The sequence below is a fragment of the Candidatus Bathyarchaeota archaeon genome (assembly GCA_018396705.1).
In the GTDB taxonomy this organism is placed as follows: Archaea; Thermoproteota; Bathyarchaeia; order Bathyarchaeales; family Bathycorpusculaceae; genus DRVP01.
In genome coordinates, this window is the sequence record JAGTQZ010000005.1 from 1 (window position 1) to 42,901 (window position 42,901).

41 protein-coding genes are annotated in these 42,901 nt (G+C 42.6%); 16 read left to right on the top strand and 25 right to left on the bottom strand.

Features of this window, described 5'->3' with window-relative positions:
• Window positions 1-1,364: hypothetical protein (locus KEJ24_06275; protein ID MBS7647422.1), on the top strand; the 1,364-nt coding region annotated here is incomplete at its 5' end.
• A gap of 89 nt (window positions 1,365-1,453) precedes the next feature.
• Here the strand turns inward: KEJ24_06275 and KEJ24_06280 are convergent.
• From KEJ24_06280 to KEJ24_06295, 4 genes are all read right to left on the bottom strand, one after another.
• The gene (locus tag KEJ24_06280) at window positions 1,454-2,071 is read right to left on the bottom strand and encodes a hypothetical protein (protein ID MBS7647423.1); all 618 of its coding nucleotides are present in this window, start codon (window positions 2,069-2,071) and stop codon (window positions 1,454-1,456) included.
• Window positions 2,072-2,721: 650 nt separating this feature from the next.
• The gene (locus tag KEJ24_06285; protein ID MBS7647424.1) at window positions 2,722-2,970 is read right to left on the bottom strand and encodes a hypothetical protein; all 249 of its coding nucleotides are present in this window, start codon (window positions 2,968-2,970) and stop codon (window positions 2,722-2,724) included.
• 24 nt (window positions 2,971-2,994) lie between these two features.
• On the bottom strand, window positions 2,995-3,234 hold the full coding sequence (locus KEJ24_06290) for a hypothetical protein (protein MBS7647425.1): 240 nt from the start codon (window positions 3,232-3,234) through the stop codon (window positions 2,995-2,997).
• A 383-nt stretch (window positions 3,235-3,617) separates the two neighbouring features.
• Window positions 3,618-4,580, bottom strand: coding sequence for an asparagine synthetase (locus KEJ24_06295; GenBank protein ID MBS7647426.1), 963 nt, complete (start codon window positions 4,578-4,580; stop codon window positions 3,618-3,620).
• A 705-nt stretch (window positions 4,581-5,285) separates the two neighbouring features.
• Between KEJ24_06295 and KEJ24_06300 the strand changes: the two genes are divergently transcribed.
• The 8 genes from KEJ24_06300 to KEJ24_06335 all read left to right on the top strand — a co-directional run bounded on the left by KEJ24_06300 (window position 5,286) and on the right by KEJ24_06335 (window position 12,035).
• Window positions 5,286-5,726, top strand: a complete 441-nt coding sequence (locus KEJ24_06300) for an SHOCT domain-containing protein (GenBank protein MBS7647427.1) — start codon at window positions 5,286-5,288, stop codon at window positions 5,724-5,726.
• Between the two features lie 104 nt (window positions 5,727-5,830).
• Window positions 5,831-6,382 (top strand): DNA protection protein DPS, encoded by a 552-nt coding sequence (locus KEJ24_06305; GenBank protein ID MBS7647428.1) that lies wholly within the window; start codon window positions 5,831-5,833, stop codon window positions 6,380-6,382.
• A gap of 78 nt (window positions 6,383-6,460) precedes the next feature.
• A complete protein-coding gene (locus tag KEJ24_06310; GenBank protein MBS7647429.1) occupies window positions 6,461-7,210 on the top strand; it encodes a ZIP family metal transporter in 750 nt (249 codons plus the stop codon).
• Between the two features lie 13 nt (window positions 7,211-7,223).
• Entirely contained in the window at window positions 7,224-7,466 is a 243-nt protein-coding gene (locus KEJ24_06315) for a cytochrome B5 (GenBank protein ID MBS7647430.1), read from the top strand.
• 104 nt (window positions 7,467-7,570) lie between these two features.
• The gene (locus KEJ24_06320; protein MBS7647431.1) at window positions 7,571-10,447 is read left to right on the top strand and encodes a DEAD/DEAH box helicase; all 2,877 of its coding nucleotides are present in this window, start codon (window positions 7,571-7,573) and stop codon (window positions 10,445-10,447) included.
• 90 nt (window positions 10,448-10,537) lie between these two features.
• The gene (locus tag KEJ24_06325) at window positions 10,538-10,864 is read left to right on the top strand and encodes a hypothetical protein (GenBank protein ID MBS7647432.1); all 327 of its coding nucleotides are present in this window, start codon (window positions 10,538-10,540) and stop codon (window positions 10,862-10,864) included.
• Window positions 10,865-10,929: 65 nt separating this feature from the next.
• Entirely contained in the window at window positions 10,930-11,406 is a 477-nt protein-coding gene (locus KEJ24_06330) for a class I SAM-dependent methyltransferase (protein MBS7647433.1), read from the top strand.
• Between the two features lie 104 nt (window positions 11,407-11,510).
• Window positions 11,511-12,035 carry a YkgJ family cysteine cluster protein gene (locus KEJ24_06335; GenBank protein MBS7647434.1) on the top strand — a complete coding sequence of 175 codons (525 nt, stop codon included), beginning with the start codon at window positions 11,511-11,513 and terminating at the stop codon, window positions 12,033-12,035.
• Between the two features lie 49 nt (window positions 12,036-12,084).
• Here KEJ24_06335 and KEJ24_06340 read toward each other — a convergent pair whose 3' ends face one another.
• The 4 genes from KEJ24_06340 to KEJ24_06355 all read right to left on the bottom strand — a co-directional run bounded on the left by KEJ24_06340 (window position 12,085) and on the right by KEJ24_06355 (window position 16,226).
• Window positions 12,085-13,881 (bottom strand): ATP-dependent DNA ligase, encoded by a 1,797-nt coding sequence (locus tag KEJ24_06340; GenBank protein ID MBS7647435.1) that lies wholly within the window; start codon window positions 13,879-13,881, stop codon window positions 12,085-12,087.
• Between the two features lie 20 nt (window positions 13,882-13,901).
• Window positions 13,902-15,155, bottom strand: a complete 1,254-nt coding sequence (locus KEJ24_06345; GenBank protein MBS7647436.1) for a helix-turn-helix domain-containing protein — start codon at window positions 15,153-15,155, stop codon at window positions 13,902-13,904.
• A 46-nt stretch (window positions 15,156-15,201) separates the two neighbouring features.
• The gene (locus KEJ24_06350) at window positions 15,202-15,396 is read right to left on the bottom strand and encodes a hypothetical protein (protein MBS7647437.1); all 195 of its coding nucleotides are present in this window, start codon (window positions 15,394-15,396) and stop codon (window positions 15,202-15,204) included.
• A 65-nt stretch (window positions 15,397-15,461) separates the two neighbouring features.
• Window positions 15,462-16,226 (bottom strand): 4-vinyl reductase, encoded by a 765-nt coding sequence (locus KEJ24_06355; GenBank protein MBS7647438.1) that lies wholly within the window; start codon window positions 16,224-16,226, stop codon window positions 15,462-15,464.
• Window positions 16,227-16,486: 260 nt separating this feature from the next.
• On the opposite strand from KEJ24_06355, the gene KEJ24_06360 reads away from it, so the two are divergent.
• On the top strand, window positions 16,487-17,260 hold the full coding sequence (locus KEJ24_06360; protein MBS7647439.1) for a sugar phosphate isomerase/epimerase: 774 nt from the start codon (window positions 16,487-16,489) through the stop codon (window positions 17,258-17,260).
• Between the two features lie 75 nt (window positions 17,261-17,335).
• Here KEJ24_06360 and KEJ24_06365 read toward each other — a convergent pair whose 3' ends face one another.
• The 15 genes from KEJ24_06365 to KEJ24_06435 all read right to left on the bottom strand — a co-directional run bounded on the left by KEJ24_06365 (window position 17,336) and on the right by KEJ24_06435 (window position 33,236).
• Complete coding sequence (locus tag KEJ24_06365; protein ID MBS7647440.1) at window positions 17,336-19,177, bottom strand: aldehyde ferredoxin oxidoreductase family protein; 1,842 nt, start codon at window positions 19,175-19,177, stop codon at window positions 17,336-17,338.
• Between the two features lie 141 nt (window positions 19,178-19,318).
• Window positions 19,319-20,155 (bottom strand): amidohydrolase, encoded by an 837-nt coding sequence (locus KEJ24_06370; protein MBS7647441.1) that lies wholly within the window; start codon window positions 20,153-20,155, stop codon window positions 19,319-19,321.
• A gap of 78 nt (window positions 20,156-20,233) precedes the next feature.
• Window positions 20,234-21,121: an LLM class flavin-dependent oxidoreductase gene (locus KEJ24_06375; GenBank protein ID MBS7647442.1), complete on the bottom strand. Its 888-nt coding sequence runs from the start codon at window positions 21,119-21,121 to the stop codon at window positions 20,234-20,236.
• A 29-nt stretch (window positions 21,122-21,150) separates the two neighbouring features.
• Window positions 21,151-22,338, bottom strand: coding sequence for an iron-containing alcohol dehydrogenase (locus tag KEJ24_06380; protein MBS7647443.1), 1,188 nt, complete (start codon window positions 22,336-22,338; stop codon window positions 21,151-21,153).
• Between the two features lie 119 nt (window positions 22,339-22,457).
• Entirely contained in the window at window positions 22,458-23,231 is a 774-nt protein-coding gene (locus tag KEJ24_06385; GenBank protein ID MBS7647444.1) for a 3-oxoacid CoA-transferase, read from the bottom strand.
• Between the two features lie 16 nt (window positions 23,232-23,247).
• Entirely contained in the window at window positions 23,248-24,261 is a 1,014-nt protein-coding gene (locus KEJ24_06390; GenBank protein MBS7647445.1) for a CoA transferase subunit A, read from the bottom strand.
• Between the two features lie 160 nt (window positions 24,262-24,421).
• Window positions 24,422-26,401: an acetoacetate--CoA ligase gene (locus KEJ24_06395; protein MBS7647446.1), complete on the bottom strand. Its 1,980-nt coding sequence runs from the start codon at window positions 26,399-26,401 to the stop codon at window positions 24,422-24,424.
• Window positions 26,402-26,478: 77 nt separating this feature from the next.
• Window positions 26,479-27,252 (bottom strand): glucose 1-dehydrogenase, encoded by a 774-nt coding sequence (locus tag KEJ24_06400; protein MBS7647447.1) that lies wholly within the window; start codon window positions 27,250-27,252, stop codon window positions 26,479-26,481.
• A 65-nt stretch (window positions 27,253-27,317) separates the two neighbouring features.
• Window positions 27,318-27,674 (bottom strand): cupin domain-containing protein, encoded by a 357-nt coding sequence (locus KEJ24_06405; protein ID MBS7647448.1) that lies wholly within the window; start codon window positions 27,672-27,674, stop codon window positions 27,318-27,320.
• A 50-nt stretch (window positions 27,675-27,724) separates the two neighbouring features.
• Window positions 27,725-28,690: a 3-keto-5-aminohexanoate cleavage protein gene (locus KEJ24_06410; GenBank protein MBS7647449.1), complete on the bottom strand. Its 966-nt coding sequence runs from the start codon at window positions 28,688-28,690 to the stop codon at window positions 27,725-27,727.
• A 147-nt stretch (window positions 28,691-28,837) separates the two neighbouring features.
• Entirely contained in the window at window positions 28,838-29,821 is a 984-nt protein-coding gene (locus KEJ24_06415; GenBank protein ID MBS7647450.1) for a 3-hydroxyacyl-CoA dehydrogenase family protein, read from the bottom strand.
• 163 nt (window positions 29,822-29,984) lie between these two features.
• Window positions 29,985-30,917, bottom strand: a complete 933-nt coding sequence (locus tag KEJ24_06420; GenBank protein ID MBS7647451.1) for a branched-chain amino acid ABC transporter permease — start codon at window positions 30,915-30,917, stop codon at window positions 29,985-29,987.
• A 1-nt stretch (window position 30,918) separates the two neighbouring features.
• Window positions 30,919-31,794, bottom strand: coding sequence for a branched-chain amino acid ABC transporter permease (locus KEJ24_06425; protein ID MBS7647452.1), 876 nt, complete (start codon window positions 31,792-31,794; stop codon window positions 30,919-30,921).
• Window position 31,795: 1 nt separating this feature from the next.
• Window positions 31,796-32,503: an ABC transporter ATP-binding protein gene (locus KEJ24_06430; GenBank protein ID MBS7647453.1), complete on the bottom strand. Its 708-nt coding sequence runs from the start codon at window positions 32,501-32,503 to the stop codon at window positions 31,796-31,798.
• Between the two features lie 10 nt (window positions 32,504-32,513).
• On the bottom strand, window positions 32,514-33,236 hold the full coding sequence (locus KEJ24_06435) for an ABC transporter ATP-binding protein (protein MBS7647454.1): 723 nt from the start codon (window positions 33,234-33,236) through the stop codon (window positions 32,514-32,516).
• Window positions 33,237-33,389: 153 nt separating this feature from the next.
• Here KEJ24_06435 and KEJ24_06440 point away from each other — a divergent pair, with 153 nt between their 5' ends.
• Entirely contained in the window at window positions 33,390-33,677 is a 288-nt protein-coding gene (locus KEJ24_06440) for a MoaD/ThiS family protein (GenBank protein ID MBS7647455.1), read from the top strand.
• Window positions 33,678-33,746: 69 nt separating this feature from the next.
• Entirely contained in the window at window positions 33,747-35,084 is a 1,338-nt protein-coding gene (locus tag KEJ24_06445; GenBank protein MBS7647456.1) for an ABC transporter substrate-binding protein, read from the top strand.
• A 23-nt stretch (window positions 35,085-35,107) separates the two neighbouring features.
• On the opposite strand, the gene KEJ24_06450 is transcribed toward KEJ24_06445, so the two are convergent.
• Window positions 35,108-35,710, bottom strand: a complete 603-nt coding sequence (locus KEJ24_06450; GenBank protein MBS7647457.1) for an isochorismatase family protein — start codon at window positions 35,708-35,710, stop codon at window positions 35,108-35,110.
• Window positions 35,711-35,926: 216 nt separating this feature from the next.
• On the opposite strand from KEJ24_06450, the gene KEJ24_06455 reads away from it, so the two are divergent.
• Window positions 35,927-36,949 (top strand): amidohydrolase, encoded by a 1,023-nt coding sequence (locus KEJ24_06455; GenBank protein ID MBS7647458.1) that lies wholly within the window; start codon window positions 35,927-35,929, stop codon window positions 36,947-36,949.
• Between the two features lie 79 nt (window positions 36,950-37,028).
• Window positions 37,029-38,876: an aldehyde ferredoxin oxidoreductase family protein gene (locus KEJ24_06460; protein MBS7647459.1), complete on the top strand. Its 1,848-nt coding sequence runs from the start codon at window positions 37,029-37,031 to the stop codon at window positions 38,874-38,876.
• Window positions 38,877-38,943: 67 nt separating this feature from the next.
• Here the strand turns inward: KEJ24_06460 and KEJ24_06465 are convergent, their stop codons facing one another.
• Window positions 38,944-39,573 (bottom strand): hypothetical protein, encoded by a 630-nt coding sequence (locus tag KEJ24_06465; protein ID MBS7647460.1) that lies wholly within the window; start codon window positions 39,571-39,573, stop codon window positions 38,944-38,946.
• A 240-nt stretch (window positions 39,574-39,813) separates the two neighbouring features.
• Here KEJ24_06465 and KEJ24_06470 point away from each other — a divergent pair, with 240 nt between their 5' ends.
• Both KEJ24_06470 and KEJ24_06475 read left to right on the top strand, forming a co-directional pair.
• The gene (locus KEJ24_06470) at window positions 39,814-42,438 is read left to right on the top strand and encodes a molybdopterin-dependent oxidoreductase (GenBank protein ID MBS7647461.1); all 2,625 of its coding nucleotides are present in this window, start codon (window positions 39,814-39,816) and stop codon (window positions 42,436-42,438) included.
• Window positions 42,439-42,901, top strand: a 463-nt coding sequence (locus tag KEJ24_06475) for an oxidoreductase (GenBank protein MBS7647462.1), incomplete at its 3' end; no start/stop codon positions are given.

Sequence of the window (42,901 nt, forward strand, 5' to 3'; positions counted from 1 at the left end):
CTCCAGGAGGAAGCGAAGAAAAGATAGCTGAAGTTTGCAGGAATTTGGGCATAGCAGCCATAGAGCATCGAACAGACGAGGATAAGGACGTTAAGCCCTACATACAGCCCATAGAGGTTGAATGGCGCCGTGTAAAGCCTCCGGAACAGTATTTGGCTGTTAGGGACAAGCTTAGGCAGATTCTTGTTGAACGCGTTAAGGGGCTACAAGCCTTAGGCGTTTTAACAGACAAGCAGCCAGCCTTCATTACTAGGCGGGATCTCGTTGAGCTTAACGAAGAATTGCAGCGTAGGCTTGGAGGCGGAGAAGGCGGATACCTATACCAGCTTAAAGTGGAAGCAACAGCAGCCCTAAGCATAGCCCACATGATAGAGCTAATAGAATCCCAAGGCCCAGAAACTCTAGAAGCGTTCATTGAAAAGTCTCTAAGGCGTATGGCTATGGAGGGAAGCAAAGGCCACAAATCAATCCTAAACGATCCGCTTTTTATAGAGGCTAGAAAAGCGCTTAGAAGTTGCATGGCAACACAAAACCCGAAAGTAAATGAGCTTGTCAAAGTTTTGGAGGCGCAGCTTCAAGCCAAGCCTGACTCGAGGCTTATCGTTTTTACACAGTACCGCGACACGGTAAACACTCTTCTAAAAAATCTAAACAACAATTCTAGGCTTAGGGTTGAACGTTTCGTTGGTCAAGGGGAGAGGGAAGGCGACCCTGGAATGAGCCAGGAACAGCAGCGTGAAGTGCTTGAAAAGCTTAGAAGCGGAGAAACAAACGTTTTGGTGGCTACAAGCATAGCTGAAGAAGGCCTAGATATTCCGGAAGTGGACCACGTAGTTTTCTATGAGCCTGTTCCAAGCGAGATACGCTACATACAGCGCAGGGGCAGAACAGGAAGACGAGTAGCAGGAAAAGTAACAATCCTAATAGCTGAAGACACTGTTGACGAGGCCTTCTACTGGTCAAGCATTTCAAGAGCAAGAAAAATGAAACGAATAATAAGCCAACTAAACAGGAAACTGCCAGAACTGCTAAAGGAGAAAGCCACGCCAACCATAACCCTAATGGACTACCAGCCCCAAACAAAGCAAGCCCCAATAAACACCCAAACACTTCAGTCAGAAGTAGCTACCCTTCCAAGAAAAGAGCTTTGGAAACCACAAACAATACAGACGAAAGGCATAAGCCAAGCCATGAAATGGCTTATGGAAAACCTCCCAAACCAAACAATCCCAATAGAAGAAATAGTCAAACAAGCCTACGAAGAAGAAGGCCTGGAAAAGGCGGCTGTAGAAACAGCCATATGGCGACTAACACAACAAGGCCAAATATACCAGCCAGAACCAGGAAAAATAAGAAAACTCTAAAAAGGACTCACTTAATTATTTAATTGCATACGGTCCGGCCCACTATGTTGTGTAAACGCAATAAATGCAGACGGTTTATTGTTGCTGTTCTATGGGACTGAAACGTAAAGGTAGGAGTTATATTCATTGTTTAGTGTGCAGTCGAATAGATAGATGGGTTCTAAATATTCTTGTTCAACTCCAGGGGCATATGCATGATATGCAAGTTCAATACTGTTAATTGTTATACAGTCAACTACTTCCAATATTTTCTCTGAAGTGAGCCTCTTTAAAGCATCTTCAAGAGTTATAACCCTAGTTTTTCCCTCAACCTCAACATCCTTCCAGAACAATTCGGCACTAAATATTCTTCCACCCTTTCCGATCGCCACACCAAAATCAGCACCCGGTCCCCATAACTTATAGCCATCAAACTTAAGCCAAAAGCCCACACTTGGACCGAAATTCTGCTCTTCCTTAACAGTTCCGTTCGGAAAGAACACCTTACGAGAGCCAGCCCATCCGACTTCTCTAAATTCTATCGACATAAGCGGATTCTTCGGCCAAAGTCCATAAGTTCTCATCTTTTCTAAAAAGTTCTCAGCAATCTTTCTGGCTTCAGACCATGTTCCTTCAAATGTAAAGCCTTTCAGATTTTCCTCTGTTTCTTCAGTGGAATAACTGATCCCTCCTGACTTATATATTGTTAATACCTTTCCATCACCCACAACACTAAAGGTCTTAGGTCCCTCTACAACCTCACCGAAAACACCAAAAAGATCTCTTGCTATATTTTTACCACAAAATCCTTAGTGATCGTTGAATGCATAACAACCTTTAAACGAGGCACCTCGCTTGGAAAGCTTGTAAGTGAACAGTTTAAGTTGACTTTTAAACTTCCACCCAATGAGCCCGAAGAATTAAAATTAAAAGGCAAATACTTTAGCGTAAACAATATAGCTACACAAGTTAACGCCAACACTACCATAAGCGCAGCCGACAACACAACTTTCATTAACCTCTTCATATCTCCTTACCTCTTGTCATATACCAAATCTATAAGAATGCCATCGGGAAGCACTGTGCCAAATCCGGGCAGATACTCCTCGTAACTGTATGTATGTACTACGCCGTTGATCGTAACCTTTGCAGACAGCCATGCCCCATATATATACCCGATGGCTGAGTATCTTTAGTGGCTCTCTTCCATGCATCTGCTATTTTCTGTGGTGGTAAAGGCACGTATGGATTCTGGCCAGTCAGATACGGTGCAAAAATAAACCCCGTATTTTCTTCAGGATAAGCCCCTCGATCATATGCTATTGTATGGAAGCCCGTTACTATGTGAATTCCTTTAAAAACTGGTTCAAACCACCACTTAATTTGGTATTCGTCGAGGCACTCGCATGCATGAAGGACTATCCACTCTAGGTCCTGATCTCCCCATTCGGGCTTCGTAATGCCAGTCTACTCTCCACTCAAAAACTCCATCCGCATCGTGATTTGTCCCGAATAGAAAGAATGTTTTAGCTCCATGACCGTAGAAGCATGCAAAGTCTACTCTGTCGATCCACACGTAATCAAATCCACCTACGGCGGGTTTCTCAAAATCAGACTCCCAAGCCATGTCATTGCCAAAATGAAAGCCACTTCATCCTATATTTATCAACAGTTGGTAAAATTGTTCAGCATTATCATCAGCATAATTAAGATCCGATACTGGCCAGCCAGCTTCTCTTGCCTTTGAATAATCGCATATCCACTCAACGCCAACCTCTTTAATGTTAGAGTCGTCCCGTCCGGCACGTACGTTAGGTATATTGCATATTATAAAATCAAAATCAACTAAGACTATTATTTCTGTGGCAATCAAATAATTAACGGACCTCACACCCTGATCTTCAGATTGTCCCTTTAGTTAAAGGGGTAATGGCATCTAATAAATTTTTGTTATAAACCAAATTCTATGATCGTAATGTCGATCAAACTATACATTTGAAAGTTGTTTAAACTAGAGATGAAACTCGCTCAATTTTTAATTGCACATGGTTCGGCCCACTAAATTAATGTCTAAGTGTTATTTCCTTGACAACCGCAAGTGTTAAATATTGTTTGAAAATGCAGCTACATGGTGTAGGCATTTATTTTATCTGAGGTTACGCTGCAATTAAATGTTTTAGCAGGATTTCAGAGCTCGGCTTTTTCACCGTAAATTAATTGATGAGCCTTGGGTTGATGTTTCGCATAGTTTTTCCACAGTATGCCATGCTAAGTTTACAGATCGTATACTATCCCCGGAATCTTGGGAAATGGTTGCACTTCGCCTATATGCCTGGCTCCAACTATCCAAGCTACAAGTCTCTCTATGCCTATTCCGGCACCGGCAGATGGACATATTTTGTTCTCTTTTGCTAACTGTAGAAACAATTTGAAGTTTTCTTTTCTCACTCCATCCCTGTCCAGTTTCTTAACGATTTTATGATATTCCCATTCCCTTCTTGACCCAGATAACACTTCGCCGAACTTTGGAAGGAAGAGGTCATAGTTGTCCCATTTGCCCGTTTCAAAGTCCTCAAAGTCATAGAATTCCCTGGGAATATTTACAACCCAAAATGGTTCATTAGCTTCTTGTACCACTGCTCTTTCCCAATTGCCGCCGTATTTTTCCTCGAGTTCTTTCATTTCGTAAACTTTGAATGGCGCGCTTGGCACTTTCAGGCAATTATACCTTCCTAGACAGTCTAGTTCCTCCCGCAAAACTTTTCGTAAGCTTCCTAGCAGTCCACATAAAATTTCCTCCACAAATTTTCTTATGTCGTCCGAAGTGGCGCCTTTTATCTCAAAGTCAAGTTGCGTGAATTCATAGGCGTGGATCCCAGTGTGGACTCTATCCTTCCTTTCAATTCTAACATTTGGTGAAAGTGTAAAAAGCTTAGGATACGCCAATGAACAGGCAACCATTTTGTGGACAATCATGCTTAGGGTGGGTCTAACTATTTCCCCGTAAATTTCCACCTCTATTCTCTTTTCTATCGAGGATCCTGGATCAGGCCATAGGGGATCTGTTGATTTTGAAAAAACCACAGGCAACAACCACTGAAAACCATTTTTAACGAATTCTCTAGTTAAGTAACTTAAAGTATTAGTCATAACCTTGCCTATGACAATTTTCCTGCGGAGCTCATCCGCTGAAAGTTCTTCCAGAGGTTTTGGAACATAATGTATTTCTGTTTGCAAGGTTTCGCGCCTTCGTGCATAGAGTGTTTGTTGAAAATTTTTGGAAAGTTCTATATAAATTTTTTATGAATGAAAATAAACTTTATTCTAAAAAGTTAATTTTAAAAGGCATATTCATGTAATATTTGCAATATTGCATTTGAATCATCCCGCTATAAGATGCTTTTGATTCAGATTGATTGCCATGGGAACTTTTAGGTTATAGGACTATCTCCACCCTCTGACCATTGAAGCCCCCCGTAAAGTCACATGGTTCCCGTTGAAACAGTAGGTCTGTTGAAAAATAATCTGAAAAGGGTTAGGATTCTTTTCCAGACGATAAGGCTGAGAGAACACTTAAGGACATTTATGGAATATTGAAGGGGTACTCTTAAATTTTTGATTGCTGATATTAAGCTGAGGAAGGCTGGTGATTGTATGTCTGTTCTCTGGAGCAGCAAGCCTTTTATGAAGAAAACCCTTGTCAAATTTGTCATAGTTTTCGTGGTTGTTACCATCATCTTCTTGAGCCGTGCGTTTCTTTATGTTCCGCTACTCATTCCGATCTGGCTTGTTTTCTGCTTTGTATTCTTCCCGCTTTACTATTTCAACAAGAAAGCCTACACGTATTCTATAACTGAAAAATCTGTCCGCATAGAGAAGTCATGGTTTTTCGGAAGCTATTCTAGAGAAATAACTTTCGACCAGATTAGGGACGTGCACATAATGCAAGGACTTTTAGCAAGAATATTCAATTGCGGCTCATTGGTGTTCATAACAACCACAGGGCTTGAAGTTGGATATGTAGGTGGAGGAGCAGCTGTTGGAAAAGGCATAATGGTTGGAGGGGGAACAGCCACACCCACCATAGTTAAGAGCAAAAGTAACATGTTCTGGGATATCCTTGAACCATCCAAAGCCAGAGAAATCCTAGTGAGCAAAATAACTGAATGGCGTGAAGTCTTCCAACAACAGAAAATTGCAGCATCGGTGGAAAAGATAGCTGAAAAAACCATTTTGCGAACACTGCATCCGCAACAATCTCCAGCCGCGACTGTGCCAGCGGAAACCATAGTAGACCAGCTTGAAAGGCTTAAAAGACTGCTCGACATTGGGGCGATAACGAGAGAGGAGTATGAAAAGGCTAAGAAAAAGCTGTTAGAATAGCACATTTTGCTTTACTAGTTATTTTCGCCATAGTTTATAATCCGAACAAAGAGATATTAGGTTGTGGCAACATTACTATTTCTGATTTAATTGGAGGTGATAAAATGGCGAGGGTGGCGCGGGAGATGGTGGAGAAGGCTGGGATAAATGTTGATCAGTTGGTTGAGTTGCTTGTGAAGAATGCGGCGGCGGAGCTTACAACTTACTATTATTACACGATTCTGAGGTGTAATCTCATCGGGCTTGAAGGTGAAACTATAAAGGAGATTGCGGAGGTTGCCCGTATTGAAGATCGCAACCATTTTGAGGCGCTTGTGCCCCGCATATACGAGTTGGGAGGTAAACTGCCAGAAGACATGAAAGTTTTTCATGATATGTCGGCGTGTCCGCCGGCTAAACTGCCAAAGGATCCAGCCAATGTTAAGGAAATGCTAAAGGTTTTGGTGGAAGCAGAAAGATGCGCTGTAAGGGGATACACTCATATTTGTAATATGACCGCAGGGAAAGATCACCGAACATACGACCTGTCCTTGGCGATTCTAAACGAGGAAATCGAGCATGAGTCTTGGTTCTCTGAATTTTTAGGCGAAGGCCCGTCTGGACACTTCATGCGTAGAGGCGAAACCTCACCATTCGTTTCAAAATTCCTGAAATAGATGAGCCGCATACCAGCCACTATAACCACCTTTTTATATACACAGCAATATACTTTTCATAATGATCCGTGTTGAAATATGAGCTCAGAGGCTATCTGGTTTGGTTCAGCAGCTAGTATGTTAGCAGGTGTGGCTACTGGTGCGGGAGCTCTTCCAGTGTTGTTTGTTAGAAATTTTTCAGATAGGTTGTTGGATGTGATGCTTGGATTCTCTGCTGGGGTAATGCTTGCTGCAACATTCTTCAGCCTTCTAATTCCAGCCATAAGTGTTGGCGGCATATGGGTTGCTGTTCTCGGAATCGTTTTGGGCGCTATGGTCTTGCACTTAGCAGATCGTCTTGTTCCCCATTTTCATCCAGCATTAGGTGAAGAAGGGCATCCCTCCAAACTTTCGAGAGTCTGGCTTTTCACGTTAGCTGTTACAATTCACAATTTTCCCGAAGGCTTGGCGGTTGGAGTAAGCTTCGGAACAGGAGACATAGCCGCCGGGCTTGTAGTTGCTGTGGCCATTGGACTTCAGAACATGCCTGAAGGCTTGGCGGTTGCACTGCCCATGTTAAGAGAGGGATACAGCAAGCGAAAGTCTCTTGGATACAGCACATTAACTGGCTTGGTTGAGCCTATTGGAGGATTGTTAGGTGTTGCGCTTGTATCTGTTTTTCATCAGTTTTTGCCTTGGGCGCTTGCCTTCGCCGCTGGGGCTATGCTCTTTGTGGTAAGCGATGAGATAATACCGGAAAGCCACAGAAAAGGTTTTGAGAGACAAGCAACTTTCGGCCTTGTAGTAGGCTTTATCGTTATGATGCTGCTCGACTCGCTGTTCGCATGAAGGTAGGATTAAAATGAAAAAGTTTACACCAAAGGAACTCGCCAAATATGACGGCAAAAACGGAAAACCAGCTTATATAGCATACAAGGGAAAAGTTTACGACGTGTCAACCAGTTTTCTATGGAAGAACGGGAAACATCAAGCTCTCCACATAGCCGGTGTGGATTTGACAGAAGCATTGAAGCAAGCACCTCATGGCGAAGATGTTCTTAAAAGGTTCCCTGTTGTTGGAATTTTACGTAAAAAGCAAAAATGACGCCCAACCAATAGCTAATTGTCATTTTATATGCTGGTTGTTGTGCAAAATGCTTTTACATTTGGTTTCACGCTATTCTAACAGAGTTTGAGGTTAACCACGTCTTGAAAGAACAGCCTAGAAACGCTTTTGACCTTTTAGTCAAGCCTGTTCGCCGCTTGATTGAGCAGAGGGGATTCTCAAAACCAACAGAGCCGCAGGAAAAGATCATTCCGCTTATTCTTGAGGGGAAGACTGTCCTGCTTATTTCACCGACAGCTACTGGCAAGACTGAAGCCGCTTTTCTACCAGTTTTAAGCATGCTTTTACAGGAGCCTCAGCCTCCAGGTATAAAAGTGCTTTACATCACGCCTTTGAGGGCTTTAAACCGTGATATGCTGGAGCGCCTAGAATGGTGGTGCAACAACCTAGACATCAAGTTGGCAGTTAGGCATGGTGACACGGAGACACGTGAGCGTGCAAGACAGGCGCGAAGCCCACCGGATATTTTAATTACGACTCCAGAGACATTGCAAGCTATTTTAGTCGGTTGGGTTATGAGGAAGCACTTGCAGCACGTGCGTTGGGTGATAATTGACGAAGTACATGAAATGGCAGACAGTAAACGGGGAAGCCAGCTTGCCCTAAGCCTTGAAAGGCTACGCGCCATAGTCGGAAAAGACTTCCAAGTTATAGGGTTATCCGCTACCATTGGCAGCCCAGAGAAAGTTGCCCAGTTTCTTGTTGGAAACGGCCGTTCAGTGGAGATTGTGCGGGTTCCGGTTGCCAGAAAAATGCGTTTGAAAATCCTTTATCCAAAGCCTAAGCCTGAAGATTTTGAGCTAGCTGAAAGACTTTATACGCATCCCGAGGTCGCGGCTAGGCTCAGGGTTATCCGCGACTATATTAGCCGCCACCAGTCTGTGCTACTTTTCACGAATACTAGGGCTATTTCGGAGGTTTTGGCAAGCCGCTTTAAGGTTTGGGATATAGACTTCCCAGTCTCTATACATCATGGCTCTTTAGCTAAGCCCTCACGTATAGCCGCTGAAAAAGGCCTAAAAAATGGTGAACTCAAAGGACTAGTTTGCACAAGTAGCCTTGAACTTGGTATAGACGTGGGCCGCATAGACTTGGTCATTCAGTACATGAGCCCCCGCCAAGTTACAAGGCTAATACAGCGGGTTGGCAGAAGTGGCCACAGAATAGGCCACATAGCCCAAGGAGTAATCATCACCATGGATTCCGATGATACTTTGGAGGCGTTAGCTATAGCAAGACGCGCTTTGAAAGAGGATTTAGAGCCTGTTGATATTCCACCGAAGCCCTACGACGCTTTAGCGCACCAAATTGCAGGGCTTCTCCTAAAACAAAAGAGGCTGGAGTTTGGCGAGATCCTTGAAATGTTTAGGAAAGCCTATCCGTATATGGATTTAACCATGGAGGATATTGAAAAAATTTTACGGTATATGCATGACCGTTTTCCAAGACTGGCTTGGGTTTCCTTCGAGGATAAGGTCGCTTTAAAACCGCGGAGGACAAGGGCACTTTTTGAATACTATTTTGATAACTTGTCCATGATTCCAGAAGAGAAACAATATTTGGTGATTGATGAGACAGCAAACTCGGCTGTGGGCATTTTAGATGAGGCTTTCATGGCGGAATATGGTAAACCCGGAATAAAATTCATAATCCGCGGAAGCCCGTGGCGAATCATCCACATTTCAGGCGACAAGGTTTACGTCAAACCAGTAGACGACCCAACCGGGGCGATTCCAAGCTGGATAGGCGAAGAAATTCCTGTGCCTTTTGAGGTAGCTCAAGAAGTCGGCGCAATAAGAGGCTTTGTTGAAGAACAAATATGCAAGAGGGTTTCACCCGAAGAAGTTGCTGCTAAGCTTAGCGAACAGTATCCAGCCGACAAGGAAACCATTTTGGATGCTTTGGCTGAAACCGTTGAACAAGTTTCCGCTGGACTGCTTGTTCCAACAGATAAGCGAATAATAGTTGAGAGTTGGGAAGATTTCGTAATTGTTCATTCTCATTTTGGCTCTCTTGTTAATAGGGCTTTAGCCCAACTTATTGGGCAACTGCTCTCCGAAAGGATTGGTTATAGCGTTGTTGTTCAGCATGATCCATACCGCATATTCATACAAACCATGTGCGCAGCGAGCGCCGACCAAATAGTCGAGCTGATCAATGAAATGGCTTTTATGGAAGAACAAAATGTTAGAGATAGCCTAACAAGAGCCACGGTTAAGACCGGGCTTTTTAAGAGACGCTTGATTCATGTGGCGAGACGCTTTGGCGCGCTTGAAAAGTGGGCGGACTTTAGTAATGTAAGCCTCCAAAGACTTCTCAAAAGTTTCGAGGGAACCCCAATATTCGAAGAGGCCCTAAAAGAGGTTTTCCTCAAAGACTTGGATGTTAAAAGGCTTGTCCAAGTTTTGGAGAAAATACGCAAGGGCGAAATAACAGTAGAAAAAGTTGAAACCAGTGGCACAGCCACACCAGTCGCGCGGGTTGGCATTGAACGCGTAAGCATGAAAACAGATTTGATTCCACCCGAACGGATGCATGCCGTGCTTGTCGAGTCTGCTAAGGCAAGGTTATTGAACGAGACATGTGTATTCATCTGCACAAACTGTTGGAGCTACGCTGACATGATACGCATCAAAGACTTACCAGCGAAACCCAAATGTCCCAAGTGTGGATCTGAAGCTTTGGGGCTTCTGAAAGAGGAAGAGGAAAAAGTTTTGCCACTCATCGAGAAGAAAGGCGAAAAACTGACTAAAAGCGAAGAAAAATTACAAAGACAGGCTGTTCAAACCGCCCGCTTAATAGAAAAGTATGGAAAAGCAGCTGCGGTGGCCCTCTGTGCCAGAAAAGTTCAACCCCAAGACGTGAAAGAAGTTCTTGAAAAGAATACACGGCTTGATGATAAATTTTACGAGCTTGTCTTAGAAGCAGAACGCAAAGCCATAAGCAAAAGATTCTGGTGAAAATTCAAGAGACTTACAACAACTTTTAAATGGGAGACTACGTTAATCTGGGTGAGCAAAGTAGCTCTCTAGAAGTGTGGAGATAAGAATTTGGAGATAAGTCGAAGAAGACTCCGTGAAGAAGTCTTGAATAGGATCAAGTATGTGAAAAACTGTGTTTTGGCAAGGGAGCTTTGCCTACTAATTCGCACAAACAGAGCTGTCTTAGAACCTAAAGATGTGCAGGAAATCTGCCTCTACATTTCAGGCTTATGCAGGGAAGAGGGATGCGAAGAACCTAGCGAGCTTTGCCGCAAGGCAGCCGAAGCTGTTGGCTCCGGAGACGAGGAAAAATATTTAGAGCTGTGCGCCCAAAGCGCCATGAAATGCGGTGAGTCTAGAAGACCAACGCCAAAAAGGGAAACCTACGTGGCCTAGAATCAGAAAATTTTAAAAATTAGAAAAGAGACACTGCTAAATCCGGAAAAGGGAGGCTTCCCAAACTGTTCATAGCTCCTTACGTCCCAACACCCTTACCAGTCGTCCGTCACATGCTTATTCTGGCACAGCTAAAACCCGGAGAAGTATTCTTTGACCTAGGTGCTGGAGACGGTAGAACCGTTATAATGGCCGCAAAAGATTTTGGAGCAAGAGCTGTCGGTGTTGAACTCCGCGAAGATCTTGCTAAAAAAGCCTTAAGCAGCGTTTATGAAGAGGGCCTTCAAGACAGAGTAACCATAGTTAACGGCGACATGTTTAACGTTGACCTATCCTCAGCAGATGTTGTATTTCTGTATTTGACGACAAGCGCCAACGAGAAGATAAGGCCAAAACTCGAAGCTGAACTTAAATCCGGTGCTCGAGTAGTTTCTCACGACTATGAGATTGTAGGTTGGAAACCCCTCAAAGTTGAGAATTTCTGCGAAAACCCGAAACTGGGATATCCATCCCACACCATCTACCTATACAGAAAAGGTTGACAAAATCTTAGAAGCTTAAATTATCTGCGTGACTGGCAAAATAACTTTTAAATTCAGGCGTGTTTCCTTCAAAGATTGATACAAAAAGAGCATCGTGGGAGCCAATGCAGGAAATGTTGTTTGTTCCATGGCAGCATGTTGCAGACTGGAGATGTAACACGTGTGGTTTATGCTGCAAAGCCTACAGTGTAGTTCTAAACTTCCAAGAATGGCTAAACATAGTTAAAAACTTTGGAGTGGAAACGACAGCCACAGGCTTAAACAAGCTTTATTTGAGGCGGAAAAGCGACGGCTCATGCATATTTCTCTATAGACTTTCAAACATGCACTTGTGTGGGTTACAACATATGAAACCTATAGCATGTAAACTCTGGCCCTTTAAGATTCTAACATCTCCAAGATATGGATATGCAAGAGAAGCTGCCTATCCATATCTTGGCAAACTTCTTTACGTTTACGTGGACTCAACGTGTACTGGACTGCGGTACGGAAGGCCAACATGGGAGTTTGCAAACTATACAATCAAAGAGTTTATAGAAATTGCCATCGGAACCCGCAAAGAACAAAGCAAAAGCACAGCAAACATAAGCTTGGTCCAGCAACCACTCTCCTTGCGAAGAATCTTCTAAAAAAGCTTGCATGGCTTGCACATAATTTTGTTTTACACCCAACAGCTATTTAAATAGATTGTATTGGGAAGCGTTCATACTGCAACTCATACAGTTTTCTAAGCTTCTCAATAGTGTCTATTTCCTCAACCGTTTTGTCTATTCTAAACCGCACTATTTTCGGCACGCGCAATGCATAACCGCTCGTGTACTCATCTGTCTCTTGAATCTCTTGATACGTCACCTCCACAACCACCATTGGTTTCACGAATACACCCTCATCGTCTCCAACCGTTTTTGTCCTCTCGATGATTGTTGTGAGGCCCTCCATGGTTTGCTCCGGCAAGTTAGAGACTTTACCGATGGTGTAGAGTTTACGCTCTTTGGAGTCGCGCACCGCCAGCAGGAAAGACGAGTACAGGCCTGCACGTTTGCCCTTTCCATACAAGGCTTTCACGATTGTGCAGTCTATGGTGTCACGTTCAGGTTTTAGCTTTAGCCAAGTGTAGGTGCGTTGCCCAATCTCGTAGGGCGAATTCAAGTTTTTAACTACGATGCCCTCATAGCCCCTCTTTAGAGCCTCATCGTAAAAGCGCATCAACTCAACCTCGTTTTGGCATTCAAAACCTTCAGCCAAAAACTCCGGTGGAACAACTTCCAAAAGGTATTTGCGCCTCTCGGAAAGTGGCAACTCGATGAGCTCTTTCCCGTTTAAGAATAGAATATCAAAGGCTCCGTAAGTTACGCGAACCTTAGCCATTCTTTCGGCAAGCTCTTTAGATGTGAGTTCCCTTGGCACTGTTCTTTCAAGCATAGCCTGGAAGGGTAAAGGGTTGCCGTTCTGGTTCACGGCGAAAACTTCACCGTCTACAATACAGCTTTGAGCCTTGAATGTTTTGGCTATCTCTATAATTTCGGGAAGCGTCTGCGATTTCTCTACGCCGCGCCTTGAGAAAAGCCATATCTGAGTGCCCCACTTGTGCACTTGAAGACGACTTCCATCAATCTTGTACTCAGCCCTAACCGGGTAGACAACCCTATCCGGCTCGTAAAGGTGGGCCAGTTGAGGTTTAATGAACTGGCCTGGGCGAATCTTCACCTCTGCAAGTTTAAGCAGTCCTTCAGAAGCCAAACTTATACCTTCAGCTAAACCAACGATAGCGCAGGCGCTTTGAATAAGCTCCACTGGAACATTGTATGCCTTGGCTGCAGCTCGCATAACCGTGCTCGCGTGATAGCCAAGCTTCAAGTCGCCCAAAAGTAGCCTAACAATGTACTTTGCCTCTAAGGGCGTACTAATCCGCAAGAGACTAGAGACATAAAGCTCGCGTTCTTTAACGCCCTTTAATTTTGGCAGGAACCTAATAGCCTCATAGATCTCGTTGACGGAAAGGGAAGCTTCCATAGGCTTTTTAAGGAGATATGCAACCTCACCGTGTTCGCCATAATCTATCATGAGCTTTTTAACCTCGCTTAAGGGAGCACCTGTAGCAAGACTTATACTTCTCTCAACTAGTCCAGGACCAACTTTCAAGCTTTCTTCTGTTAGTATTCCAAGGGCAAAACGAGCCTTAACCTCGAGAGGTAAAGCAGGATCGTGGAAAAATTTGGATAGCTCTGTTTCTTTGCCTTTTTTTCCGCGGAGAACAGCCAAACGCTCGTAAACCTCAACAATTTTCGCGAAAGGCACATCCTTTTTGGGCTGCACACCATCCATGTAGAGGCGTATCAAATAGTAGGGTATGCCAGTCCGCCACTCGATCTGTTCAGGAGAAAAACCAGCTTCAATAAGCCTTAAAACAGCCTCTTTTGGAGAGCCATACGCCTCAATCAACTCTTTTATGGTCGGCGGCTTAACTATTGACATGGCTCTTGCCAGCTACCCAACTATTTTTCCTCTTCAGATGTTTTACTAAGCGGTTCAACAATCCTTAAGAAACCGTCTTTTGTTATGTCAACCCTTATTCTTCGACGTTCAAAATTGCACATTCTACAGTCCAAAACACGGACTATGCGGACAAAATCGCCTCTTTCAACGCCTAAATCTACTTGCTGGTCATACCAATAGACACGTCCGTAATCCACTATTATTGTTCCATCCAAATTGTGGGCTAAACCTATGCCCCCAGCCATGTCATAGCTATCCCAAACCTCGGAGCTTCGCTGGTTCACATACAAAGCGGTTATGCCATGCACTTGGTTATAGCGGGCCAACTCCATGACACGGTATTTGAGGGCGCCGCGATAAGATTCAAGCACCGTGACAGAGTCGATTATGGCTAATTCAATTTTCTCTTTTTCAGCTACATAGCGGTATGCTTCGGCGAAGGTGTTCCAGTCACGGAGCTCCGGATAAGCCACCGTATCCAAAACAAAAAGGTTTTGCCGTATTTTCTCCCAGTCCAGGCCTAAAATGTCGGCTTTTTGTTTAAGTCTAGACTGCAAATCAAAGCGGGGTGTAGCGCTTTTCCAAGTATCTTCAGCTGTCGCGTAAAGCACCCTTCTGCCAGAAGCTGCTACTCTTACGGCTATCTCCTCAACAAGAATTGATTTGCCGGCGCCGGGCAAACCTGTTATGGCAAATTGTCCACAAATAGGGATGCCGCCTAAACCTTTCCCCTCCGGCGTCAAAAACAGGTTATCTAGAAAAGTGCCTGTTGAAAAACCCAGCAAAGGCTTTTTTGCTTCAACAGCCTCATCTGGCCGGAGCACGAAAGCCTCAAGTTTCTCTTTTCCTTCGCGGATTTCTGCTGTCATGGGTTTTGTGGCAAGCTCCCACTCGTCTGCTGGCATTCTAGCGGTTTTCATAGCCTCGGCCAGTGTCTGCGCCATGGCCCTAACTAGACTTTCAATTTCAGGAGCCACAACAGCAGTTTCAGCTTTTGGAATAGGCCCTTCAACGGGTTTTATTGTCGGAGTTTCCATAGGTGTTTTCTCAATAAATTTAGGTTTCACCTCCTCCGTGAGCGCCCACAATTCACCCTTCCGTTCCACAATTCCCTTATTTTTCAAAGTTTGAAGAATCGCATAAGCTGAGTTCGGTCCATATTTTGGGATACCTAACCCTTCAGCAATTTCGCTTAGAGAAGCCCCAGCCTCCCGTGTTTTGAGAAATTCAACTACATCTTTTTCCTCCACCATAACTGTCCCAATTAAGTATCTGCGACCAAAAGTATAAAGATTCAGTTTATGCTATTTGGCCCTTGGCTTGTTGTTGACGTTTTTCTATCACAAGCCTCTCGCCGTCAATTCTCACAGTCACGTCCTCTCCAACTTTGAAAGGAAAGCTCGTATCCGATGAAACCTCTTTTGGTATGTAAATGAAAATTTTATGATACCTCTTACCTCTGTCTACAACCTTGCCTTTCCCTTCACCAGTCATAGGCGCCTACGCGCCCCATCATTCAATATAAAGTTTAATTGTGAATATAAAATTTTTAAGGGACTTCACGATGCCGCTTTAATTTCGAATTCGCAGTACGGATCACCCATGGCGATGCATTTCGTTTCCTTAACTTCCACGTCCTTTCCGAAAAATCGAGCAAATATTCCGGCAATTGCGCCTCTATAAAATTGGCTTTGCGGCTTTTCTTTTTTACTCAATTCACATTCATAACTCTGGTAAATCCGCAGTTTTGCGCGTCCCTTTTCCGTATCTATTTCCACCTTGTCGATCACGCCCCAACCGAGGGTCATGTTCATGGCTTTAGCAACTTCAATCACGTCTTCGAGCTTGTTTGATTTTACAATGTCCATATAATCATCAAAGATTTCGGCACCCATACTGAAGCCCTGATAATAAAGCATGGCTTCGCCAGCTGTTCCAAACTTTTCCCTTACGCCGTTGAAAAGGGCTTCATAAACACTTCTTCTAAAAACAACAGCCCTTTCACCAGCGGTGATTAATGGGAAGAAATAGTTGTCAAAGATTACACATTTTCCTTGAGGCTTTATTATTTTCACATTTTTGACAAAATCGTAGCTCTTCTTGAGAATCTCCAAAGTTTCCTCAGGGGTTACTTTTGCTCTTGAAAAATCTAGAAAGGATATAACGTTTACTGCTGGTTTGCCAGCATCCTCCATGGAAAACTGTATGTAACGGATTATTATGCCAAAACTCTCTGCCAACTCAGCCAATTTTCTAAGGTTCCCCTTCTCTACCCTTGATTCGATGGCGAAACCATAAATTTTCTGTTTTTCATCGAAAACCATAACCCTTCCGATGTTTAACGGTTTAAAAGTCTGCCTAGACGTTTCGTTACACCCTCCTCGTACAACGTCGTTTAGGTGGGTGCACGAAATTACCACCTTGGGTGACTACTCAAAATAGTCACCCAAAACAAATAAAAACCTTGCTCATCCAAGATTCTTAACCATTAATTGAATTTAAAGAACACCTTTACCCTCAAATTATAAAAACCAGAAAAACAGCCACTAAATATTAAACAACAGCAGCAAATAGGGTGAGATAAATGAAAGTTGGAATTTCAATGCTACACTGCCTAAGCGAACCCTTCAACAAAATGCTCAAATACATAACAAACACGGAGGTCACCCACGTAGAAATAGTTGACGATGGCCTTCATGCTCTAAACAAAAGAAAAACCTTAAAGCTGAAAGAGGTTGGAAAACGCTACAACCTACAGTTTTCCGTTCATGCACCCTTTGCAGACATAAACATTGCGTCACCGTCCAAATTCTTGTTAAACGCTATGATTAAGCGATTAGAAAAATCCATACACTTTGCAAGCCTATTGGAAGCGCATGTTTGGGTTTTCCATCCGGGCTTGAAAACAGGCATAAGCATGTTTTATCCCGAGCTTGACTGGATTCAAAACTGTGAAACTGCAAGGATACTTTACAAAATTGCGCAAAAAAATGGTGTAGAAATAGCCATAGAAAATGTTCCAGAGCCTTACCCCTTCCTAATGAAGAGCGTAGAACACTTCAAAAAATTCTACGAAGAAGTCGACGTAGGAATTGGTTTAGCTCTCGACGTTGGACATGCAAACCTAAACGGGCAGATAGAGCTTTTCCTTAAAACTTTTTCAAACAAAGTTGTGCATATTCATGTCCATGATAACCGCGGGAAGGAGGATGAGCATTTAGGCATAGGCTACGGAACTGTGAATTGGAGGAGGTTTGTAGAAATTCTAAAAGAAACGTCTTACAACAATGTTTTGGTGATTGAATCTATCGAAAAAATTACTGAAAGCATCAACAACTTGAAATCAATACTGGAGTAGAAAATATTGAACATTGAATTTTGACATAAATTCTATGAATAGGATTAGACCTTTGTCCCGCAAATTAAAAAGATATTATAAAGAGAGTAAGTTGAGTTCACGCTTTTTCTCTTCAGTGGGTATCCCGTCCTTGTTCCATCCTCTGAGCTTGTAGTAGTCATCCAGCATCTTGTTTAGCATTTCACGAGTTACAATTTTGCCCTTCGAGGGGCCATCTGGATGCGGTTGCTCCATTAAACGTTTGGGAAGAGCATCATCCCTCCTTGTTATTCCCTCCCTAACGTTGAACATCCTCGTCAGGTTGAGTATTCTTTCTCCGACCATTATGAATCGTTTTCCATCCATATTCATTCCAGTGACGGCGTTTAGTATTTCAGCGGAATACTCGGGAAGCCATGGAACAAAATGCGTCCAGAATATACAGTGAATCAATGTGTCGTTTGCAGCGTTTAACTCCTCGGTTTCTTTGACGCTTTTAGCTTTGTTTTCTATGCTAAACCTGTCCAGCACACCACCTATTTCCAGACCAAGGGTTGCCGAGTGGGTGTGGCAAGCCCCCCTATCACCTATCGACAACGATAAAGCGTGTCCCCAGAAAGCTCTAGGATCCCACGCTGGACATTCTAAACCTTTCACGTGAGATGCATAGTACTCTGCCTCTTTGCCTAGTTTTTCAGCCATTCTTTTTGAGCCCTCAGCCAGTATATCTCCGAGACCAGTTCGTTCTCCAACGCTTTTAACTAAATTGATTAAGGCTTCTCCGCTTCCAAAACCAATTTTAAGTTTTCCAAGGTTTTCGGCTTTCAATATTCCTTTTTCACAAAGCATCATAGCAAGGGATATAACAGAGCCGGTTGATATAGTATCCATCCCGTATTGATCACACAAGCACGCAGCATAGGCGACCGTTTCGAGGCTGGATACACTGCAATTTGCGCCTAACAAGCATATTGATTCGAACTCGGGGCCGTCAAGTTTAGTTCCGGCATATGGGCCGCTCTTGATTTCACATATTTTACGGCAGCCTATAGTGCAACCGAAACAAGACGCTCTTTTAACGACAAAGTTCTCTTTCATGTATTCTCCGCTTAGGCTGTCAGCTCCCTCAAAGACGCCAGTAGTGTAGCATTTAACAGCCCAGCCTCCAAGGGCATTTGCAACGCCTACGAAGCCTGGTGTTCCAAAGTTTGGCAAAACCTCCGCTGTTGCAGGATTTTTCTTAATCATATCCTTAATGTTCTTGTAGGCTTCCTCCAGTTTTTCAGGGTTAACCACGGATGGTTTAGACGTTCCACTTACGGCTATTGCCTTCAACCTTTTTGAGCCAAGAACTGCTCCGGCACCACCTCTTCCAGCATCTCTTCCCTCATCATGTATAACTGAGGCGAACCTTACAAGTTTCTCACCGGCGGGCCCTATACGCGCTACACTTGCCTCTTTCTCGCCTATCTCCTCCTTAACCATAACCTCTGTTTCGTCTGTCATCTTTCCCCAAAGATGTTCAGCCTTTCTGATTTCAATTTCGCCGTCATGTACCCATAGAAAGACTGGTTTCTCTGACCTACCCTCTATTATAATTGCGTCGTATCCTGAAAATTTCAGTCTGGCACCGAAAAACCCACCAGCGTAAGTGTCTAAGAACAGTGATGTCAAGGGCGACTTTGTTATCACAACATGCCTCCCTGCAAATCCAGACGCTGTAGTCCCTGTCAGAGGACCCGTTGCGAAAATCACTTTATTGGATGGATCAAAAGGGTCAATCTTAGGCTCCACGGAATTGTAGAGAAAGTATGCGTATCCCTTGCCTCCAATAAACATGTCCACGAAGCTTTTCTTCAGCTCTTCCACAACAACCTTTTGCCGAGACAAATCCACCCTTAAGATCTTACCCATATATCCGCCATACTGGATAGTCATAATCAACCCTTCCCGCTTTCAGAGATAGAACAAGTTTAGAGTATATACAGCTTATATGTTTTGCCTTAAGTCACCATGGAAATAAAAGCAAATTCTACTCTCTGCTACGTCACAAGAAAAAAGAATGAGAAAGTAACGTATCTAGATTTTGATACCAAAAATTTTGGCCGCATTTTTGCTAAATATTTTTTCTAACTCTTCATCTGTAAAGATATCCGTCAACAACAATTGCAACAGGCCGAAAGATATCTGCGATATTCCACCTATGTCTCCTCCATATAATATTCGATCAGCTCCGAGCGCTTTCGCAGTCAACCATGTTTCATCCTCTGGAATCCACAGGGCCGTATCTACGTATAAGTTTTTGAGTCTTTTACAGAATGGCAAATGCTGAGCCAATTGGCCAACCTCAACATGGGGATGGGCACTAATAAATGTCAAGTTCGGAAAGCGTTCCGCCAACTCGCCGAGTCTCCAAGGCTCTCCGGGGATAACGACATGCGTATGCGCCATAACAATAGCTCCCGGGTATTTTGACAACTCTTTTAATATTTTAACGATCAGTGGATGGTTAAGATAGGTACCCTGGTACATCATGTAAAAGGATAGCCCCTTAAGCCCAAGATCACCCATTATTCTGTGAACTTCTTCTATCGCTTTATCAACCTCATATGGGTCTACAATCCCCAAACCGCATGGAAACCTATCAGGATATTTCTCGACGGCCGCTGCGATAGTGTCATTTTGCCGCATAGTATCCTTAATGCCATTGGGAGCAGGATAACCAACTAGAGGGGATATTACCGCCATATCTGTCCCGTTATAATCCATCCTTTTAATGAGGTCCTCAGGAGTTACTTTTATGTACTCTGGCAGGAATACCCCGACACCCACTGTTTCACCAATGTGCGCATGCACATCGATTATAAAGAATTTTCTTTGTAGTTTTTTTATAACCTCCTTATTTAGAACACCCAAATTTTATCACCTTTTAGTGTTATAGGCAGTTAACGGATTTAAGATTTATCGTACTAACAATTCCGTAATCTGTTTGTGTCATATGAAGGACGGCATGATTTCTTTAGCAAATTTCTTGGTTAGTTCTAAATACTGCTCTGGTTTAGTAGACGGTGCTATCTCAACCACAACGTATTGACAGCCGGCGTCTGAATACCTTTCTAAACGTTTGATGTCAAAATCTAATTCACCTAAAACTCCAAAAGTAAAATTGCGTCCATCCCTTCCAAAATTCCGCAGTAGCTTCTTGATTCGCTCAACATATACGCTGTATTCTTCTGGACTAGATATTCCTTTAGAACCAATATCAAGAACCCATTCCCACTTAAAGGTGTGTGGTATCCACCCATCAAAGTACTTTGCGGTGACTTCTATCATGCGGGTTCGTTGCGCCCCAGACCACAAAGGCGGATGTGGTTTTTGAACTGGTTTGGGCATTAGTGTCGCATCGACCAGTGTATAATACTTCCCTTTAAATGTAACTTTTTCTTCACTCCAAAGCTTAAGCATTATCTGAAGTCCCTCTAGAAATTTCTCAAATCTGACTCGTGGTTCATCTAAAATGCCACTGGGCGAATAATTCACGAATTCATCTCGATAGTATCCGGCACCTAATCCAGCGATGGTTCTACCATTTGACAATATGTCAACCATTGTTATAACTTTGGCCAACTGACTCGGGATCCATCGAGGTATTGGACTTACCATACTTCCAAGCCGAATCCTAGTGGTTTTAGCAGCAACATATGAGAGCGTAGTCCACGTGTCTACAAGCTTGTCTGAAGGAAACGGTGGTGATGGGAATGCGTAATGGTCGGGTATTAGAATAGCGTCGTACCCCAGATTTTCAGCTGTTTGGGCCCATTTTTCAAGCTCTTCTAGTTTTGTCCACCATACGCAAGGGGCAGGGCTTATGCCAAACTTCATTTTCGGTCCCCAAGGTTACGTGTTACTCGCTACACACCGGTCCACATTTTTTCATAAAAATTAAACAAGCTCTCTTTGGTTATTTCTTTTGGATTCCAATTTATTTCGAAGAGGCTCTTTTCAAGGAAATCTTTGACTAGTTCACCAATTTTATCCTTTTCAATACCATATTCCCTCAAACTAGCCTTCAAACCGAATTCCTTGACTCTATTTCTGACCCATTGAACAGCTCTATTAGCAGCCTCCTCTTCGCTGAGCCCGGACACGTTTTCGCCCAATGCAGATGCTATCATCGCGAGTTTTTCTGCTGCAACTGGCAAGTTGTATTCCATAGCGTATGGCAAAGCAAGAGCGCACGCCTCTCCATGTGGAATATGCATTTTCTCGCCTAGGCGCATGGCAACTCCGTGTCCAATAACTAGGCCAGTGTTTGTGAAGGCTAACCCCGCAATCATTGCAGCAATAGCCATTCTTTTTCTTGCTTCAATGTTCCAACCTTGGTGATAGGCTATTCTGAAGTATTTACCGATAAGTCTGATGGCTCCTAGGTTTAAAGTGTCCGTGAACTCATTGGAATCCACAGATAACATTGATTCTATTGCATGGCTTAAAGCGTCGAAACCAGTGTTGGCTGTCACCTTACAAGGCATAGTTATAGTTAACATAGGGTCTACAATTGCGACGTCAGGGAGAAGCAACGGACTATGTATTATTTTTTTCTCTCCCTTACTTGTGAGTATGCAAAAGGCTGAAACCTCGCTGCCAGTCCCAGCAGTTGTTGGAGATAAAATCAGATTTAATCTGCGCTCAATTTTTCCCGATCCAAAATAATCCTCGATGGTACCTGGATTTACAGCCATTACGGCCGTCGCTTTGGCAATGTCAAGGGTGCTACCTCCTCCGATCCCTATAACGATATCAAAGTCTTTATCTTTTGAGAAAGACAAAGCTTTATTCAGTGCTTCGACGCTCGGTTCAGGCTCAATATCATCAAATATGTGGTAGCGTAGTCCATTCTTCTTTAAAAGTTCTTGAACTTTACTTGCAATATTCCCTTTAGCAATGATGGGATCCATTATCAAAAGCGCTTTTGAACCTAATTTCTTTGCTTCCTCACCGATTTTTTCAACGGAATTCACACCAACTATTACCTGTTTTGGCAAGATTATGGTGTAGGACCTCAATGATGGTATACGTTTTGCAAATTCCGAATTCATATTAATCAATCCTCCTTGGGTTCTTTTAAGTTTTAACCCGACGCTTAAAAATTTTCTCCAAAACAAAATTTTTAATTAACTTCTAACAGTTCCAACTGTTAAGCGTGTTCCTCTTCCAGCTACTTGCGAAGTACAACCTTATAAGGATCTAAACTTCTTAATATTGCTAACTCTTTATCTGTCGGTTCCTGTGTGGTTTCAACCTTATCGGGGATTTGTATGGGGAAACTACTATTTTCTTGTACATCTTTAACACTTACGTTGGGATGTACTGATATCAATTTCATTTTCTTGGTTTCTTTGTCAAACCCGTAGATTCCCAGCTGTGTGACAACTCTCCATGGTCCGGTATTGCGGGGTAATCCTACCTTTTCCCTTGCACCCGGACCAGTGAGGTACCCTGGTGTTGTTAGGAAATCAAGTTTTCTTACAAAACGTTGTTTGTCTTGTTTCATCAATACTATCGTTTTCCAGCATAGAGAGCCAAAGTCGTTTGCTCCGCCGCTTCCTGGAAGCCTAACTTTGGGCTTTTCATAGGGTCCGATGACGGTTGTGTTTATGTTTCCATACATATCTATTTGAGCAGCCCCGAGGAAAGCGTATTCACCATAGCCGGCCTGAATAAAACACATAGTGTAGTCCATACTGGCTGCCATAATAGCTTTATGAGTGGTCATCGAATCACCTACGGAGAGAGGTATTGTTGGGGGTTTATCTGGACACATACCTCCAGCTTCGTAAATGATAGCTAATTTTGGAGCGTGGGTGCATTTGGCAAGAAGTGCAGCAAGTATTGGCATGCCTGTACCGGTGAAAACTGTTTTGCCATCTTCTAAGAGTCTTGAAGCTGATACTATCATCATTTCGGTTAATGTATATTTTGGCTTTGACATCGCATTCACCCTCCGTTCAAGATGTAACCCATGGATAAACGAATTTTGCTCTTCCTTGTTCAAGCTTCTTGAGGTAATTCAGCTTCTTTATACCTCCAACAAGCTCAAGGTACTGATCAAAATCAGAAACACCGTAAACATATTTATCAAAGTATTCTTTTGTTCCCTCTTCTGTTCGTGTCATTTTTAAGTATTCAGCGATGTGTTCTTCGTCAAAGTAGTAGCGGTTTGGCATATTGCATGGATGGCAACCAAAAGGTGCTTCAACAACTGCATCTACGTAGAAGTATGGTATACAAGTTCGCCATGGTTCCTCCCTAATTTTTTCATGCGGGATTATTTCCTCAGTGGTTATTATTAGTCTTTTAGCGGCTCTTGCAAGTTCAAAATCCTCTACCAGTATGCCATCTATTTGACAGTTGCCATATTCATCGCATCGATGAACGTGTATTATCGCTACGTCCGGAAAGCATGCGGGAATGAGGCATATAGGTCTACCAGTGAAAGGATCCTTAACAATTTTTGCTGAACTATGCTTGAATGTGTCGGTACCCATCATTATATAAGCTGGAATCCAAGGTAATCCTGAAGCTGCAGCTTTAAACCTCCATTGAAGTGCAGCGTTGCTCCATTCTGCAGCAACCTTAACTCTACCAGTTTCAACAGCTCGTCTAGAAGCCGGTGACAAGCCACGCATTTCGTGTCCAAAGGAATAGCCAGCTTCTACTTTACTTACGCACCCAGCTGCAATAAGACAGTCAAGGTCATGCACTGACGTTTTTCCTGCAACTATTAAATTCCTCTTTCTTTGCCTTATGATTTCGTATATTGCCACCATTGAAACTCGTACGTGACCAAAACCACCTGATGCAATGTAACTACCGTCCTGCACGAACTTTGATATTGCTTCACGAATATCCATAACCTTGCTTTCCATCCTAGAACTTTTATTCGCTCTAACCCACGCACGATGCTCCTCGGGATCAACCCAACCCAAAAGCTCAGCCTTGCCTTCTTCGATAACTTCCATATGAATCCCCGTGCTCAGAAAGGACACACTGGATGGTTATGAAATATTTAAGCGTTACGTGATTGATGCAGCTGAAAATGAATTTTTATTATAAAAGAAAGAAAAATGTCTTTTTATTAGAATTTCTGGATCCGTGGGGGGCAGGAATTTTCACAAAACCTTAAATTTCTTTTTGAAGATCTGGAAGTATTTTCTCAAAATAGGTTAGCGCCTCCGGATTAGCTATAGCGTCTTTATTGAAGACAGGTCTGCCGTTTATGATGTTTGAAACTGCTATTTCGACTTTTTTCATGTTATATGTGTACGGGATATCTGGTGCTTCTATAATTATCGCTGGAACATGTCTTGGAGAGGCCTCTTCACGCAGGGCGTTCTTGATTTTGCTCTTCAAATCTTCTGTTAACGTGTAACCAGGCTTAAGTTTTACAAAAAGAATAATTCGTTGATCACCCTTCCAGTTTTGTCCCACAGCCAAACTGTCAGCTATTTCAGGTAGCCTCTCAACAACGTTGTATATTTCAGCTGTTCCAATACGCACGCCTGATGGTTTTAAAACGGCGTCGGATCTCCCTAAAATTGTAATTCCCCTGGTATCACTGTGAAATATAACCCAGTCACCGTGTCTCCAAACGTTTTTTCCAGGATAAAACGTGAAGTATGCCTCTAAATATTTCTCGTTATTTGGATCATTCCAGAAGTAAAGGGGCATCGAAGGAGCAGGAGCCTCGCATACAAGCTCACCTTCTTTGTCCCAAATGGGTTCACCTCTTGCGTCGTAGGCTTTTATTTTCATTCCAAGGCCAGGAGCTTGCAGCTCGCCTGCGTAGACTGGAAGGATGGGACACCCGATAGCAAAGCACCCATTAATATCTGTGCCGCCTGATATTGAGTTGAAATGTAGATCCTTTTTGACGTTTTCATAGATCCATTCGAAACCATCCGCTGAGAGGGGTGAGCCCGTTTGGGATATTTCACGGAGACATGCAAGGTTAAACTCTTTCCCAGGCTCAGCGTTTACTCCTCTCAAATAATTGATGTAACTTGCGCTACATCCAAAGATGGATATTTCCTCGTCTTCAATAATTTTCCACAATGTCCTCCAATCAGGATAATTGGGGTTACCATCATAGAGAATTATTGTTGCTCCAGTTGCTAATCCGCTCATAAGCCAATTCCACATCATCCAACTAGGCGATGTTATATACGTTATCCGATCAGTACGCTTCAAATCACTATGTATAATTAGCTCTTTCAAATGATTTACAAGTACTCCGCCGCAACTTTGCACCATGCATTTGGGTTTACCAGTCGTCCCTGAAGAAAACATTATGTAGAGAGGATGATTAGATGAAACCTGTCTAAATGAAGCTTTTTCCGTTGATGATAAAAAATCCTCATAAAGAACCGCGTTAGGAATCAGGCTTATGTCCGGCTTGTCCTGCAGATATGGAACCACTATAATTTTTTTGATCGATGGAACATCATTAACAACTTTCTTAACATGATCCAAAGTGTTAAAGCTTTTCCCCTTATAGAGGTAGCCATCCACTGTGAAAAGAACTTTGGGTTCTATTTGACCAAGACGGTCTATTACCGCACTAGTTCCTAATTCTATGCCACATGAAGCCCAAATGGCGCCAACACCAGCAGCGGCAAGCATAGCAATGCTCGTTTCAACTATATTTGGCATATATGCACAAACACGATCTCCCGGAGTGATTCCTATTTCGCGTAGCGAGTTTGCTAACCGTGCAACAAGCCTATAGAGCTCCCTATAAGTAATCCTAACACGCTCACCCATTTCATTTTTTGATATGAATGCTATATGATTATCAGTATACCTAAGAAGGTTCTCTGCAAAATTTAATTTCGCTCCCACGAACCAATTTGCACCAGGAAACTTCCTTAAATCATCAACTAAATTAGTGTAGGGTTCAGAATATTTTACTCCAACAAACTCCCAAACGGCCGCCCAAAAACTGTGTAAGTTTTCTATTGACCAGTCATAAAGATGGAAGTAGGAGCCTTCTGCATGCGGGTCTATTTCAAGACCATACTTTTCATCAACAAACTTGATAAACTGGGCAATATTTGACTTGTCCACGTGTTCACTAGAAGGTTGCCATAATAGTTTTCCCAAAGTCCCCCATATTATCGTAGAAAAAAGGTGTTATAAAAAATTAACGCAAATTTAGTTTAGATATACTGAAACAACGTTTAAGCCCATGTTGTTACTCCACCGTCTATGAAAAGCACCTGCCCCGTTACGAAATTTGACGCATCAGAAGCAAAATACACTACCGCACCTATTAGGTCGTCAGGATATGCCCATCGGCCCATTCTGATTCTAGAAAGCATTGACTTAGAAAGTTCTGGGTCACGCATTATATGTGCAGTGAGTGGGGTTGCCACAACTGTCGGTGCTATACAATTGACTTGAATATTGAAAGGAGCCCATTCACAAGCTAATTGTCTGGTAATCATTATTACAGCAGCCTTGCTAGTGCAGTAAGCGATGTAGTTTCTCGGCATGCCGAAGACCCCTCTGACCGATGAAATATTAATTATTTTTCCCCTTCTCTGCCTTATCATAACTTTGCCGACTTCTTGGCATGTTAAAAACACCCCATTAACGTTAACGTCCATGACTTTTTTCCAATCCTCAAATGGATAATCTTCAGCTGGTTTTGGAATATTCATTCCAGCATAGGTTACCAGTATATCTATTCTTCCGAAATTGTCCACCACTTGTTTGACCATATTTTTAACTTCCTCAGGCTTTGTTACATCACAACTGATTGCCATGGATTTTCGTCCGAGTTTCTCGATTTCACTCTTAACTTTTTCAAGTTTTGTAAGATCCCTAGCCACTACCACCACATTTGCGCCAAAATCTGCGAGACCTAAGGCCGTTGGCCTCCCTAAACCCCCGCTTCCACCCGTAACTATGGCAACTTTATCTTTCAAGTCAAAGAGCTTTTGGAAACCCATTGAACCGCTCTTTATGCGCTCTTCCAATACACGTTCATATTCTTCAGATGACGTGAATGAAGCATTCATTTTTTGCCACCGCTTTTCGGATAGCTGCAAATAACCAGCATGCTCGCAGGCATATTTGTCTTGTTAATTAAGTAACGCTTCTCACCCGGTGGTATGTAGAGAGAGTCAAAAGGCTCTAGCACTATTTCTTTACCATCTTCAGTTGTTATAGTAACCTTCCCAGAAAGCATCACGTAAACTTTTTCGAAATCGCTTGCGGACATTTCTGCTCCCCCGCCTGGAAGGAAGTGTGAGAGACCAACCCAGAAGTTCTCTACACCCGTGGTTTCTTTATGTTGAAGTCGCAGGGCAACCATGTTAAAGTGACCTGCTGCTGCATATGGTTTAGCCTCTTCCAATTTTACCTTCTTCATATCGACACCTTTCTGAATTATCCGCTATGTTCTGCTTTTAAAACTTTTCATTAATATTTCTTAGGCTCCTTGGGTAATCCAAGCATTTCTCTTGCTTGCGCTGGCGTCGCTATTGGACGGTCCAATTCCTTGGCAATTCTAACAATCCTTTCAACAAGTTGCGCGTTACTTTTAGCTAATTCTCCTTTCCGGTAAAATATATTATCTTCGAGACCTACTCTTACGTGAAGCCCCATAGCAATAGCTATTGTCGCAAGAGGAAGTTGAAAAGCACCGATACCTATTACGCTGACCACCGAGTTTGGAGGAACATGATACAACATTGACATCAAATTCTGAGGTGTCGGCAACACCGCACTCGGAGCACCCATAACAAACTGGAAGAGGAAAGGTGGACGGATGAGATTCTTTTCCAATAGATTATAAACCAATTGGAATTGTCCTTGATGATAAACCTCTAGTTCAGGTTTAATATTCTTCTCCAACATTCTTTGCGCATATAGTTCAGTTTCCCTCCAAGAGAAAGTTGGCGGCCAAACACTATCCATCATTATGTCCTCAGGTCTTCCAGAAAGCGGGGGCTCTCTCTTCTTCAAAAGCATCTTCCAAGCGAGAGGACCCATATTAAGACTAGCAATCTCCGGGTCGGCCTCAAGGGACCTCATCCTCTCTTCGGTGGTTAATTGCCCAAGTCCCCCTCCCGTTGTATTGTTAATTATTATGTCAGGACATAATTCTCTAATCTTCTTGTTTATTTTACGGTAATCTTCTGGATCAATGGAGGGACTAGCATAACCTTTTTTGGGATCCCTCGCGTGAATGTGAACGATAGACGCTCCGGCTTTATACGCTTCATAGGCTTGCTGAGCTTGCTCCTCCGGAGTTTCAGGCAAATTTGGGTTAACCTCTTTTCCATGAACACCGCCTGTTAAGGCTACAGATATTATTAGTGGAGGTAATTCCCCTGCTCGAACTAATCTTAAATACTCTCGAGGGTCGTTATAATTCCAAGCCATATGCTTAACACCTACCCAATCTTGTAAACAAAAAGGCTTAAAAACGTTTATTTTAGAGCGATGCATTTCATCGGAAGATCTTTCAGAAAAATTTGGAGTAAGGAATTATAAAAAATGTTTTAAAAGATTATCACCGTTTCCAATTAATTATTGTTGTTCTCTAAATTGTTGTTCTCTAAACTTAAGTAATCCTCTGCTTTTTAGTTGCTCTATGAGCCATTCGTTTCTCCGTTTCACCACTTCCTCTATCGACCTGCTTGTATAATCGTAGAAGCCTTTTCCTGTTTTGATTCCGAGCTCGTTCGTTTCCACTTTATGTTTAAGAAGGTTTGGAGGTTTAAACTTGTCTCCTAGAGTGTTGTAAAGATACGTGTACGCATAAAGGAAGGTATCCATGCCTCCAAGATCCACTATCTCCAACGGACCAAGAATTGGAAGCCTCAACCCAAGGGTCATCTTTACAGCAGTATCTATATCCTCGGCGGATGCAAGTCCTTGCTCCAACATTGAGATAGCTTCTATAACAAGGGCTGCTTGAAGTCTTACGCCTAAAAATCCAGGAGAATCTTTACATACAACTGGCACTTTGCCTAGCTTTGTAATTAGATCTCTTGTAATCTCAATGGTTTCTTGCGAAGTTCGTTCTCCTTTAACTATTTCAACTAATGGCATAAGGTGTGGGGGGTTCCACCAGTGGGTTCCGATAACTTTGTCAGGTCTGCTAGTTACGGAAGCCAGTTCCGTTATACTGAAGGACGATGTATTTGAAGCGAGGATTGTGTGTTTAGGACACGTATCGTCTAATTCTTTAAAGATGCTCTTTTTCAAATCCATATTTTCAACAACAGCTTCTATGACAAAATCGGCATCTTTAGCAGCTTCAGAGATTGTTTCTTTGAATTCTATTCTGGAAAGGGCCTTTTCCACCTCTTTCTGTGTAATTATTCCATTCCTCACTAAAAACTCCAAACCGGATTTTATTTGGTCGTATGTCTCCTTAAAAAGCTCTCGGCGTCTCCGAGTAATTGTTGTCTGATAACCGGTCAATGCACATGTTTGAGCGATACCATGCCCCATGATCCCCGCACCAATGACCGCAATCTTTCGAATTTCCGAATCTTTCCCAAACATGGAGATTCCCCCTTTTTTACCCTACTTTCTTAATAAATAGTTTTTCTATTCTGAGAATGATTTCTAACATTCATTTATTTTTAATTCACATTAGGACTATACGTTTTTGTAAAATTATCTTTTCTTCACAGACTTCCGCTGTGTAGGGGAATCTTAAAAGATGTTAGAGCGGTGGCTTTAGCTTCAACCTAAGTTTTCTTGAAATAACTCCCCATATTCCCTCCGGAAGCATCAGCAAGATTGCTAAGACAATGATCCCTTCTAACAGAAGGCTGAGACCGATATACTGGGAGAGTAAATATCCAAGCGTCACGAATATAACACTGCCTATAATGGGACCAAATATCGTACCAACTCCACCAATAACAGCAACAAAAAGGAAATTTACAGTCCAAGAAATACTAAAGGCGGACGTGGGATGTAAATATGTGTGGTGGATAGCGTTAACTGCCCCCACAAGAGTTGTTACAAATGACGCTAAAACAAAACACAGCGCCTTACACCTGAAAGTGTTAACTCCTAAACCTAAAGCAGCATCTTCATCTTCGCCTATGCTTCTTAAACCGAACCCTAGTTTAGAATGGTAAAGGAAATATACAAGGAAAATCGAGAATATTCCCAGAACTAAGGCAGGATAGTACAGGATAACTGTTGAAACATAATAGGCTTCTCTAAAAACTAATCCTTTACCAGCACCAACGAATTCCCAGCCGTTAAAGAAGAGTCTAATAACCTCAGCAGCAAGGAAGGTGCCTATTGCAAAGTAAACGCCACGCAATCTCAGAAGCGGAAAAGATAACGCTGCCGCCAGCAGGCTTCCAATTAAACTAGCGATTATTACACTTGTCCACATCGGCACTCCATAATACATGACGAGAACAGCTGTTGTGTAGCCTCCAACACCCATAAAAATCTGTTGACCGAGAGATACTATCCCCGCATGTTTAGCCATAAAACCCCAAACTTCAGCAGCTGCCAAATACAGCAATATCAGTATTAAAGCGTCTCTTAAAAATCCACCAACCCAAAGAGGCAGCGATGCCATTAAAGCAAGTATGACAATTATGTAGATATGCTGTTTTCTAAATTGAATCATCTTATAGTTTCCCTCCAAAAATTCCCTGAGGCCTCAGGTAAAGAATTGCCAAGATTACAAGGTAACAGAACATCAACTGGAAGCGGGATCCAAACAAGTAGCCTCCAAAAACTAATGCTTCACCCATGATAAAACCGCCAACAAGAGAGCCTTTAAGGCTTCCTAAACCTCCCATAACAACAACTCCAAAAGACAACAACACGTATGTAGGGCCCGTGTCTGGATAGAAAGTGAAGGTCATACCTAAAAGCACACCAGCAATCCCAACAACCAGTAAGGCTAATCCAGCGGCATAATTGTAAACAACTTCAGATTTTATTCCAAGCATCTTAGCAGCTTCTGGATCAAATGGCACAGCCCGCATAGCTTTGCCTAGATAAGTTTTCTTGAAAAACAAGAAAACAGCAATGAACACTATTAAAGCTGAAACGAAACCTAAGAGATAACGTGGAGAGGGGCTCAAGCCCAATACATCAATGTTGATAAGCATGTAGCTTGGAATTATGCTTCGGGCATCTGCAGTGAACACTAAAAGCAGAATATTTTGTATTACAATGCTTAAGGCAAAGGTTACCAAGACTGGTTGATTCCCACCCATCGGAAGCACCCTATTTATCGTAAACTTTTGGAACAAATATCCCACAGCAAACATTATCGGTGCAACAATCAATATGCTTAGAAGCGGATCCATTCCCAGAAAGTCCATTATAGTAAATGACAAATACGCGGCTAAAATTGCAAAGTCACCGTGTGCTATATTTATAACTCTCATTATTCCAGCAAGCACAGATAAACCAAAAGCTGCCAGAGCAAAAAGTCCTCCAAGCAGAAAACCGTTGAATAGCAAGTTTATAATGTTTAAAATGTTTACATCCATTTTATTCCTCACCCAGATAGGCTTTTTTGACACGTTCGTCTTTAAGGAGTGTTTGGGATGGACCATCAATCACTATTCTGCCATTCTCAAGAACAAAACCTCTGTCTGAGTTTGCAAGCGCACGGTCTGCATATTGTTCGACGAGAAGAATAGTGACGCCTTCATCGCGTATTTTATTTATAATATCATATATTTTTATCACTATTTTCGGAGCAAGCCCTAACGAAGGTTCATCCAATATCAGAAGCTTAGGCTTAGACATTAAACCCCGTGCTATGGCAAGCATTTGTTGCTCCCCGCCACTCATGCATCCGGCGATCTGAGATTGCCTTTCCTTAAGTATAGGAAAAAGGTTGAAAACCCATTCAAGAGCGTCCTTTAATTCCTTTCTTGTTTCTGAAGCATATGCACCAAGCTCAAGGTTTTCTCTCACTGTCATGTGGCCAAAAATCCTCCTACCTTCTGGTACGATGGTTATCCCCTGCCTTATGATTTCCGGTATGGAAATTTTGTCTATTCGCTTTCCAAGGAAAGTTATTGATCCGCTTTTTGGGCTTAATACCCCAATAATAGTTTTACAAAGAGTTGTCTTACCAGACCCATTAGAACCAATTAATGTCGCAATCTCTCCCTTATTAACATTGAGGGACACATTCCAGAGGACTTGCAATTCACCATAGAAAACGTTTATGTTACGTACTTCAAGCATATGCATCGCCTTAGATTACCCATTTTTCCCCAAGATATGCCTCTATTACCCTTTGGTTACTTGTGACTTCCTCAAAGGAGCCTTCAGCAATTTTCTCTCCATAGTTTAAAACTATCACGCGTTCCACAATGCCTCGCAAAGCCTTCATGATATGTTCAACCCAAAATACGGTAACACCGAAATCATCTCTGATCCGTTTAATTAAGTCTTTGGCATCATTGATCTCTTTTGGGTTTAACCCGCTTAATGGTTCATCAAGCAACAGGATTTTAGGTTTTGTAGCAAGAGCTCGCGCTATCTCCAGAAATTTACGTTCACAAATGTTAAGGTTACGTGCAGGTACATCTTTCTTATGATCCAGTCCAACAAACCTTAAATACTCGAGACTTTCACTGCGACTTTTACTTAATCCATTTCCAGCCCCATATAACGCGCCGACCATCACATTTTCGAGAACGCTCATGTTTAGAAATGGTCTCACAAGTTGATAAGTCCTCGCGATACCCATTCGACAAATTTTATGCGACGGGAGGCCAGTAATATCCTCACCCATAAACTTTATTTTGCCTGAATCCGGTTTATAAACGCCTGAAATGAGATTAAATAGGGTTGTTTTTCCAGAACCGTTAGGTCCAATTAAGCCGACAACTTCCTTTTCATTGACCTTAAAACTTACGTCTTTAATGGCCTCCAAAGCTCCGAAACGCTTTATCAGACCAGTCCCTTCAAGCATGTTACAGGCACTCTGACAATGCTGTTGAACAATCTTTGACAGATAAACCTTTATTAAATATTAAAACTTTACTTTAATCAATAAGTTAAAAACAATGAAGAAAAATAAAGGACCTAAAGTGAGTTGTGATCTTGACAACTTGAGGATGTCAGCTTGATAACAATCAAGATTCGAGCTCTTTTTCATCTAAAAGACATGCTTGGTGCAAGAGAGCTAACGCTAAAACTGAAGGAAGGTGCAACAATTAAAGATCTAATCCAAATTCTAATCGAGCGGTATGGAGATAAAGTTGAAAGCGTCTTAATAGGACCCAACGGGAAACTAAATCCAATAATAACAATTCTGGTTAATGGCCTACAAATAGACTTTTTCAATGGAATTAACACAACACTTGCAGATGGCGACACAGTTTCATTTATTCCTCCAGTAGGTGGAGGATAATAGTCAGTTTTGTTGCTAAAAACTTAAAAAGAACAAGCGTTTTAAGACTCTATGCGAGGGATTGAAGTTATGAAAAGGACAGCAGCTGCTATGACAAAAGTTCAAGCGACAATCGTCATCGTTGTAGTTGTGGTGGCTGCTGTTGTTATTGGGGCATACTACTTTTTGATGCAACCTTCCGGACCAGAATATATCAAAATTGGCTGGCCAGCACCTATTACAGGAGTGCTCGCTGGTTTTGCAGAAACCACACCTTGGGTCGTTCAGCAGGTTGAGGATTATGTTAATAAAGAGTTAGGCGGTGTGCACCTATCGGAGTATAACAGAAAAGTGTTCATAAAAGTGATTCTGAGAGATACCAAAAGCGACAGTGACCAAGCAGCAACCATAGCGGCCGAACTAATAACAAAAGAGAACATTGATATAATGTTGGCTTTGTACTCTCCAGCTATGACCAATCCTATAAGCGCACAATGTGAAAAATACGGAGTACCTTGCATAGTTTCTCAAACGATAATAATATCATGGTTGATGGGCGGACCCTACGAATGGTCATACTGTATAGGTCTGGCTGAACCAGACTATGCGGTGCTATTCTTTGACTTATTTGATTCAGCAGGAGAGCAAGTAAACAAAATTGTAGCCATGATCAATGCAGATGACCCTGATGGCAGAGGCTATTCAGAATCAATAAATAGGGTTGCAGCCGCACGCGGGTACACAATTGTGGACGCAGGACTGGTGCCATATGGTACATCTGATTATTCGTCATATATTTATACATGGAAGAGCGCTAACGCACAAATTCTAACGGGTAACATGCGCTCTGTGGAGTTCGCGGCTCTCTGGAGACAATGTAACGAGTTGGGCTATAAGCCAAAAATCGTCGCGATGTCGAGGGCTTTACTATTTCCGTCATGGGTTGAGGCAATCGGCGGCGATCTTCCTAATGGACTAATAGGGTACACATGGTGGTCAGGATATCATCCTTACAGATCATCTATTACAGGTCAGACCACAAGCCAGTTGATCGAGGCTTGGGAATCTTACAGTAAAAAACAGTGGACACCAGTTTTAGGGCTTACTCACTGCGTGCTTGAAGTGGCGATAGACGCTGTTAAGAGGGCTGGAAGCCTTGACAAAACAAGAATAAAAGAAGCCTTGGCTAACATAAACTTGAATACAATCGCTGGACCTATCAATTTCAAGGCTCCGTTAACACCTCAACAACAAGCACGTTACCAGGCGGTCTCAAGTCTTATACAATATAAAGACCATTATGTGGTTGTGAAACCGGTGGCTATCCAGTGGGTAAAAGGGACAAAGTGGCCTTGGGAAATGCAAATAATTTACAACTGGGAGAGCCCAGAAATACCTGAAACTGCAGAAATGTTTCTCTTAAGCTAAAACTAAATTTCCCTTATCTTTTTCTAACATTCCCGAAGTGCTTTAATGTAGTTTCTTGAAGTGGTAACCCAGCCGAAAAGTTGTTTAATATTCCATAGAGTTGCTCTCCTTGTATATTTTGGCCCTGTGGCTGCACAGCAATCAGATATTAGAACGGGCCAAAAATCCTTTGAAAATGCGTCGCGAATTGTGGATTCAACGCAAATGTTTAAAGCAATTCCAGTGAAAAACAGATATTTTACACCTAAACTTTTTAGTATGTCCTCTAATTCTGTGTTAGTAAAGCCACTGTACCTTTGTTTATCGATAATAAAATCCCCCGCCAAGGGTTTAATTTCATCAATGATTTCAGCACCCCATGTTCCTTTGATTAACAGTTTATCCTTGAGTTCCGGACTTTTACGCATTAACAGTAGGCTGTATTCTTTCCAATAATTGGGGGAGTTTTGACTTCCAGCGTCAGATAGATCTGGCGAGTATACATGCCTCACATATATTATCTTTAAACCCAGCTTCCTTGAAATATCTAAAACGTCCTTGGTGGGTTTGATTACGCGTCTAAATTTTGACAAGTCAAAGCCAATTATGTCAAACATTCCGCCAGGACTTACAAATGCGTTTTGCATATCTACTACGATAACTGCGGACTCTGTAAGCTTTACTGACAGGTTCTGGATCAGCTAATATTGTTATAGCTTCTCTTTCCATATCAAACCCTAGTGTCTTGATATTCGTTATTATAATGCTGCTTAAAAGTTTTTGAAGAGACAGTTAAAGCAAAAGTAAATAAATTTATCCTTAAAATCAATTTTGTTGTTATGATCATTAATAAGGTGTTACGTGTGGAAATAGTAGACTTTGAAGCCCACTTCTACACGAAAGAATATGTTAAAACTCTACTGAAAAATGAGGACCACCCAAAATATAAAAAAGATGAAACAACGAGCACCTACTGGCTGTGGTACACTCCCCACGTGCAAGAGCCGCATACCGAACAACTGTTAGAAAGACTTCTCGACGTGAATGAAAAACGTATCAAAGATATGCATGATGCTGGAGTAAAAATGCAAGTTCTCAGCCTCTCTGCTCCAGGATGTGAACAATTTGAAGCTTCAATAGGAAAAAAGCTTGCTAGAAAAGTCAATGACGAACTTGCCTCAGTTATTGAAAGAAAACCAGATAGATTTGTCGGATTAGCTGCACTTGCCCCACAAGATCCAGGTGAGGCTGCTGATGAACTTGAGCGCGCTGTGAAAGAGTTAGGTCTTAGAGGGTGGAAAACTCACTCTAACATCCGTGGAGCCTACATTGATGATAAGAAATACTGGGTTATATTTGAAAAGGCAGAAAAGTTAGGGGTTCCAATATTTCTACATCCTACCGTTCCAACAATAGATGTGCTCAGTGATACATATGGATATGCGTTAGCTGGACCAGCTTTCGGTTTCACCTTTGATACAGCACTATGCATGATGCGTTTAATCCTGAGTGGAATCTTTGATAGGTACCCGAATCTAAAGATTGTGCTAGGCCACTTTGGCGAAACCATGCCTTTCCTACTAAACCGTCTAGACTTTCCAATTGTAAGACCATGGGTTGCTAAAAACGTAGATATTAAAATCTCAAAAAAGCCAAGTGATTACTTTAAGAGCAATGTGTACGTGGCTACAAGCGGCGAATTCCATAATCCTGCAATTATGTGTACCCTTCAGGTAATGGGCTGTGATAGAGTGTTGTTCGCTTCAGATTATCCTTATGAAGATTCAATGAAAGCTGTTGAACGTGTTAAAGCATTACCATTACCAGAAGAAGAAAAAAGTAAGATATGCCACTTGAATGCGAAAACCTTACTAAATATACGTTAACATGGGTGGGAAAACCTGTAAGGAAAATTTTTATTAGAAGATGAAAACAATGGGATGTTAAAAATGGTGATCATTGAAAATGGCTCACGGGTACGCTGGCAAAATACTTTGTGTGGACTTGTCAACTAGAGAAGTGTATACAAAAAATCTTGATGCAGATTATGTTTACCCAGTAATTGGCGGGGCAGGACTAGGCATAAAAATCCTGTACGATGAAGTTGATCCAAAAGAGGACCCATTATCTCCGAAAAACAAGTTAATATTTTCTGTCGGGCCGCTAGTGGGCTCTGGGACACCATGCACCAGCAGAATGGCAGTTGTGGCAAAGTCTCCGTTGACTGGTACCGTTGGGATGTCGCTCTCCGGCGGGTATTTTCCGGCGGAGCTTAAATTTGCAGGATACGATGCAGTGGTGATTTCTGGGAAAGCTGATACCCCAGTCTATATTTGGATAGAAGACGACAAAGTAACCATTAGCGATGCATCTGGCCTGTGGGGACTCACAACCACAGACACTCAAATCGTACTGAAAGAAAAACTTAACAGACCAGATGCAAAGATCGCGTGTATAGGACCTGCTGGTGAGAAACTTGTTCGATATGCTTGTATAATAAACGAGAGGAGAGCTGCTGGAAGAAAGGGCTTAGGAGCTGTGATGGGTTCAAAGAACCTGAAAGCTATAGCAGTTAAAGGAACAAATAAAGTGAAACCAGCTGATGAAGGCAGATTTAGAAAAGCCATCAAGAAAATGCATGAATTAATGAAACAGAGCCCAGTACTTTATCCATCCTTTTCAAAAATGGGCACCCCAATGACGGTGGAAGTTACTGCAGAATTAGGAATTTTACCAGCAAAAAACTGGACAGCCACAGGCATTTTTGCTCCGGTAGAAACTCTAGGCGGAGAAACGCAATCAACCTATACAATCACTAGAGTTGGTTGTTATGGATGCCCAGTGAGATGCGGACAAGTAAAACTAGTCAAGCAAGGCCCGTTTGCCGGGTTTATGACGGAAGGCCCAGAGTTTGAGTCAACCTATAGTCTAGGAACTATGGTTGGTGTTAACTACTTTCCAGCGGTAATAGCAGCTGACAGATTATGTGATGAATACGGATTAGATACTATTTCAACAGGGGCTACTGTGGCATTTGCTATGGAACTCGTGGAAAAAGGCATTCTATCGCGAGATGAGGTAGACGGCTTAGATTTAACCTTCGGCAATTACGAAGCCTTCTTGAAGATGATTAGAAAGATAGCGTTCAGAGAAGGTTTCGGAAGCGTATTGGCAGAAGGAGTAAAACAAGCAGCAAAAATAATCGGCAGAGGCTCTGAGAGATACGCGTTACACATCAAAGGCATGGAACTCCCAGGATATGATGTTAGAGGGGCAAAAGCTCACGGATTAAGTTACGCTACCGCATACACCGGAGCAGATCACAATAGAGGCTACGCGATACAGGAAATTTTCAATGTGCCAGTTCCGTACAAGGTTGACAGATTAGCCATAGAAGGTAAAGGCAGGCTATGTAAATGGAATCAGGACGTCAGAACAGCAGTTTGTGATTGTATGCCTCTTTGCGTGTTCGTATTTGACATGGGATTAGCGGCGAACGCCCTAGAGCTTACCGCTGAGCTTTATGAGGCGTTAACGGGTCTAGAGATAAAGGCTGAAGAAGTGCAAAAAGCGGGAGAAAGAGTGAATAATATTGCAAGGTTATTCAACGTTAAGGCTGGATTCACAAGGAAAGATGACGTCTTACCAGCGAGACTCATGGAAGAGGGAATACCGGGAGGACCATCAAAAGGTCAAATGGTCAGTATTGAAGATTTAAACAAAATGTTAGATGAGTACTACGATGCTAGAGGGTGGGACAAAGAAACAGGGATACCGACAAAAGAAAAGCTATCTGAACTGGGAATAAAATGAAAACTTTCCTCATATTTTGTTGACTACTAAAAGACAGAAAAAGGGATAATGCGTACGTCTAGTTATTTCATTTATTGGTTGTAATAGCATATAAATATGGAAGAATTGTGGCAAGGTTTCTCATTTCCTCTACACAATGTTGGAAAAGATTTTTGGCCATCTCGTAGTTCGCGTAGTTCGGATTTAGCCAGAACCTGCTTCGCATTTCGCACCCGACATCTCTGTCCCTAACAAAGTGAGTCATACGGCCAATTTCAACCTCAATTTTTTCATTTCTTAAAAACAAGTGCGCACAAATAGCGGTTGCCCTCGCCTCCTCAAATCTTGACGTGTCGTAAAATTTTGATGGTTCTTGGAAGTGGATTCTTAATTTTGCAGCTGGTGGTTTGCCGCCTAACGTCTCTTCAACTATGTGGCTTGCCCCAATGTAATGCCCAGGTTTCCATTGGTCGTCCCAAGCGCCATAAAGATGATCTATTGGATGCCAAAGTTTGTAGATTTGCGTGTGTTCCTTTGGAGATAACCCATACGCAAACCACCACTCTATCATTTCCCTCTTGCAATAGGGCATCCTTGTAAGTACCGCCACAAGATAATAGCCATTGGACAGACGCATGTAACCGCTCTCAAACGGCAAGTAGCCAGGTTCAAGGAGACGGTTAATTTGCTCGAACGGCAACTCTAAATCTTTTAGCATTTAACTACTCCCCCAGTTAATTTGGGTGAGTACTTTTAGGTTTTCACTTTTATTTAAGTTAAGTGCTACCAACCAGTGATGTCTAGAACATGCAACCATCAAGTTTGGTATTAGATGGTGGCTTATGATTCTGTCTCATTTACGTGCTTCACTCATCATGTAAATTAGTTAATTGAATCTCCTATATCATACATCAGAAGTTTTATAACAATGTTTTATTATTAAACTAAGTTAAATTTAATGGAGGAAAAGCGCTTGCACGAACCCGAGAGGGAATTCGGTAAAAAACTTGAGGATGGAACAAATATCTTTACTAGTTGTACAGTCGGTGGGCCTGTTTTTGTATATGTTAAAGATGGGAAAATTAAGCGAGTCACTCCTATAATATTTGGGCCGGATGATGCTGAGTCGTGGACCATTGAGGCTAGAGGTAGGAGTTTTTCTCCTCCAAGGAAAGCTTTGCTCGCTCCGTATGTTTACACCGTCAGGTCTAGGGTTTACTCTCCGGAAAGAGCGCTTTATCCGCTTAAGAGGGTAGATTTTGATCCAGACGGTGATAGACATCCAGAAAACAGGGGCAAATCGGGGTATGAGCGTATTAGTTGGGAGGAAGCCCTAACAATAGTCACGAACGAGATGCAACGTATAAAACGGAAATATGGTGCCGCAGCCATTGCAGCTACAACTTCATCCCATCATGAATGGGGAAACATTGGATATCGACACAGCGCCTTCTATAGATTCTTCAATCTTCTAGGTTTTACGTATGTTGAACATAATCCGGATAGTTGGGAAGGATGGCACTGGGGTGCAATGCATCATTGGGGTTTCTATTGGAGGTTAGGTGTGCCGGAGCAGTACGACTTGTTGGAAGATGCATTGAAAAATTGTGAAATGATTGTTTTTTGGTCCTCCGATCCGGACTCAACGCGCGCGATAGGCTATCAGGGATACGAATCTGCTCCATGGCGGCAGTGGTTAAGAGATTTAGGAGTGAAAATGGTTTTCATAGATCCATATTACAACTATACTGCAGTATTGTTTGCTGATAAATGGCTTGCTCCCCGACCGGGAACCGATACTGCTCTTGCGCTGGCAATAGCATATGTCTGGATCACCGAGGAGAGGTATGACAAAGAGTATGTGGCAACTCACACGTATGGCTTCGAGGAGTTTAAAAAATACGTTCTGGGAGAAGAAGATCAAACTCCTAAAACTCCAAAATGGGCTGAGGAATTAACAGGTATACCCGCAAGAGAAATAAGAGCTTTGGCGAGAGAGTGGGCCTCAAAAAGGACGATGTTGGCTGCCGGAGGGTTAGGTGGATGGGGAGGTGCCTGCAGAGCAGCTTATGGGCATGAATGGGCCAGAATGATGGTTCTTTTGGCTGCAATGCAAGGGCTGGGAAAACCTGGAGTTAACATATGGGGAACCACAAAGGGAGCCCCATTCAATGCTGGCTTTTATTTCCCAGGATACGCAGAAGGTGGAATTTGTGGAGATCCTGACAAAACAGCTGCGACCTTTGAGTTGCTTGGAAGAGGAATGGTTAAGAAACCCACTGTATGTCGCATATTCCAGCACATACCCCGATTGAAACTCCCGGAAGCAATATTAAATCCCCCTGTCGAATGGAAAGCCAGAGGATTTAGCGGTGAATCGATAGAAAGCCAGTTTAGATCCTTTACATATCCCACGAAAGGTTATAATGAAGTGAAAATGTTATACAGGTACGGTGGATCTTACATTGGCACCATGACGGAGACAAATAAATGGGCTCAAATGTACAGGAGCTCAAAATTGGAATTTGTTGTAAACCAGACAATGTTCGTTAATGAACCAGAAACAAAATTTGCAGATATCATATTACCCGCTTGTACACAATTTGAGCGTTGGGATATAGGTGAGTGGGCTAGTTGTTCAGGATACATACCACATTCTTCATGCGGGACAAATCATAGAGTTATTGTTCTTCAGATGAAATGCATAGAACCGCTGGGTGAATCTAAATCTGACTACCAAATATTTGCTGAAATAGCCAAAAGATTAGGTTTCTATGATGAATTCACCGAAGGAGGCATGACTGAGCTCGACTGGGTTAGAAGAATGTTTGATGTCAGCGACCTGCCAAAATATATAACATGGGAGGAATTCAAAAGAAAAGGTTACTTTGTCGTTCCACTTCCTAAGCCATATAGGCCTACCCCTGCATTACGCTGGTTCTATGAAGGCAGACCAAAGGATACACCTGATTGGGGTCCAGCTCCACGGGATAGCCCAATTAACCGGGTTGGCTTGCCGACACCAACTGGCAAAATAGAATTTGTTTCACAAACCCTCATGCGTTTTGACCCAAATGATAAAGAGAGACCACCACTGCCACGCTTTATTCCATCATGGGAGGGGCATCTAAGCGAACTTACCAAAAAATACCCATTGCAAATGGTTACTCCTCACCCTCGATATTCCTATCACACGCACCATGACGGTAAGGGAACATGGATAAACGAAATTCCAGAACATAGGGTGCTTAAAGAAGATGGACACTATTATTGGATTATTCGCATCAATCCTTTGGACGCTGAAGCTCGTGGAATTAAGGACGGTGACATAGTTAGGGTATACAATGATAGAGGATCCGTCCTCTGCGTGGCAAAAGTAACACATAGAGTCAGACCGGGTGTTGTCCACGGATGGGAGTCATGCAACATCTATGAACCAATCGGTGAACCCGGTGATCCAAACTCGGTGGACCGTGGGGGCTGTCTAAACATACTAACGCCTTCAAGATATCAATCTAAAAATGCTTGCGGTATGGCGCCTAACTCTTGCCTAGTGGAAGTGGAGAAGTGGAGGGGACAGTAAATGGCGAATTGGGCAATGGTGGTTGACATAACGAAATGCAACGGATGTTACAACTGTTTCATTGCATGTAAAGATGAATTCTGGGATAACGAATATCCTCCATATTCGTCAGCGCAACCTAGGCATGGACATTTCTGGATGCAGGTTTTCACAAGGGAGAGGGGCCAATTCCCCCATGTGCGCGTGGCATATATGCCCGTACCCTGCATGCACTGCGACAACGCGCCATGTATTGACAGGGCAAAAAACGGTGCAATTTACAAAAGGCTAGACGGGATCATAATAATTGACCCAGCAAAATCGTTCGGTCAGAAACAGTTAGTCGAAGCTTGCCCGTATGGCGTTATTTTCTGGAATGAGGAGAGAAGAATTCCGCAGAAATGTACTTTTTGCGCCCACCTCCTTGACAAAGGCTGGAAAGAGCCGAGATGTGTGCAGGCATGTCCAACTGGAGCACTGATAT

Excerpts from the sequence above, each read along its gene's own strand:
- KEJ24_06380 (MBS7647443.1), bottom strand. The coding sequence starts at position 22,338 with ATGAATTCGGAATTTGCAAAACGTATACCATCATTGAGGTCCTACACC.
- KEJ24_06390 (MBS7647445.1), bottom strand. The coding sequence starts at position 24,261 with ATGGAAGTTATCGAAGAAGGCAAGGCTGAGCTTTTGGGTTGGGTTGAT.
- KEJ24_06460 (MBS7647459.1), top strand. The coding sequence starts at position 37,029 with ATGGCTCACGGGTACGCTGGCAAAATACTTTGTGTGGACTTGTCAACT.
- KEJ24_06335 (MBS7647434.1), top strand. The coding sequence starts at position 11,511 with ATGCAGGAAATGTTGTTTGTTCCATGGCAGCATGTTGCAGACTGGAGA.
- KEJ24_06415 (MBS7647450.1), bottom strand. The coding sequence starts at position 29,821 with ATGTTTGGGAAAGATTCGGAAATTCGAAAGATTGCGGTCATTGGTGCG.
- KEJ24_06425 (MBS7647452.1), bottom strand. The coding sequence starts at position 31,794 with ATGGATGTAAACATTTTAAACATTATAAACTTGCTATTCAACGGTTTT.
- KEJ24_06360 (MBS7647439.1), top strand. The coding sequence starts at position 16,487 with ATGAAAGTTGGAATTTCAATGCTACACTGCCTAAGCGAACCCTTCAAC.
- KEJ24_06420 (MBS7647451.1), bottom strand. The coding sequence starts at position 30,917 with ATGATTCAATTTAGAAAACAGCATATCTACATAATTGTCATACTTGCT.
- KEJ24_06355 (MBS7647438.1), bottom strand. The coding sequence starts at position 16,226 with ATGGTTTTCGATGAAAAACAGAAAATTTATGGTTTCGCCATCGAATCA.
- KEJ24_06410 (MBS7647449.1), bottom strand. The coding sequence starts at position 28,690 with ATGGCTTGGAATTATAACGACCCTCGAGAGTATTTAAGATTAGTTCGA.
- KEJ24_06435 (MBS7647454.1), bottom strand. The coding sequence starts at position 33,236 with ATGCTTGAAGGGACTGGTCTGATAAAGCGTTTCGGAGCTTTGGAGGCC.
- KEJ24_06405 (MBS7647448.1), bottom strand. The coding sequence starts at position 27,674 with ATGAAGAAGGTAAAATTGGAAGAGGCTAAACCATATGCAGCAGCAGGT.
- KEJ24_06385 (MBS7647444.1), bottom strand. The coding sequence starts at position 23,231 with ATGTCAAAGCCAAAATATACATTAACCGAAATGATGATAGTATCAGCT.
- KEJ24_06310 (MBS7647429.1), top strand. The coding sequence starts at position 6,461 with ATGAGCTCAGAGGCTATCTGGTTTGGTTCAGCAGCTAGTATGTTAGCA.
- KEJ24_06300 (MBS7647427.1), top strand. The coding sequence starts at position 5,286 with ATGCAAGGACTTTTAGCAAGAATATTCAATTGCGGCTCATTGGTGTTC.
- KEJ24_06285 (MBS7647424.1), bottom strand. The coding sequence starts at position 2,970 with ATGGCTTGGGAGTCTGATTTTGAGAAACCCGCCGTAGGTGGATTTGAT.
- KEJ24_06375 (MBS7647442.1), bottom strand. The coding sequence starts at position 21,121 with ATGAAGTTTGGCATAAGCCCTGCCCCTTGCGTATGGTGGACAAAACTA.
- KEJ24_06315 (MBS7647430.1), top strand. The coding sequence starts at position 7,224 with ATGAAAAAGTTTACACCAAAGGAACTCGCCAAATATGACGGCAAAAAC.
- KEJ24_06365 (MBS7647440.1), bottom strand. The coding sequence starts at position 19,177 with ATGACTATCCAGTATGGCGGATATATGGGTAAGATCTTAAGGGTGGAT.
- KEJ24_06305 (MBS7647428.1), top strand. The coding sequence starts at position 5,831 with ATGGCGAGGGTGGCGCGGGAGATGGTGGAGAAGGCTGGGATAAATGTT.
- KEJ24_06430 (MBS7647453.1), bottom strand. The coding sequence starts at position 32,503 with ATGCTTGAAGTACGTAACATAAACGTTTTCTATGGTGAATTGCAAGTC.
- KEJ24_06470 (MBS7647461.1), top strand. The coding sequence starts at position 39,814 with ATGGAGGAAAAGCGCTTGCACGAACCCGAGAGGGAATTCGGTAAAAAA.
- KEJ24_06445 (MBS7647456.1), top strand. The coding sequence starts at position 33,747 with ATGAAAAGGACAGCAGCTGCTATGACAAAAGTTCAAGCGACAATCGTC.
- KEJ24_06340 (MBS7647435.1), bottom strand. The coding sequence starts at position 13,881 with ATGTCAATAGTTAAGCCGCCGACCATAAAAGAGTTGATTGAGGCGTAT.
- KEJ24_06350 (MBS7647437.1), bottom strand. The coding sequence starts at position 15,396 with ATGACTGGTGAAGGGAAAGGCAAGGTTGTAGACAGAGGTAAGAGGTAT.
- KEJ24_06345 (MBS7647436.1), bottom strand. The coding sequence starts at position 15,155 with ATGGTGGAGGAAAAAGATGTAGTTGAATTTCTCAAAACACGGGAGGCT.
- KEJ24_06450 (MBS7647457.1), bottom strand. The coding sequence starts at position 35,710 with ATGCAAAACGCATTTGTAAGTCCTGGCGGAATGTTTGACATAATTGGC.
- KEJ24_06400 (MBS7647447.1), bottom strand. The coding sequence starts at position 27,252 with ATGGGTTTCCAAAAGCTCTTTGACTTGAAAGATAAAGTTGCCATAGTT.
- KEJ24_06465 (MBS7647460.1), bottom strand. The coding sequence starts at position 39,573 with ATGCTAAAAGATTTAGAGTTGCCGTTCGAGCAAATTAACCGTCTCCTT.